This window comes from Luteimonas sp. J29, from assembly GCF_000472505.1.
Taxonomy (GTDB): Bacteria; Pseudomonadota; Gammaproteobacteria; order Xanthomonadales; family Xanthomonadaceae; genus Luteimonas.
Window position 1 is genome coordinate 223,812 of sequence record NZ_AWZR01000006.1, and the last position, 57,335, is coordinate 281,146.

The following is a 57,335-nucleotide window of genomic DNA, read 5'->3' on the forward strand; positions in this document are numbered from 1 at the left end:
CCGGACGGCACCTGGTGGGCCACCTTCCTGGCCAGCCGCAACTACGGCCGCGACCACTACAACACCGGCCGCGAGACCTTCCTGCTGCCGGTGACCTGGAAGGACGGCTGGCCGGTGATCCTGCCGCGCGGCGAGAAGATCCCGTACGTGCTGCCGGGTCCGTCGTGGATGAAGACGCCGGCCGACCAGGCGCCGATGACCGGCAACTTCACCTGGCGCGACGAGTTCGACGTGGTCGAGCTCGGCAGGGGCTGGATGACGCCGCGGGTGCCGAAGACCCAGTGGTACGACGGCAGCTCGCGCCCGGGCTGGCTGACCATCCATCCGCTGCGCGAGCGCCTGGACGCCAAGGTCAACATGTCCTTCTACGCCCGCCGCCAGCAGCACCTCGTGTTCGAGGCCTCCACCGCGCTGGAGCCGCCGGCGCCGGGCGTGGCCGCCGGCCTGGCCGCGTTCCAGGGCGACGACCACTGGTACTTCCTGGGCGCGCGCCGCGACGGCGACCGGCTCGAGGTGTTCCTCGAGAAGAAGGCGGGCGAGGGCGATCCGGAGGTGGTGGCCACGCAGTCGATCGCAGCCCCCGGCCAGCTCGTCCTGCACATCGAGGGCGACGAAGGCCGCTACGGCTTCGGCTTCGACGGCGGCGAGGGCGTGCAGTGGCTGGTGCGCGACGCCGACGGCACGATCCTGAGCACCGACGTGGCCGGCGGTTTCATCGGCGCCACGCTCGGCCCCTACGCGCGCGACGAACGCGCCACGCAGTGACATGACCCCCGGGAGGGACACGGACATGCAGGTACACCCGCCACAGGCATCCGCCCGCTGCACCGGACCGGCCCTGCGCCGGCTGGCGCGCGCGTGCGCCGCCACGCTCCTCGCCGCGCTCCCGGTCGTTGCGCTCCAGGCCGACGACGGCGACCGCCCCTGGCTCGACGCCTCGCTCGGATTCGAGGAACGCGCCGCCGCGCTGGTGTCGCGGATGACGCTGGAGGAGAAGGCGGCGCAGATGCAGAACGACTCCCCGGCGATCGAACGCCTCGGGGTGCCGGAGTACGAATGGTGGAACGAGGCCCTGCACGGCGTGGCCCGCGCCGGCGCCGCCACCGTGTTCCCGCAGGCGATCGGCATGGCCGCGACCTTCGACGTGCCGCTGATGGACCAGGTCGCCAGGACCATCAGCGACGAGGCCCGCGCCAAGCACCACGAGGCCCTGCGCAACGGCCAGCACGGCCGCTACCAGGGCCTGACCTTCTGGTCGCCGAACATCAACATCTTCCGCGACCCGCGCTGGGGCCGCGGCCAGGAGACCTACGGCGAGGACCCGTTCCTCACCGCGCGCATGGGCGTGTCGTTCGTGCGCGGCCTGCAGGGCATGGATCCGCGCACCGGCGAGCCGCTCGACCCGGTGCACCGCAAGCTCGACGCCACCGCCAAGCATTTCGCCGTCCACAGCGGGCCCGAGGCCGACCGCCACACCTTCGACGTCCATCCCAGCCCGCGCGACCTGTGGGAGACCTACCTGCCGGCGTTCGAGGCACTGGTGAGGGAAGGGCGCGTCCAGGCGGTGATGGGCGCCTACAACCGTGTCTACGGCGAATCGGCGAGTGCCAGCAAGCTGCTGCTGCGCGACATCCTGCGCGAGCAGTGGGGCTTCAAGGGCTACGTGATGTCCGACTGCTGGGCGATCGTGGACATCTGGGAGAACCACAGGATCGTCGCCACGCCCGAAGAGGCGGCAGCGCTGGCGGTGAAGAACGGCACCGAGCTCAACTGCGGCAGCACCTATGCCGAGCACCTGCCGGTGGCGGTGCGCAAGGGCCTGATCAGCGAAGCCGAGCTGGACGACGCGCTGACCCGGCTGATGACCACGCGCATGGAGCTGGGCATGTTCGACCCGCCCGGGTCCGTGCGCTGGGCGGACATCCCGTACGAGGTCAACCAGGCGCCGGAACACGACGCGCTGGCGCGGCGCGTGGCGCAGGAGTCCATCGTGCTGCTGAAGAACGACGGCGTGCTGCCGCTGTCGAAGGACATCCGCCGGCTGGCCGTGATCGGTCCGACCGCGGACGACACCATGGCCCTGCTCGGCAACTACTACGGCACGCCGGCCGATCCGGTCACGGTGCTGCGCGGCATCCGCGAAGCGGCGCCGGGCGTGGAGGTGGTGTACGCGCGCGGCGTGGACCTGGTGGAGGGACGCGAGGACCCGGCGGCCACGCCGCTGATCGAGCCGCAGTACCTGCGTCCCGGCACCGGCACCAACGAACGCGGCCTGCGTGGCGAGTACTTCCGCAACAAGGACCTGGCCGGCGAACCGGTGCTGGTGCGCGTGGATGCGCAGATCGGCTTCCGCTGGGACCGCGGCTCGCCCACCGACAACCTGATGGCGCGCGGCGAGGCCGGTCCGGACAACGCGGTGCCCAACGACGGCTTCAGCATCCGCTGGAGCGGCCAGCTGCTGCCGCCGGTGAGCGGACGCTATCGCCTCGAGGCCGGCGCCAACGACGGCTTCCGCCTGTACCTGGATGGCGAGCTGCTGCTCGACCGCTGGGAGGACGCCGAGCGCCTGCGCGCGGACTCGGTCGAGGTGGACCTCGAGGGCGGCCGGGCCTACGACATCCGCCTGGAGTACTACGAGCACGAGCGCGACGCGGCGGTGCGCCTGGCCTGGGACCTGCCCGGCGCGAAGCCGCCGTTCGAGGAGGCGATGGAGGCCGCGCGCAGCGCCGATGCGATCGTCTTCGTCGGCGGGCTGACCGGCGACGTCGAGGGCGAGGAGATGAAGGTCGACTTCCCGGGCTTCGCCGGCGGCGACCGCACCGACATCCGCCTGCCCGCGACGCAGCAGCGGCTGCTCGAGGCGCTGCACGCCACCGGCAAGCCGGTGGTGCTGGTGCTGACCACCGGCTCCGCGCTGGGCATCGACTGGGCGAAGGACCACCTGCCCGCGATCCTCGTCGCCTGGTATCCGGGGCAGCGCGGCGGCAATGCCGTGGCCGACGTCCTGTTCGGCGACCACAACCCGGCCGGCCGCCTGCCGGTGACCTTCTACAAGGCCGACGAACCGCTGCCCGCGTTCGACGACTACGCCATGGAGGGCCGGACCTACCGGTACTTCCGCGGCGAGCCGCTGTATCCGTTCGGCCATGGCCTGTCGTACACGACGTTCGAGTACGGTGACGTGCGGCTCGACCGTGCGTCGGTCGATGCCGGTGGCCGGGTCACCGCCACCGTCAGCGTGCGCAACGGCGGCACGCGCGCCGGCGACGAAGTGGTGCAGCTGTACCTGCGGGCGCTGGAACCGAAGCGTCCGCGCGCGATCCGTGAACTGCGCGGGTTCGAGCGGATCCACCTGGCGCCGGGCGAGTCGCGCGAGGTCACCTTCACCTTTGCGCCGGAGAAGGACCTGCGCCACTACGACGAGCAGGCCGGCGCCTACGCCGTCGATCCGGGCCGCTACCTGGTGGAAGTGGGCGCCTCCAGCGCCGACATCCGCGCCAGCGCCGAGGTGGAGGTGCGCGCGCCGTGAACAGCGTGTGGCCCATCGCGCACGACGGCGGAGCCGCGACCGGGCCGGCGGCGCGGCTGTCGCCGGCCACCCTTCCGGGCCTGCCGGCCTCCGTGCAGCGACCCGGGTACGACCGCGACGCCACCCGCATCGGCATCGTCCATTTCGGCCCCGGCGCGTTCCACCGCGCCCACCAGGCGGTGTACGTCGACGACCTGCTGGCGCACGACCCGGGCTGGGCGGTCTGCGCGGTGTCGCTGCGCAGCCCCGACGTGCGCGACGCGCTGCAGCCGCAGGACGGCCTGTACACGCTCGCGCTGCTGGGCGAGCGCCCCTCGCTGCGGGTGATCGGCTCGATCCGGGAGGTGCTGTGCGCGCCGCAGCAGCGCCGCGCGGTGATGTCGCGGCTGGTCGATCCCGACGTGCGCCTGGTGACGCTCACCATCACCGAGAAGGGCTACTGCCTGTCGGCCGACGGCATCGACGCGGCGCACCCCGACGTCAGCCGCGACCTGGTCCAGCCCGAGCAGCCGATCACCGCCATCGGCTGGCTGGTCGCCGGCCTGCGCGAGCGCCGCGAGCGCGGACTGGCACCCTACACCGTGCTCAGCTGCGACAACCTGGCCGACAACGGCGGCCGCCTGCGCCGCGCGGTGCTCGACTACGCGCGCCGCGTCGATCGCGGCCTGGCCGGCTGGATCGAGGACCACGTCGGCTTCCCGCGCTCGATGGTGGACAGCATCACGCCGGCCACCGACGATGCGCTGCGCGCGCAGGTCGCATCCGCGCTCGGCGTGGAGGATGCCTGGCCCGTGCAGCGCGAAGCGTATGCGCAGTGGGTGGTGGAGGACGACTTCCGCGCCGGACGTCCCCCGTTCGAACGCGTGGGCGTGGTGATCAGCAGCGAGGTCGAGGGCTGGGACCGGGCCAAGTTGCGCCTGCTCAACGCGCCGCACTCGGCGCTGGCCTACCTGGGTTCGCTGATGGGCATGGGCACCGTGGCCGAGGCGATGCGCGAACCGGTGCTGGCCGGTTTCATCGAGCGGCTGATGCGCGAGGACATCCTGCCGACGCTGACGCTTCCGGTCGGGTTCGATCCGGACGCCTACATCGGTGCGGTGCTCGCGCGCTTCCGCAACCCGGCCATCGCCCACCTGCTGTCGCAGATCGCCTGGGACGGCTCGCAGAAGCTGCCGGTGCGGGTGCTGGGCACGATGGCCGATGGGCTGGGCAAGGACGGACGCGTCGACCGCCTTGCCCTGGTCGTCGCCGGCTGGCTGCACTTCGTCGTCCGGCAGGCGCGTGCGGGGGACGCGCTGTCCGATCCGATGTCCGCGCAGCTGCTCCGGATCGGCGCGGCCGCCACCGGCGACGCCGCGCACGATGTCGCCGGCTTCCTCGCCCTGGAGTCCGTGTTCGGCGCGCTGGCTGCCGATGCGCGCTTCGTCGCGGCCGTGCGCGAGGCCTACGCTGCGCTCGGCGACGGAGGTCCGACGGCGGTGGCGCGTGCGCTCACCGCCGCCGTGCAGGCCTAGCCTTGGAAACCGAGGCCTGCCAGCTTCAGCCGCACCCGCGCCAGGAACCGGTGCGAGGTCATGTACAGCGAGCGGCCGTCGTCGCCGAACGCGCAGTTGGCGATCGCGCTGCCGGTCTCGATCCGGCCCAGGCGGGTGCCGTCGGGCGCGAACACCAGCACGCCGCCGGGGCCGGTGGCGAAGATCGTGCCGTCGGCCGCCACGGCAATGCCGTCGGGCAGGCCGGGCGCGTCGTCGCCGGCGAGGTCGGAGGCATCGGCGAACTGGCGGCGTTCGACCACGTCGCCGGCGGCGTCGAGCGTGTAGGCGATCCACACCGGGTGGTCCGGGTCGGAGTTCGCGACGTACAGCGTGTTGCCGTCGGGCGAGAGCGCGACGCCATTGGGGCGGGTGAGGCTGTCGTCGACCAGGTGCACGGCGCCATCGGCGTCGATCCGGTACACGCCGTTGTGCGGCAGCTCCTTCGCCGGCGACTCGTCGAAATCCTTGAGGCCGTACGGCGGGTCGGTGAAGAACACCGATCCATCGGCGCGCGCGACCACGTCGTTGGGGCTGTTGAAACGCTTGCCGCCGAAGCGGTCGGCGAGGGTGGTGCGCGACTTGTCGCCCGGGTCGAAGCGCGCGACGACGCGCGTGCCCGAGTCGGCCAGCAGCACGCTGCCGGCGCTTTCGGCGAACAGGCCATTGGCGCCGGCCTCGCGCAGTTCCTCCAGCGGCGGGCCGTCGTAGCCCGAGGGCTCGAGGAACACCGAAAGGCCGTCCGATTCGGACCAGCGGTACATCCGGTTCTCGGGCACGTCGTTGAACAGCAGGTATCCGCCGTCGGCGACCCAGGCCGGGCCTTCCGACCAGGTGAAGGTGTCGACGGTGAGCTTCTCGATGCGCGCGTCGGCCTCGACCACGTCGGCGAACGCGGCATCCCACGCGGCCAGCCGGCCGACGGCTTCGAACGCCGACTGCGCGGCAGCTTCGCGATCGGCCCCTGCGGTGGCGCCAGCCGGGTCCGCGTTCGCGCCCTGCTGGGGCGAGCACGCGGCGAGGGCGGCGACGAGCGCGGCAGGGAGCAACGTGGGCATCAGTCGCATCGGCATGTCCTTGGAAGTGGCGGCCGCGTGATCATAGCCGCTGCGTGCGGTGCAACGCGGCGCCGGCGCGGTTGCAGGCGCAACCGCCATCACGCATCCCGCCTTCGATCCACTATCGTGGCGGCTGCCGCCCGCGTGTCCGGCAACCGTCACGCACGCCGCCATTTCCTTGCCACGGAAACTTCCGCATGCACAGCCTGCTGACCCGCCATGCCACGACCGGGGGCCCCCGCTGGGCGCTCGACGGCCGCTACCTGCCGCAGGACTTCACCCTCTCGCGCTGGCTTGGCGGTCCCACTGCCGGTGCACGCGACGCGCTCGTCGCCTTGCCACTGGGCGAAGCCGCGGACGCGCCGCTGCTGGCACCCGTCGAAGACCACCAGGAAGTGTGGGCCAGCGGCGTCACCTACCTGAGCAGCCGCATGGCACGCGAAGCCGAATCGCAGACCGCGGACGTCTACCAGCGCGTGTACGGCGCCGACCGTCCCGAGCTGTTCTTCAAGGCCAACGGCTGGCGCGTCGCCGGCCACGGCGCGCCGATCCGCGTGCGCGCGGACAGCCAGTGGGACGTGCCCGAACCGGAACTGGTGCTGGTGATCGGCGCCGACGGCGGCATCGTCGGCTACACCACCGGCAACGACGTGTCCTCGCGCAGCATCGAAGGCGAGAACCCGCTGTACCTCCCGCAGGCCAAGGTCTACGACGGCAGCTGCGCGATCGGCCCCGGCATCCGCCTGTGCGACGCGGCGGGCATGCGCGACCTCGCGGTGGCGCTCGACATCCTGCGCGACGGCGCCAGCGTCTTCTCCGGTGCCACCCGCACCTCGCAGATCAAGCGCGGCCTGGAGGAACTGGCCGGCTGGCTGCTGCGCGAACTGCGCCAGCCCCGTGGCGCGTTCCTCTTCACCGGCACGGGCATCGTGCCGGGCGAGGATTTCACCCTGCGTTCCGGCGACGTCGTCCGCATCGATATCGACGGACTCACCCTGGAGAACCCCGTGTCATGAGTACCTCCCCCGACCTGCAACCGATCCTGCTCGACGGCGCCTGGCGCCCCTCGCGCTCTTCCGGAAGCTTCCACGCCTGGAACCCCATCACCGGCGAGGCCATCGACGACCACCACTACCCGATCTCGGGCTGGGAGGACATCGAGGCCATGCTCGAGGCGGGCAGGGAGGCGGCAGTGCAGATGGCCCGCCTGCCGGCCGACGCGATCGCCGGATTCCTGGAGCGTTACGCCGACGCCATCGAAGCGCGCGCCGAAGCGCTGATCGAATCCGCGCATCGCGAGACCGGCCTGCCGGTGGAGCCGCGCCTGCGCAACGCCGAGCTGCCGCGCACCACCGGCCAGCTGCGCCAGGCGGCGAAGGCCGCGCGCGACGGCAGCTGGCGCCGCGCCACCATCGACACCGCGGCCGGGCTGCGCTCGATCCACGCGCCGCTGGGCGGCCCGGTGGTGGTGTTCGGCCCGAACAACTTCCCGTATGCGTTCAACGGCATCGCCGGTGGCGACTTCGCCGCCGCGGTCGCGGCCGGCAACCCGGTCATCGCCAAGGCGCATCCGTCGCATCCACGCACTTCGGTACTGCTCGCCGAAGCCGCGCTCGAAGCCGCGCAGGCCGCAGGCCTGCCCTCGGGCGCGGTGCAGATGTTCTACCGCTGCCCGGGCGAGCTCGGCCTGCGCCTGGTCGCCGATCCGCGCGTCGGCGCGGTGGCCTTCACCGGCGGCCGCCCGACCGGCATGAAGCTCAAGGCCGCGGCCGACGCGGTGGGCAAGCCGATCTACCTGGAAATGTCGAGCGTCAACCCGGTGTTCGTGCTGCCAGGCGCGCTGCGCGAGCGCGGCGCCGCAATCGCCGCCGAGCTTCACGGCTCCTGTGCGATGGGCGCGGGCCAGTTCTGCACCAAGCCGGGCATCAGCGTGGTCGAGAAGAGCGACGAGGCCGAAGCGTTCGTCGAGGAGTTGCGGCGGCTGGCGCAGGCGGCCAGGCCGGGCGTGCTGCTCTCGCCGCAGGCGCCGAAGGACATCGCCGCGACGGTGGCGCAACTGCGTGAGGCGGGCGCGGAGCTGCTGGCCGGCGGCGCCGTCGCCGACGAGGTCCCGGGGTTCGCGTTCCAGCCGACGCTGCTGCGGGCTTCGGGCAAGGCGTTCCTGGCCAATCCCGAAGCGCTGCAGTCCGAGGCCTTCGGCCACGTGCACCTGGTGGTGGTCGCCGCGTCCTGCGCCGAAATGGTGCAGGTGGCCGAGGCGATGGAAGGCAACCTCACCGGCACGATCTACAGCCACACCGACGGCTCGGACGATGCGGCCTACGACACGCTCGCGCCGGTGCTGCGCACGCGCGTCGGCCGCCTGCTCAACGACAAGATGCCCACCGGCGTCGCGGTAAGCCCGGCGATGAACCACGGCGGCCCGTTCCCGGCCACCGGCCATCCGGGCTTCACCGCGGTGGGCATCCCGGCGTCGCTGGTCCGCTTCTCGGCCCTGCACAGCTACGACAACGTGCGCCCGCACCGCCTGCCTGCCGAGCTGCAGGACAGGAATCCGGGTGGCCGCCTGTGGCGCCTCGTGGACGGCGAGTGGACCACGCGTGACGTCTGATCGGACCCGTGCCTGCTCCTTCCCCCGCGCGCGGGGGAGGGCCTGGGTGGCGCCCCCGCGGCGCACCAGGCTGCGTGTGCCGCCAGGCGTCCCTTGCCCCCATCCCAGCCTTCCCCCGCAGGCGGGGGAAGGGGTGCGCCTGCGCCGTGCATGCAGGCATGTGGACGCGCGGCTGCGTGATCCCCGGCCCCTGACCGCAGATCGCGCCCGTGCCTGCTCCCTCCCCCGCCTGCGGGGGAGCGCCGGGGTGGGGGCACCCCCGCGGTGCATGAGGCTGCGTGCGTCGCCAGGCGTCCCTTGCCCCCATCCCGACTTTCCCCTGCGCGCGGGGGAAGGGGCCTGCGCACGCCTTGCGTGCCGGACGGCCACCCACGTGGATCGCCGCGCATGACCCCCACGCCGCCTGCCCTCGACGTCCTGCTCGGCGACGGGTCGGCGATCGCCGCGTCGCGCACGTCCGGGGAAGGGCCGCCCGGCCGGCTGCCGATCGACGAACGCATGCTGCGCGAGGCACCGAGCGGGCACCTGTTCGGCATGACCCAGAACGCCGGCATGGGCTGGCGCGCGTCGGAAGTCGGACGCGATCCGTACCTGATCGTCAGCACCCAGGGCGGCCTGCGCGCCGAGGACGGCCAGCCGGTCGCGCTCGGCCTGCACACCGGCCACTGGGAACTCGACCAGATGGTGCGCACCGCCGCGCGCACCTTCGCCGAACACGGCGCGCTGCCGTTCGCGGTCGCCTGCTCCGATCCCTGCGACGGCCGCACCCAGGGCACCGCCGGCATGTTCGACAGCCTGCCGTACCGCAACGACGCGGCGGTGGTGATGCGGCGCCTGGTGCGCTCGCTGCCGGTGCGCCGCGGCGTGCTCGGCGTGGCGACCTGCGACAAGGGCCTGCCGGCGATGATGCTGGCGCTGGCCGGCTGCGGCGACCTGCCCGGCGTGATCGTGCCCGGCGGGGTCACGCTGCCCGCGCGCGGCGCCGAGGACACCGCGATCGTGCAGACCATCGGGGCGCGCTTCTCGCACGGCCTGATCGACCTCGAACACGCCGCGGCCATGGGCTGCCGCGCCTGCGGATCGCCAGGCGGCGGCTGCCAGTTCCTCGGCACCGCGGCCACCTCGCAGGTGGTGGCCGAAGCGCTCGGCATCGCGCTGCCGCACAGCGCGCTTGCGCCCTCGGGCGAGCCGGCGTGGACCGACATCGCGCGCCGTTCCGCGCTGGCGCTGATGGCGCTGGCGGGGCAGGGCACGCCGCTGTCGGCGATCGTCACCCGCGAGGCGGTGGAGAACGCACTGGTGGTGCATGCCGCGTTCGGCGGTTCGACCAACCTGCTGCTGCACGTGCCGGCCATCGCGCACGCCGCCGGCGTCCAGCGGCCCACGGTTGACGACTGGATCCGCGCCAACCGCGCCACGCCGCGCCTGGTGGACGCGCTGCCCAACGGCCCTCGCCACCATCCGACGGTGCAGGTGTTCCTGGCCGGCGGCGTGCCCGAGGTGATGCTGCACCTGCGGCACATGGGGCTGCTGCACCTCGACGTACTCACCGTCACCGGACGCACCCTGGGCGAGAACCTCGACTGGTGGGAGCGCAGCGACGCGCGCCGCATCGCCCGCGAACGCCTGCACGAGGTCGATGGCGTCGACCCCGACAACGTGATCATGGCGCCTGACGTGGCCCGCGCCGCCGGCCTGACCAGCGCGCTGGTGTTCCCGCGCGGCAACATCGCGCCCGACGGCTCGGTGATCAAGGCCACTTCGATCGATCCGTCGGTGGTCGATCCCGACAACGTCTACCGCCACACCGGGCCGGCGCGGGTGTTCGCCACCGAGCGCGACGCGATCCGCGCGATCAAGTCGAAAGGCGACGACGCCGTGCGCGCGGGCGACATCATCGTCCTCGCCGGTTGCGGCCCCGCCGGCACCGGCATGGAGGAGACCTACCAGCTCACCTCCGCGCTCAAGCACCTGCCGTGGGGCAAGCACGTGGCGGTGATCACCGATGCGCGCTTCTCCGGCGTGTCCACCGGCGCCTGCATCGGCCACGTCGGCCCGGAGGCGCTGGCGGGGGGCCCGATCGGGCGCCTGCGCGACGGCGACGTGATCCGGATCGAGATCGACCGCAACCGCCTCGAAGGCCGCCTCGACTTCATCGGCATCGACCGCGAGGCACCGCTCGATCCCGGCGTTGCGGCGGCACTGCTGGCCACGCGCGAGGTGCATCCCGCCATCGCCCCGCATCCGAGGCTGCCTGCCGACACCCGCCTGTGGGCCGCGCTGCAGGACGCGAGCGGCGGTACCTGGGGCGGCTGCGTCTACGACGTCGACCGCATTCTCGAAACCCTGCGCGCCGGCCGCGATGCGCTGCGTGCGCGCAGCCACGACGCACCTGGCACGGACACGCACCAGAACTGACGGCAGCCGCCGGGGAGGGCGCACCGCATGACCATGTTCCTGATCATCGCAGTGGCGATCGCGCTGCAGATCTTCCTGACCTCGCGCAAGCTCAGCCCGTTCCTGTCGCTGCTGGTGGTCGCCATCCCGATGGGCCTTGCGCTGGGCATGTCGCCCGAACAGCTGCTCAAGACCATCGACAACGGCGTGGGCAGCACGCTCGCCGGGCTGGCGCTGGTGATCGTGCTCGGCGCGATCCTCGGCAAGGTGCTGGAGGAAAGCGGCGCGGCGGAGAAGATCGCCAACACCCTGATCGCGCGCTTCGGCGAGAAGAACATCCAGTGGGCGCTGCTGCTGACCGGCTTCCTGGTCGGCATCCCGCTGTACTTCAACGCCGGCTTCATCATCCTGCTGCCGCTGATCTTCTCGCTGGCGCGCCGCACCGGCCTGCCGATCCTGTACCTGGCCATCCCCACGGTGGCCTCGCTCAGCACCACCCACTGCTTCCTGCCGCCGCACCCGGGCCCGGTGATCCTGGTCAACGCCTTCGGCGCGGACATGGGCAAGACACTGCTCTACGGCATGGTGATGGCGATCCCGGCGGTGGTGATCGCCGGCCCGTTCCTGGGCCGGCGGATGCAGGTGATCAACCCGCCGATGCTCGACCTGTTCGCCTCCAGCACCGGGCACAAGGAGCTTCCGGGAGCGTGGAGCTCGTTCCTGATCGCGCTCTCCCCGGTGCTGCTGATCAGCGTCTCGGTGCTGGCCGACGCGCTGCTGCCGGAAGGCGCCGCGCGGACCGCGCTGCTGTTCCTCGGCAACCCGACCATCGCCCTGCTGATCTCGACCCTGGCCGCGTTCTGGTGGCTGGGCTGGCGCCGCGGGGCAAGCCTGGAGACGCAGACCAGGTGGCTCAATGCCGCCATCGCCGGGATCGCCGTGATCCTGCTCATCATCACCGCCGGCGGCGTGTTCAAGCAGGTGCTGGTGGACAGCGGCGTGGGCGCCGAGATCGCCGCGTTGAGCGAAGCCTGGCACATGCCGCCGCTGATCTTCGCCTGGCTGGCCACCGCGCTGCTGCGGGTGATGATCGGCTCGGCGACCGTCGCCGTGATCACCGCTGCCGGCATCGTCGGTCCCCTGATCGCCACCACCGGCGCCTCGCCCGAGCTGATGGTGCTCGCCGTCGGCGCCGGCAGCGTGTTCGGCTCCCACGTCAACGACTCCGCGTTCTGGATGTTCAAGGAGTTCTTCAACCTGTCCATGAAGCAGACGTTCGCTTCCTGGACGGTGATGGAGACGACCATCTCGATCGTGGGCCTGGCGGGGGTGTTGCTGCTGGAACTGGTGGTGGGGTGATATCCGGAAGTCGCGTCCGCCCGCGAGGACGGGAAGGCGCGGGAACCTCTTCCGGCACTGGAGCAAGCCGTTGGCTCCCGGAGCCAGGCAACCTGCGAAGGCGCTTGACGACACGTGCCGGGCCGCCCGTTTGACTGCATCTCTGGCAGAGCTGTGCGCAGCGATGGACGTCAACGGAAGCAAACGGGGCGCCCGCGCCCCATATCCTTTTGCAGCGCGCTGGTCGGTGGCGGACCGCAGTGGTCAGTGGGGCCGCGGTCATCCCGGAGTCGAGCCTGGCCTTGCTGTCGTGCAGTCCCGGGCAAGTGAACAGCCTGCCGCGCCCTTGTGGCCCCGATGGCCGCACTTGCACGGTTGCCGCCGCGGGCGGTTCCGGCCCGATGCGTGGGAGTGCACCTATTTCGTGCCGCTTTCTGCCGCGTCACCCAACTCCCGGTACTCGAACCAGTCGAAGTCCGCATGCAGGCGCCGGCCGCTGATGTCCTGGCAGGCGATGCCGACGAAGTTTCCGGTGAAGCCGCAGGGCACGGCGTGTTCGTCGGCCAGGATCGAGGCGTCGTGTTCCCAGCCCACGGCGCTCCACAGCTCGCCATCGCGCGAGTAGGCGAAGCGGATGCGGTCGTGGTCGATGGCCAGGCGCAGGTACACGCGCTCGCAGTCGTCGAGCGGGTATTCCTTCTCCACCGGCCAGGTGACCTGGCCGCGTTCGCAGCGCATCAGGCCCAGGCAGCGGCGCGAGTGTCCGGTGCGCGAGAGGAACAGGTAGTAGAAGCTGTCGGTGCTGTAGAACGCGACCAGGCCTGCCATCTGCTGGAAGTCCTCGGGGGAGAACTCGACGCAGGTCGTGGCCTCGATCCGGAACGCCTGCTGCCGGCGGGCGACCAGGCTCTGTTCGAAGCGCGAGACGATGCTCTCGCGGCCGTACAGGCGCAGGTAGCCAGGGCGGGCGGTGAGGCTGGCCATGGCCTCGTCGATCGGGGCGCGCGGCGACTGCCAATGCGGGCCAAGCCGCGGCGCGTCGAAGTCGTCGCGCTCGGGCACGGCGGGCCAGGGATGCGGCGGCAGGTCGGGCGCGGTGAAGTGGTCCGCGGGGGTACGGGTGCCGTGGGCGAGGCTCGGCCAGCCGTCCACCCACGCGATGTCCTGCAGCGCGGTTTCGCGGCCGAGGATGGAGCGGCCATTGGGCAGCGGGCGCCGGCACAGGTGGGCGAGGCTCCACCTGCCGTCGGCGTGCTGCACCAGTGAGCCGTGGCCGGCGGACTGCAGGCGCAGCGACGGGTCGTGGGCGCTGGTGAGCAGCGGGCCGTCGGGCATCGGTTGGTACGGGCCTTCGATGCGGCGCGAACGCGCCACTGTGGCGGCGTGGGTGGCGAAGGTGCCGCCTTCGGCCACCAGCAGGTAGTACCAGCCGTCGACGTGGTACAGGTGCGGGCCCTCCACCAGGCCCAGCGGGGTGCCGCGGAAGATGTTGTGGACGGGGCCGACCAGGGCGCGCGCGGACGGGTCGTACTCCTGCAGCAGGATGCCGCCGAAGCTGTTGTGGCCCGGGCGGTGGTCCCAGACCATGTTCACCAGCCACTTGCGGCCGTCGACGTCGTGGAACAGCGACGGGTCGAAGCCGGAGTTGTTGAGGTGGACCGGCTCCGACCACGGGCCCTCGATGTCCGACGCGGTGACGAGGTAGTTGCGCACGTCCTTGAACTCGCCGGTCCAGCCGCGCACGTCGGTGTAGATCAGGTGGAACAGGCCGTCGGCGTGGCTCAGCGCCGGCGCCCAGACGCCGCCGGAGTTCGGGCGGCCGCGCAGGTCGAGCTGGGACGCGCGGGTGATCGCCGGGCGCACGGTGCGCCAGTGGACGAGGTCGCGCGAGTGGGCGATGGCCACGCCCGGCCACCATTCGAAAGTGGAGGTGGCGATGTAGTAGTCGTCGCCGACGCGCACGATCGACGGGTCGGGATGGAAGCCGCGCAGGACGGGGTTCGGGACAATGGGCATGGTGGCGTCGCCTGTCCGGGTGGAAGAGGCCTCAGGGTGCGGACGGAACCGCGAGCACCGCGCGCAGCGCGGGCTTGGCCTGGCCCTGTCGGTCGAACAGCAGCGGATGGTTGGTGCGGTTCGGGATCGGGTAGCCGTTCTTCCACGACATGCCGTCCTCCACGCCCCACACTGTCACCCGGTGCAGCTTGTCGCGGCGGCCGTGGAAGATGCGGAACAGCTCGGCGTAGCGGTCGGCGAGCTGCTGCTGCACCTCGTCGGGGAGGCCGTCGCGGTAGGGATCGAGGAAGCGCTTGAACTCGGGCAGCTCGAACTGCGGGTGCATCAGGCCCTGGCCGATGATCTGGCCTTCCCTGGTCAGCGGCAGCACGTCCACCTCGAGTTCGGTGATCATCACCTTGACCCCGAGCGCGGCGTAGGCGTCGATGGCGGCCTCGATGTGCGCGGTGGACGGGTAGTTCAGGCCCCAGTGGCCCTGGATGCCGACGCCGTCGATGCGGATGCCGTGCTCCTGCAGCATCCTGACCATGCGCACGATGCCGTCGCGCTTTTCCGGGCGCCAGGCGTTGAAGTCGTTGTAGTAGAGCTCGGCGTCGGGCGCGGCCTCGGCGGCGAAGCGGAAGGCGTCGCGCAGCAGGGCGTCGCCGTCGCCGCCGTAGGCGCGGGTCCACAGCGTGTCGCGGTACTGGCCGTCCTCGCCGATCTGTTCGTTGACCACGTCCCAGGCGTGCACGCGGCCGGCGTAACGGCCGGCGACGGTGTGGATGTAATCGCGCAGGCGTTCGCGCATCGTCGCGGTGTCGGCCGGCTGGCCGTCGGCGTCCTCGAAGAACCAGGCCGGGGTCTGGTTGTGCCAGACCAGGGTGTGGCCGACCATGAACAGGCCGTGGCGCTGGCCGAACTCGACGAAGGCGTCGGCGTCGGCGAAGTCCCAGGTGCCGGGCTCGGGATGCAGTTCCTCGGCCTTCATCGCGTTCTCCGCGGTGATGGCGTTGAAGTGCAGGGGCACCAGCGCCTGCGCGCGCGCATCCTTGCCCGAAACCATGTCCGCATTCATCGCGGTGCCGACGAGGAAGGCGTCGGCGTACACATCCTTGAGCGCCTGTGGCGGCGGGGCGGCGAGGGCGGTGGACGCGGCCGCCAGCACCGCGGCGGCGAGGACGTGGAAGGCGTTGCGCTTGTTCATGGGATCTCCGTCGAAGGGGGATGCGCAGGCGTCGGTGCGGCGGCGGGATATCACTACCTTGGGTCGCGGCCGGCCGCAACGGGTACGGCGCGTGGCGGCACCCGGCAGCCACGGCGCTCGCACGCGAACGGCATTCGCGCCCAGAGGCGCTCCCACGGGGGTGGGGGGGGCCGGCGGGTGCGCGCGAACCTACCTGGGCTCGCCATCGTCGCCGACCCGAAGCTCGACCGTCGCCGGCTCCAGGCCTTCGGACCGGGCCACCACCCGCACGGTACCGGACTGCCCCGGGACGGCGCGCACGATCGCCAGCGCCATCCCGCTGAAGGCCCTGCGCTCGGGCGAGGGGAAGGCGGTCAGGTCGCGCGGGTCGCCGTTGTCGGTGGCGACCAGCGTCGCCGGGCCCTCGATCTCGAAGCGCACCAGGCTGTCTGCATTGCGGATGGCCCGCCCCTGCGCGTCCAGCACGCGCAGGGTGATGAAAGACAGGTCGCGGCCGTCGTTGCCGATCGCCGTGCGGTCGGCCTCCAGCGCCAGGCGCGCGGGCGCGCCGGTGGTCTGCACGCGCGCCTCGGTCCACTCGCGGCCGCCGCGCCAGACGCGCACGTGCAGTTCGCCGGGTTCGTACACCACCTCGTCCCAGCGCAGGCGGTACTGGTACGGACCCTTCTTCTTCCGCCCCTGCGAGACGCCGTTGAGGAACAGCTCGGCCTCGTCGCCACTGGTGAACACGTGCACGGGCGTCACCTCGCCATCGCGCCCCGGCCAGTTCCAGTGCGGCAGGATGTGCGCCATCGGCAGGTCCGGCCGCCAGCGCGCCTGGTAGAGGTAGAAGCGGTCCTTGGGGAAGCCGGCCAGGTCGATCAAGCCGCTGTAGGAGCTGCGCGCGCTGTAGTAGGGCGTGGGCTCGCCCAGGTAGTCGAAGCCGTTCCACACGAACTCGCCAGCCACGTACGGGTGACGGTCGAGGGTGGCGAAGACCTTGTCGGCGCTGGAGCCGAAATCGACCGCGTACAGCTCGTAGGCGCTGACCAGCTGCCGCGCCGAATCGCCGCCGCCGTTGTGGTCGCGCACCGGCGCGCTCTGCAGCGGCGTGACCGGGAACAGATAGGTGCCGCGCGTGCTCAGCGACGAGGCGGTCTCGCTGCCGAAGATCACCTTGTCGGGGAACGCGGCGCGGAAGGCGGGGTAGGAGGGCGGCGTGCGGATGCGCTCGGTGCCCTCGAACTCCGGCTCCTGGCGGATGCCCTCGCCCTGGTAGTTGAGGTTGATCACGTCGAACTCGGCCGGGAAGGGCATGTCGGCCTTGGCCCAGTTCATCGAGGCGGTGGCCGGGCGGGTCGGGTCCTCCTCGCGCACGATCCGCACCAGCCGCCGCCCGATCGCCGCGCCGGCCTCGCCGTCGTACTGCTCGCCGACCTCGTTGCCCACGCTCCACAGGATCACGGAAGGGTGGTTGCGGTCGCGGCGCAGCATCGCGCGCAGGTCGGGCTCGTGCCAGTCGGGGAAGACCAGGTGGAAGTCGAGCGGGGTCTTCTTCTTCTCCCACGAATCGAACACCTCGTCGATGACGAGGAAACCCATGCGGTCGGTGAGTTCGAGCAGCTGCGTGTCGGGCGGGTTGTGCGCCATGCGGATGGCATTGACGCCCATGCTGCGCAGGATCTCCAGCTGTCGCTCGGCGGCGCGGACGTTGAACGCGGCGCCCAGCGCGCCCAGGTCGTGGTGCTGGTTCACCCCGTTGAGCACGATGTGCTCGCCGTTGACGATCACGCCGCGGTCCGGATCCCACTGCACGTCGCGGATGCCGAAGCGGGTCTCGACGCGGTCGACCACGCGGCCGCCCCGGCGCACGGTGGTCACGGCGAGATACAGGTTGGGCCGCTGCGTGGGCGGCGGGCCCCACAGGCGCGGACTGGCGATCTGCGCGCGCGAGGTGGCCTTCGTGCTGCCGCCGGCGACGATGTCGAAACCGACCGCCGGAATGCGCGCGACCGCCTCGCCCTGCGGGTGGCCCTGGGCGTCGAGTTCGAAGAACTCCGTCTCCACCTGCGCGCGCACCGGCGCATCGGTGGTGTTGTCGACCGCGACCGCCAGGTGCACGGTCGCCGCTTCCGCCGAGACCTGCGGCGTGGTGACGGTGGTGCCCCACTGCGTGACGTGCACCGGATCGGTGATGGTCAGGTGCACGTCGCGGTACAGGCCGCCGCCCGGATACCAGCGCGCGGATTCGGGCGGGTTGTCGAGCCGGATCGCGAGCTGGTTGCGGCCGCCGAACTGCACGTACGGGGTCAGGTCCACGCGCCAGCTGTTGTAGCCATAGGGCCAGCCGCCGACGAGTTTGCCGTTGAGCCAGACGCTGGCGTAGGACATCGCACCGCCCACGTCCAGGAACACGCGCCGTCCCTGGTGCGAGGCGGGGACGTCCAGCGTGCGCCGGTACCAGCCGATGCCCCAGCTGGGCAGCCGGCCCATGCCGCCGTAGGGGCCGTCGGCGATGAAGGGCCCGGCGATGGCCCAGTCGTGCGGCAGGGTGACCTGCTGCCAGCCGCGGTCGTCGAAGTCGGCGCGCAGGAAGGGCACCTCGCCGGTATCGGGCTCGTGCTGCGGACGCGCGTGGCGGGCAGCGGGATCGGCGATGAAGCGGTTGGCGGTGGGCAGGATCCAGGGCTTGAGCACCGGACGCGTGGTGTCGACTTCCACCGCCGCGTCGGGCCGCGCATCGGCGACCTTGCCGTCCGCGCTTTGCGTAACGTCGGGGCGCACGTCGTAGTCCAGCCTGCCGTCCACGCCCGGCGGATCGCCGGCGTGGAAGCGCCAGCCGGTGTCGAGCAGGACGGAAGTGCGTGGCGCGCCGTCCTCTGCGGCAACCGCCGGCGACACCGCGGTGGCGGCGATGGCGATGGCGGCCGCGAACAGGACGCGCAGGCGCGATGCGCGCGCGGTGCGCGCGGGCAGGGCGGGGACGCGACGGCTCACAAGCGGTAGGCCTCCTTCGGCAGGCGGTAGGCGAGGTCGGCGGCGACTTCCACCGCCTCGTCTTCCTCGAGGCGATGTTCGGCCACCAGCTTGGCCAGCACCGCGCAGTCGATGCGGCGGGCGACGTCGTGGCGGGCCGGGATCGACAGGAACGCGCGTGTGTCGTCGTTGAAGCCGACGGTGTTGTAGAAGCCGGCGGTACCCAGCGTCTGCTCGCGGAAGCGCCACATGCCCTCGGGCGAGTCGTGGAACCACCACGCCGGGCCCAGGTACAGGCAGGGCCAGTGCCCGGCCAGCGGCGCGAGCTCGCGCGAGTAGGTGCTCTCGTCGAGGGTGAACAGGACCAGCCGGAAGCGCGGCTCGTTGCCGAAGCGGTCGAGCAGCGGCTTGAGCCCGTGCACGTAGTCGGTGCGCAACGGGATGTCCGCACCCCTGTCGCGGCCGTAGCGTTCGAACAGGGCGCGGTTGTGGTTGCGGAAGCAGCCGGGGTGGATCTGCATTACCAGGCCGTCGTCCAGGCTCATCGCCGCCATCTCGGTGAGCATCTGGGCGCGGAACAGCTCGGCGTCGGCGGCGTCGGCCTTGCCGGTGACCACACGGGTGAACAAGGCGCGGGCCTGGTCGGGCGGGAGGTCGGCGGTGGCGCAGGTCGGATGCCCGTGGTCGGTGGACGTCGCGCCCATCGAGGCGAAGAAGGCGCGCCGCTGGCGGTGCGCGCGCAGGTAGCCGTCCCAGTCGTAGACGTTCTCGCCGGTGATCTCGCCGAAGCGCTCGAGGGACTGGGCGAACTGCTCGTGCTCGGGATCGATCACCGGGTCCGGCCGGTAGGCGGTGACCACGCGTCCGCGCCAGCCGCTGTCGCGGATCGCCTGGTGGTGGGCGAGGGGATCGAGCGGCGATTCGGTGGTCGCGATGACCTCGATGTTGAATCGATCGAACAGCGCCCGCGGGCGGAACGGCGCGGTCTGCAGGGCATCGGTGATCGCGTCGTAGTAGCGGTCGGCGCTGTCGGCGCACAGGCGCTCGCGCAGGCCGAAGACCTCGTGGAAGACGTGGTCGAGCCAGAGTGCGGAAGGGGTGCCGCGGAACAGGTGGTAGTGGCGGGCGAACAGGCGCCAGGCCTCGCGCGGATCGACCTGCGCGCGCGAGCCGTCGGCGCGCGGGATGCCGAGTGCGTCGAGGTCGATGCCCTGGCTGTAGAGCATCCGGAATACGTAGTGGTCGGGCACCAGCAGCAGCTCGGTGGCGTTGGCGAACGGCGCGTCCACGGCCCACCAGGCCGGGTCGGTGTGGCCGTGCGGGCTGACGATCGGCAGGCCGGCCACCTCCGCGTACAGGCGGCGCGCGATGGCGCGCTGGGTCGGGTCCGACGGGAACAGGCGGTCCGGGTGCAGGTTCAGCGGTCTTGCGGCGGTCATGAATTCGGCAATGGAGGAGGTGTCGGAGCCCATCGCTCGCAGGCGGCGAGGGGCGGCGTGTCCGCCTTCCGCCTGCGCGGAAGGCATGGTTCAAACAGCCTTCCCGCGCGCGGGAAGGCATCTGCAAGCGCCCGCCCCCGCAAGCGGGGGAAGGAATTGCCCTGCTCCCCTCCCCCGCTTGCGGGGGAGGGTTGGGGTGGGGGGAAGGCAGTCGCATCGGCCAGCCCCCACCCCGGCCTTCCCCCGCAAGCGGGGGAAGGAATTGTCCTGCTTCCCCCTCCCCCGCTTGCGGGGGAGGGTTGGGGTGGGGGGAAGGCAGTCGCATCGGCCAGCCCCCATCCCGGCCTTCCCCCGCAAGCGGCGGAAGGAGTTGTCCTGATCCCCCTCGCCCGCACGCGGGCAAGGAGTCGTCCACATCTTCGCCCGCGCAAGCGGGGGATGGTGTCGATCAATGCTTCACCGGGGCATTGCAGGAACCCTCAGCGCCGCCGGCTTTCCACCGGCCCCAGCGTCCCGCGCTCGCGTGGCGTGGTGACCACCTCGATGCGCTGGAACACCAGGCCCGGATCCACCAGCCAGAGTTTGAGCGTGTTCGCGCCCGCGGTCGCGGCGTGCCGCGAGCTGGCCACGTGCACGCTGTCGATCACCGCGCGCTCCCAGGCCTGGAAATCGCGGTCGCCCGGGCTCGGGTCGAGACGCACGTTCACCAGCTGCGGCTCGCCGTCATTGAGCGAGACCGCGTAGCGAAGCCCGCCCCGGTTGCGGAAATCGAGCGTGGGCGAGACCACCACGCGCACTTCGACCTCGCCGGCGGCGTCGATCACCAGCGGATACTCCAGTCGCGCGCCGTCGCCGCCCGGTTCCAGTGCAGGGCCGGTCGCCGGCCACGCGGTCACGCCCGAGAGCGTACGCCCGAGGTTCGGGATCTCCTGCCATTCGCCGCCGGGCGGCGGCACCGCGCGCGCATGGCGGGCAGCCTCGACCGCGACCACGCCGTCGCCCTCCACGAATCCGCGCGCGCCAGGATGCGCGGGCGGCTTGCGCACCGGCACCTGCACGTAGACCTCGGTGCGGTCGCTGCCGCGGATCGCCACCACCGCCTCGTGTTCGCCTTCGGACAGCTTCGACCAGTCCACGGCCAGATCCAGTTCGATCGCGTCCGGCACCTCGCCGGACTCCGGCGCAACCTTCAGCCATGGCACCGTGGAGCGCGCGGTGAAGCCGACCGGCTGCCGCCCGCGGTTGTAGACCACGATCGCGCGCGTGGTCGCGGCGACCGGGTCCAACGGCGGCACCCGCGGCGACTGCGCCGGCCTCGGCCAGCCGCGCGCGTCGCCTTCCACCGCCACGCCGGTGACGCCGCGCTCGGGCACGTCCACCTGCGCCAGCGGGGGCAGCACGTTGCGCTCGGGCTGCTGCCAGTGGGTGTAGCCGATGCGCGGCTGCGACATCATGTGGATCCACTTGCCGCCTGCGATCCCGTGCTCGTACAGGCGCTGCAGCTCGGCGTCGCGTTCGAACAGGCGCCTGGTCTCGTCCGCCCAGTCGTTGGCCGAGGCGCGTCCCTGCGAGGCGTACAGCCTGTTGCGTGCGGCGGAGATGTGCAGGCGGTTGAGGTTGGCGCTGGCCAGCACCGGGTACTCGACCAGCTGCGCCCAGGCGTCGGCGTGGCTGTCCGGGATGCGGCGGGCGAGGGCCAGGGTGCGCTGCTCGAGCGCGTCCCATTCGGCGAGCACGCGCTCGGCCTCGCGGTCGTGCAGCAGGCTCCAGGTGTCGGCGTCGACCAGCTCCGGCTTGCGGCGCGCGTTGTAGCGGGTGTAGGCGGTGAGGATCTCGCCGATCTCCGGCGCATGCGCCGGTCCGAACTGCTCGGCCGCCCATGCGGCCGGGTAGCGCGCGATCCAGTCGAGGTCGGCGCGGTCCGGGTCCCAGGCCTGGTCGAGGAAGGCGCTGATCGGCAGCTCCATCGGCTTGATGTCGCCGACGTTGACGATCCACACCCGGTCCACGCCGTGGGCCCAGGCCAGGCGCATCTGCTCCCAGGCGCGCTCGATCTGGGTGGTGTTGAGCCACTTGTAGTTGCGCGGGCCGCCGACGTAGTCGAAGTGGTAGTACACGCCGTAGCTGCCGGGGCGCCTGTCGGCGGGATCCGGCAGCCGGCGGATGTTGCCCCAGTTGTCGTCGGCGAACAGCAGGGTCACGTCGTCCGGGACGCGCATGCCCTTGTCGTAGTAGTCCTGCACTTCCTTGTACAGCGCCCACACCTGTGGAGTTTCCTCCGCGGGACGGCCGGTCACCTCGGCGATGATCCTGCGCTGGTCGGCGACGATGCGCTCGAGCAGGGCGATCGCGGTGCCCTCGGTCATCGCCTCGTCGCCGTCGCCGCGCATGCCCAGCGTGACCACGGCCTCGCGGCCCTGCAGGCGCTCGATGCCGCCGCGCCAGAACTCGCGCAGCACCTTGTCGTTGCGGGCGTAGTCCCACGGGCCCTTGCCGAACCGCGACCACTCGTCGTGGGCGCGCATCATCGGCTCGTGGTGGCTGGTGGCGATGACCACGCCGTACTCGTCGGCGAGTTCGGCGTTGCGCGGATCGTCCGCGTAGAACGCGCGCGGCTGCCACATCGCCGGCCACAGGTAGTTGGCCTTGTGGCGCAGGATCAGCTGGAACACGCGCTCGTAGAACCTGTGGTTGGTGCCGCCGAAGGTGGCGCGGGTCCAGCCGCCGAGCGCGGGCTCCTCGTCGTTGATGAAGATGCCGCGGTACCTCACCTTCGGCGCGTCGGTGAAGCGTCCCGGCGCGACGTACAGCTGCAGGCGGCGCGGCGGCGGCACATCCGCCCACCAGGTCCAGGGGGAGACGCCGATGCGGCGCGAGAGCTCGTACAGGCCGAACGCGGTGCCGCGCCGGTCGGCGCCGACCACCACCAGTGCGCGGTCGATGCCCGGCTCGGGGCGCTCGACCACCTGCAGCAGGTAGGCTTCCCAGGTACCGGCGACGCCAGTGGTGTCGATGCCGTGCGCGGCCACGATGCGGTCGATGCGCGCGCTGCGGCCGAGGGTGCCGGCGATGATCGCGGTGCGCGAGGCCGGGTCCGGCGTACCGCCGGACACCGCGGCGAGGTCCTCGCGCAACGCTTCGGCCGCGCGGTGCACGGCGGGGAAGTCGCCGTCGTCCACGAGCACGCGCACGGGCACGCCGGTTTCGACCAGCGGCATCGCGTCGCCGGTGCGCGCGTCGCACACGGCGGCCGGCGCACGGCAGTCGTGTTGCGCAAGCGCGGCGCAAGGCAGGGTGGCCAGCAGCGCGAGCATGGAGGCAAGCAGGAAACGCTTTGGTCCCATCGAACGCCCCCGGGTCGTCGTGGCGCCGGGCCGCGCGTGTCGCGGCTGGTGGCAGTGGTGGGCGCGGCCGCTCATGCCTGCGGCTCCAGCTGCGCGGGCGCCAGTCGCGGTGCCAGCACGTGGATCACCAGCAGCGCGGCGAGATAGGCGCCGCCGGCCATCATGAACATCGCCCCGTAGCTGCCGGTGTGCTGGCGCAGCCAGCCGGCGCCGAGGTTCATGCAGAAGCCGCCCATCGCGCCGGCGAAGCCGCCGATGCCCACCACCGAGGCCACCGCGGCGCGCGGGAACATGTCCGAGGTCAGCGTGAACAGGTTCGCCGAGAAGCCCTGGTGCGCGGCCGCGGCCAGCCCGATGAGCCAGACTGCCAACCACTGGCCCTCGACGTGCGGCGCGAACACCACCGGCAGGATGCACAGCGCGCACACCAGCATCGCCGTCTTGCGCGCGGCGTTCGCGGTCCAGCCGCGCTTCATCAGGGACGAACTGAACCAGCCGCCGCTGACCGACCCCACGTCGGCGAGCAGGAACACCGTGACCATGGGCAGGCCGATCGTGCGCAGGTCGACCCCGAAACGGTCGGCCATGAACATCGGGAACCAGAACAGGTAGAACCACCACACCGAGTCGCTGAGGAACTTGCCGCCGGTGAACGCCCAGGTCTGGCGCAGGCGCAGCAGCCGCAGCCACGACAGCTTGACCGGCGGGTGGGGCGGGTCGCTCTGGATCAGCGCGAGCTCGCCCGGCGAGACCTTCGGATGCGCGGCCGGGCGCCGGTACACGGGCAGCCAGAAGGCCAGCCAGACCAGGCCCGCGAGGCCGGTGACGACGAATGCGGTGCGCCAGCCCCAGGTGAGCGCCAGCCACGGCACCAGCAGGGGCGCCACGATCGCGCCGATATTGGATCCGGCATTGAAGACACCGGTGGCAAAGGCGCGCTCCCGTTTCGGGAACCACTCGGCCACGGTCTTCACCGCGGCCGGGAAATTGCCCGATTCGCCGAGACCCAGGACGAAGCGCGCGATGCTGAAACCCGCGACGGACTTGGCCAGCGCGTGCGCTGCCGCCGCGATCGACCACACCGTGAGATACACGCTGTAGCCCACGCGCGTGCCGACGCGGTCGATGAACCAGCCTGCGAACAGGAAGCCGATCGCGTAGGCAAGGGTGAAGGCGGCGCTGATCACGCCGTACTGCTGTTCGCTCCATCCGAACTCCGCCGACAGGGTCGGGGCGAGCACGCCGAGCACCGCGCGATCGACGTAGTTGATGGTGGTGGCGAAGAACAGCAGCGCGCAGATCACCCACCGGTAATGGCTGGCTCTCGCCGGTGCGCGCGCGGCGTCGACGTGCGCACTCATGCGCCGCGTGTCCGGGCCGCGACGGATGCGGTGGCGCATGAAGCACGTGCGAACGGCATATCGCTCCCTCCCCGGTGCGATCATCGCGTGGTAGCGCTATCAGTAACACATTCCGTCCACGAACGCGCGCAATGCACCCGCCTGGGACGGGTGGGACGGTTCTCGACAACGCTGTCGGGGTTTTTCCCGCGTATTCCACACTGTTCTGTATGGAAAGTGCTTGCTGCGTCGCAGCGTGTGCGCGCGAATCTGATAGCGCTACCATCCGGCCGCCACTCCCGTCGGGGCGAGTCGTGCATGCGTCCCCGTGGGGGCACGAGGCATAAAAGTCCACCGGTGTCACCGACAAGTGTGCGCCACGTAACGGGAGGGGAGTTCCGTGCAAGTCCGAATTGCAAGATCAGCGTTGTCCCATGCCCTCGGCCTGGCCCTGATCGGCCTGGCGGGTGCGGCCATGGCCCAGGACCAGTCCCCTGCGCAGGACGTGCCGGCGCCGTCCGCGGACCAGGACGCGACCGACCTCGACAGGGTCCTTGTCACCGGTTACCGCCAGAGCCTGCAGTACTCGACCGAAGCCAAGCGCGAGGCGACCGGCTTCACCGACAGCATCTTCTCCGAGGACATCGGCAAGTTCCCGGACACCAACATCGCCGAGTCGCTGGCGCGCATCCCCGGCATCCAGATCGACCGCGACGTCAACGGCGAAGGCCTGAACGTCGGCATCCGCGGCCTGCCGCAGAGTTTCACCAAGACCCTGATCAACGGTGGCGAGGCGGCCACGGCCTCGATCGGCCTCAATCGCGGCAACCAGAACCGCGAAGTCGACCTGAACCTGTTCCCGACCGAATTCTTCAACAAGCTCACGGTGTACAAGTCGCCGCAGGCGAGCCTGCCCGAAGGCGGCATCTCCGGCGTGGTCGACATGCGCCTGACCCGGCCGTTCGACATCCCCGGCCGGCATTTCAACTACTCCGGACAGTTCGACTACAACACCATCGGCGAGAAGTTCAATCCGCGCGGCTCGGCGATGTACAGCTGGACCAACGACGAAGGCACCTTCGGCGCGATGGTCGGCGCGGCCGTGGTCCGCAGCCGGATGTCGGTGCGCGGCTGGGAGTCGATCGGGTGGATGAACCCGAGCCTCAACTACCAGCAGTGCGGCCTGGAGGCGCCGGAGGGCGTCGATCCGCTCAATACCCGTCCGGCCGAGTGCAACCCGGGCGGCGGCGGCAGCCTGCAGATGCCCAATACCGTCCCGGACAACGCCTCGACCCGTGGCGCCGGCATGACACCGGGAGACGTGATCGACGCCGAATGGCTGATGGCCCAGAACCCGGGGCTGAGCCTCGACCAGATCACCGAGGCCCTGTTCCCGCGCCTGGCGCGCCCGGTCGACATGGCCGGCGACCGCGAGCGCGACTCGGTGGTCGGCTCGCTGGAGTGGCGCCCGAACGACCGGATGCACTTCTATGTCGATGCGCTGTACTCGCGCGCGAAGTACGAGAACGACCGCATCGACATGAACCTGGTCGGCCGCACCTTCGGCCCGGTCGGCTTCATCCCGACCAACATGCAGCTCGACGCCAACAACGTCGTGACCCGCGCCACCCTGGTCAACGCGCAGTTCTTCCTGGAGGCGCGTCCGTACCGCGACGAGGTGCAGTACTGGAACATCAACCCGGGCGCGACCTTCTGGTTCGGCGAGGACGAGAGCATCCAGCTCGACCTGCAGGCCAACTGGAGCCGCAGCTGGTTCTTCCGCGAGTCGCCGACGATCCTGCCGGCGTCGCCGTTCACCACGGTCGAGTACTTCAACGACGGCGAACACCCGGTCTACACCAGCACGCTCGACCTCAACGACCCGAATGCCGGCTGGACCTGGAGCGGTGGCCGCGTGAACCTCAACAACGAGAAGCGGGTGACCGAAGCCGGGCGTCTGCGCGCCGACCTGCGCTTCGGCGACGAGATCAACAACTTCAAGGTCGGCGTGTCGCACGACCGCTTCTACCGCACGATCGTCGCGTTCGACAACAGCGCGGCCTGGCAGGAGAACGTGTTCTCGGTGGTGCCGGACGCGCAGATTCCCAACTTCCTGCGCCCCGGTCCGTACGGCTTCATCACCGTGGACTTCGACGCGTTCATGCGCGCCACGGACTACCAGCGCTTCTTCGACGAGGCGCCCGAGGTCAACTCGTCGCAGTCTGTCGGCGCGGCCGCCGGCGGCGTGGACGAGCGCAACTTCGCGGCCTACGTCGAGGTCAACGGCGAGACCGAGGTGTGGAACCGCAACCTGCGCTTCAACGCGGGCGTGCGCTACATCGACACCGACCAGACGATCTCCAGCCCGGTGACCCTGGGCGCGCTGCGCGAATGGCAGGCGCTCGACGGCTCCTACGACGAGTGGCTGCCGTCGGCCAGCCTGCGCTGGGACGTGGCCAAGGACTGGGTGCTGCGACTGTCCAGCTCGCGCACGCTGACCCGCCCGAACCCGCGTTCGATGCTGCCGGCGACCACCTTCTCCGATCCGTCCGCCGAGATCGCCGACCAGGGCAACCCCGACCTGTCGCCGTACCTGTCGACCAACGTCGACCTGGGCCTGGAGTGGTACACCGGTGATGAGGGCATGGTGGCGCTGACCCTGTTCAACAAGCGGGTGTCGGGCTACACCTACCAGGGCGTGACCGTCCGTCCCTTCCGCACCCTGGGCATCCCGCTCGACGCGCTGAGCGAGAACCAGCTGGCGGCGCTGATGGCCAACGGCGGCCTCGACGCGCCGATCAACGTGCGCCAGCAGGTCAACGCCAACGCCACCCTCGACATCCAGGGCTGGGAGCTGATCTGGGTGCAGCCGCTGGATTTCGTGTTCGAAGGCCTGGGCTTCATGGCCAACTACACCGACATCGACCTCAAGCCCACCGGCCAGGAGGCCGACCAACTGGCCGGCAACCTGTTCGGCATCGCCCCGGTGATGTGGAACGCCACCGCCTACTGGGAGAACGACGTCGCCTCCATCCGCCTGTCGTACAACTGGGTCGAAGGTTCGGCGCAGCGCGCGCTCGGCAACAACGAGGGCGGCCTGAACTACGCCCAGTACTTCGGCGAGGACCGCGGCCAGTTCGACCTCTCGGCCAGCTATACGCTCGACTGGCTGCCGTCGAAGCCGCAGCTGACGTTCAACGTGCTCAACCTCACCAATGAGAACACCCGCAACTACCTGGCGTTCCCGAACGTCCCCGGCGAGATCTACCAGCCGGGCCGGACGTTCCTGATCGGCATCCGCGGCACGTTCTGACCGGGTCCTTTCGGGACTGCTTTCTCCCCACGACCCCTCCGGCACCGTGCGTGCCGGACGGGTCGTGATTTTTTGCGCGGGGAGCCAGGGCCGGGCCGCGCCGGCGGCACGGCCGCGGCGCCGTGGGCATCGCGCCGCGATTCCGAAGCCGGCGCGCGACATGCCAGAGTTGGAATGGGTCCATCGATTTGCGCGCGGACGGGAGAGCTTCCGGCCCCGCCACGGTTAGGATAGGCGCGATCGGCGGTCCGTTCCGCCGGCACGCAGAAGCGGGGGGCATTCTTGAATACCAGTACTGAGCGGCTTTCGGTCACCGAGAAGGTGGGTTACAGCCTCGGCGACCTCGCGGCGAACCTCATCTTCCAGACGTTGATGACGTTCCTCGCGTACTTCTACACCGACATCTACCGCATCCCTGCCGGCACCGCGGCCACCATCATCTTCGTGGTCGGCCTGCTCGGTGCCTTCGTGTTCACCCCGCTGGTGGCGGTGCTGGCCGACCGCACCAACTCCCGTTGGGGCAAGTTCCGGCCCTGGATCCTGTGGACGGCGGTGCCGTTCGGCGTCCTCTCGCTGCTGGCCTTCACCACGCCGGACCTGGGGCCGCAGGGCAAGGTGTTCTACGCCGCCGCCACCTATACCCTGCTGGTGCTGGTGTACGCGGCCAACAACCTGCCGTACGCGGCCCTGAGCGGCGTGCTCACCGGCAACATGGGCGAGCGCAACAGCCTGTCGGCCTACCGCTTCGTCGCGGTGATGGTGGCCCAGCTGGTGGTGCAGGCGCTGCTGCTGCCGCTGGTCAACATCCTCGGCGACGGCGACCGCGTGCAGGGCTTCCGGAACACGATGCTGCTGTTCGCGGTGGTCGGCACCGTGTTCTTCCTGATCACCTTCCTCACCACCCGCGAGCGCGTGGTCCCGGCGCAGGAGCAGAAGTCCAGCGTCGGCCGCGACCTGGCCGACCTGGCCGGCAACCGGCCGTGGCTGATCATGCTGCTGGTGACCATCCTGGTGTTCACGACCCTTGCCCTGAAGGGCGGCACCTACGTGTACTACTTCGAGAACTACCTGCAGGAGCCGGCGATGGCCAGGTTCCTGGAGTCGATCGGCTTCTACAGCGTCCTGGGCGGGATCAACTCGGCGCTGGTCGGCATGGGCCTGGCCGGCTTCGACCTGCCGGAGGATGCCACCACGTCGGCCTTCGGCCTGTTCAACGCCGGCGGCATCATCCTGATGGTGGTGGGCATCGGCTTCTCGAAGAGGCTGGCCGACCGCTTCGGCAAGCGCGACGTGTTCGGCGTGTTCCTGGTCATCTCGACCCTGTTCATGCTCGCCTTCTACATCATCCCGCCGGACCGCATCGGCCTGGTGTTCGGCGCGCAGATCCTGCACGGCTTCTTCTACGGCATCACCATCCCGCTGCTGTGGGCGATGGTGGCCGACGTGGCCGACTACTCCGAGTGGAAGAACCACCGCCGCGCGACCGCGATCATCTTCTCCGCGATCCTGTGCGGCCTGAAAGTCGGTCTGAGCATCGGCGGCGCGCTGGTCGCCGGCATCCTCGCCCACTACGGCTACGACGCCGACCTGCCGGCGCAGTCGCCGGAGACGGTCGCCGGCATCCGCCTGGCGGTGAGCCTGTACTGCTCGGCGCCGTTCCTGCTGGCCGCGGCCCTGCTGTTTTTCTACAGGATCAACAAGCAGATGGAATCGCAGATCGAACGCGACCTGGCAGCGCGCCGCGTCGGCCAGCCGGCCTGAGCCATCCGCAAGACACTCCAGAGGACACCATGGCAGACCGCGAATACACCGAGGCCGAACTGAAGGCGCTGGCCGACAAGGCCATCTCCAGGCCCCTGGTGACGCATATCTACACCGCCGACCCGTCGGCGCACGTGTTCGAGGGGAAGATCTACATCTACCCCTCGCACGACATCGAGACCGGCGCCGCCTTCGACGACGATGGCGGCCACTTCCAGATGCGCGACTACCACGTGCTGTGCCAGGACTCGCCCACGTCCCCCGCGCGCGACTGCGGCGTGGCGCTGAGCGTGGACGACGTGCCGTGGGCGGACCGCCAGATGTGGGCACCGGACGCGGCGACCCGGAACGGCAAGTACTACCTGTACTTCCCGGCCAAGCGGCCCGACGGGATCTTCCAGATCGGGGTGGCGGTGGGCGACCGGCCGGAAGGGCCGTTCAAGCCGGAGCCGGAGCCGATCCGCGGCAGCTACTCGATCGACCCGGCGGTGTTCGGGGACGAGGACGGCGAGTTCTACCTCTACTTCGGCGGCATCTGGGGCGGGCAGCTGCAGAAGTACCGCGACAACCGCTACGACCCGGCGCACGAGGAGCCGGCCGACGACGAACCGGCCCTGGGCCCGATCATCGCGCGGCTGACCGAGGATATGAAGCAGTTCGCGGAAACCCCGCGCGAGGTGCTGATCCTCGACCCGGAGGACGGCAAGCCGCTGCGCGCCGGCGACCACGACCGCCGCTTCTTCGAGGCGCCGTGGGTGCACAGGTACGGCGGGCGCTACTACCTCTCGTACTCCACCGGCAACACCCACTACCTGTGCTACGCCACCAGCGACAGCCCGTACGGGCCGTTCGTGTACCAGGGCCGGATCCTCGAGCCGGTGGTGGGCTGGACGACCCACCATTCGATCGTCGAGTTCGATGGCCGCTGGTGGCTGTACTACCACGACTCGATCCTGTCGGGTGGCGTGACCCACCTGCGCTCGGCCAAGGTGGTCGAACTCGCCTACGACGCGCAGGGACGGATCCGCACACTGCATCCGTATGGCGGCTGACGCCGCGGGCGCCGACCCGGGCCCGCTCTCGCCGCTGGCCCCGGGACGGCTGCTGACGATCGGCGACGGCGCGCTCGAGGTCGACATCGCCGCCGAGGCCGGCGGACGCATCGCGCAGGTGCGGTTCGAGGGTGTCGAGCAGCTGGTCGGCCATGGCGGGGACGGCGCGGATGCGGCGATCGCCTGGGGCTGTTATCCGATGGTGCCCTGGTGCGGACGCATCCGCGGGGGGCGTTTCGGATTCGACGGGCGCAGCTTCCGGCTGCCGGTGAACCTGGGCGACCACGCCATCCACGGCGTCGGCTTCCTGCTGCCGTGGCGCGTGGTGACGCACGGGCTGCGCCACGCCACGCTGGAACTGGCCTTGCCGGCCGACCATCGCTGGCCGTTCGGGGGCACGGCGCGCCAGCGGATCGACGTGCGAGGGACGGTGCTGGAACTGGAACTGTCGGTGACGGCGGGCGACCAGGCGATGCCGGCCTCGATCGGCTGGCACCCGTGGTTCCGCAAGCCCGGGCGGATGGAGTTCGCGCCCGAGGCGATGTATCCGCGCGACGCGCAGGGCATCACGGTGCTGCCGTCCGGACCGGTCCGCTCCGGCCCTTGGGACGACTGCTTCGTGAACCGGACGCCCGTGGTCCTGCACCGGGCGGGGCAACGCGTCCGCCTGGTGTCCGAATGCACGGACTGGGTGGTCTATGACGAGACCGCGCACGCGACCTGCGTGGAACCGCAGACCGCCCCGCCCGACGCCTTCAACCTTGTGCCGGGCCACCGGCTGCAGCCGGGCGCGACGCTGTCGGCCCGATTCTCGCTGCAGTGGGATCGCGTCGGGTAGGCGCCTGCCACAGGCGCCAGGTCAGCGTTCCTCGCCCGGCGTCGCCAGGCGCCACCGTCCCCACTGGTCCTCGACGTCGTCGCCGGTGGTGGTGCGTGCACCGCGGTCGCCGGCGTAGCGGTAGAGCGGATGGCCGCGCCAGGTGACGTGGTTGCGGCCGCCGGCCCCCGGCAGGGTGCCGATGTCCGCGGCGTCCACGCTGGCGTCGGCGACGGGGTTCGGGGTGTCGCTGGTGACCGGGGGCCAGACCTGCTCGCAGGCGGCGTCGCAGCGGCTGCCGTCGGCATTGCCCTCCAGGTAGTACAGCGCCGCGCCGCTGGCGTCGGCCAGATGGCCCGGCGTGCCCTCGCGCACCAGCAGCGGCTGCGCGCCGGGCGCGGGGTTGGATTCGGCGGGCGTCGCGGGGGACGGACCTGCGGCCCCCGGCTCCGGCGCCCGGTCGGGCGGCGTGGCGTCGTAGCCGCAGCCGGCCAGCAGGGCCAGTGCGAGCGCGCAGGTCAGGGGCGTGCGGGACATGTCCGGTCTCCGTGTCGGCTCACCGGCATGCTGCCGGGCCGGCCGTGACCGGGGGATCAAGGCGTCCGCGGCGGCCGGACGCAAAAAAACCCCGCGCTCGGCGGGGTCTCCTGGTGTTCTTCTTGGTGCCCTTCTTGCCGCACCTGGCGCGTGGCGCTCAGGTGCCTTGTCTTGGTGCCCAGGAGAGGACTCGAACCTCCACGGTTTTACCCGCTAGTACCTGAAACTAGTGCGTCTACCAATTCCGCCACCTGGGCAGGTGGGCGCGTATTGTTGCGGTGCGGTGCCTTCCTGTCAACGCTTGGCCTCGACCGCCGGGCGACGCGGCCCTGTGTAACATGCCGCCGATGACAAAGACCCCAGGCAAGCGCGGCAGCGGCCGCGGACGTGGACGCGACGGTGCGTCGTCGCGCGGAAACACCCCGCAGGGCGGGCGCGGGCGACGCGGGGCGGGCGACCGGCCAGGCTGGCTGCCCGAGCCGCAGGGGCCCGCGGCGCCCCGGGCCGGCGGGAAGGAGGCAGCCGCGCCCGGCGCGGGCCGCGGCGGGTTCAAGGATCCGTACGCCCAGCGCGAGGCCGAGCGCTACGCGCGCCCGATCGCCAGCCGCGAGGCAATCCTGCAGCTGCTGTCGGGCGCCGAAGGCCCCCTGACCGCGCAGGCGCTGGCCGAGAGCCTCGACCTGCTCGAGCCGGACCGCTTCGAGGCGCTGGAGAAACGCCTCGCGGCCATGGTCCGCGACGGCCAGCTGCTGCAGAACCGGCGCGGCGGCTACGTGCCGGCGCAGCGGCTGGACCTGGTCGCCGGCACCGTCATCGCCAATCCCGACGGCTTCGGCTTCCTGCGCCCGGACACCGGAGTCGGCGACGACCTGTTCCTGCCCCCGGCCGAGATGCGCAAGGTCATGCACGGCGACCGGGCGATGGCGAGCGTGGTCTCGCTCGACCACCGCGGCCGCCGCGTGGGCGTGATCGCGGAGGTCCTGGAGCGCCGGCTCAACCGCCTGATCGGCCGTTTCACGGTCGAATCCGGGATCAGCTTCGTGGTGCCGGACGACCGGCGCATCCAGCGCAACGTCCAGATCCCGTCCGATGCGCGCCTGGAGGCGCAGCACGGGCAGCTGGTCGTCTGCGAGATCACGCGCCCGGCCGACGAGCGCCGTCCGCCGATCGGGCGCGTGCTGGCGGTGCTGGGCGACGCGCTCACCCCGTCGCTGGTGGTCGAGGCCGCGATCCACGGCCACGAGCTGCCGCACGAATTCCCGCCGGAGGTGCTGGCAGAGGCCTCGGCGGTGCCTCTCCAGGTCGATGCCGCCACGGCGGCCGGGCGCCTGGACTTGCGCGACCTGCCGCTGGTGACCATTGACGGCGAGGACGCCAAGGACTTCGACGACGCGGTGTACTGCGAGCCCACGCGCAATGGCTTCCGGCTGGTGGTGGCGATCGCCGACGTCTCCAGCTACGTCCGTCCCGGCACGCCTCTGGACGACGAGGCCCAGTTGCGCGCGACCAGCGTGTACTTCCCCGGCTTCGTGGTGCCGATGCTGCCCGAGACGCTGTCGAACGGCATCTGCTCGCTCAACCCCGACGTCGACCGGCTGTGTTTCGCTTGCGACATGCAGGTCAACCGCGACGGCGAGGTGGTGAAGTCCAGGTTCGCCGAGGCGGTGATGCGCTCGCACGCGCGCCTGACCTACACCCAGGTGTGGAAGGCGGTGGGCGAGGAGGATCCCGAGGCCCAGGCGCAGATCGGCAGCCTGATGCCGCACATCCGCCACCTGCACCAGCTCTACAGGGTGCTGGCGAAGGCGCGGTCGAAGCGCGGCGCGATCGAGTTCGAGTCCTCGGAGGTGCGGTTCGTGCTCGACAACCACGGCGAGGTGGTGCAGGCCGGGATGCTCCAGCGCAACGACGCGCACAAGCTGATCGAGGAATGCATGATCGCCGCCAACGTCGAGGCGGCGAAGTTCCTGCTCGAAGCCGGCGTGCCGGCGCCTTACCGCATCCACGACAAGCCGCCGGAGTCGAAGTACGCCGACCTGCTGGAATTCCTCAAGGAGTTCTCGCTGCGGATGCCGGCCTGGGCGCGGGTGCGGCCGAAGGATTTCGCCAACCTGCTGGAGAAGGTACGCGACCGCCCGGATGCGACCCTGCTCGAATCGGTGATCCTGCGCTCGCAGAGCCAGGCCGTGTACTCGCCGGACAACATCGGCCATTTCGGACTGGCGCTGGAGGCCTACGCGCACTTCACCTCGCCGATCCGTCGCTACCCGGACCTGCTGGTGCATCGCGCGATCAAGCACGTGCTGGCCAAGGGCCGGCGCAAGACCTTCCTCTACACGCCCAGCGAGATGGCGGCGCTGGCGCTGCAGTGCTCGGAACGCGAACGCCGCGCCGACGAGGCCGAGCGCGAGGTGGACGAGCGCTACCGCGCAGCGTGGATGGAGCAGCACGTCGGCGGCGAGTTCGACGGCACGATCAGCGGCGTGGCCAGCTTCGGGCTGTTCGTGGAGCTCGACCAGTCCAAGGTCAACGGCCTGGTCCACGTCACCCAGCTGCCGAGGGACTTCTACCACTTCGACCCGGTGCGCAAGACGCTCAGTGGCGAGCGCACCGGGCGCGAGTTCCGGCTCGGCGACCGGATCCGCATCGTCGTGCTCAAGGCCAGCCTCGAGGAGCGCAAGATCGACTTCGGCCTGCCGGGCGAGGGCGGGGTGAAGCCGCTGCCGCCGCGTGGGCAGCCGGCGCGGCGGCAGAAGCGCAAATACTGATCCGGCGCGACGGCCGCGGCCGGTAGAATGGCCGCTGGCACGCCCCCACCGGAATTCCCCCAGCATGTCCAGGCAGAACCAGTGGATCGTCGGCATCAACGCGGTCTGGGCCGCGGTCGAGCACGATGCCGGGAACGTGCGCGAGGTGCTGCTGGAGGCCGGCGCCAGGAACCCGCGCCTGGCCGAGATCGAGCAGCAGGCGCGGCGCCGCGACATTGACGTGCGACGGGTGGCGCAGCAGGCGCTCGACGGCGTGGCCGGCGGCGTGCGCCACCAGGGCGTGGCCGCGCGCTACGCCGCGGCCCGGACCTGGGAGGAGGGCGACCTGCCCGGCCTGGTGGAACAGGCAGGCGGCCGGGCGCTGCTGCTGGTGCTCGACGGGGTCCAGGATCCGCACAACCTCGGCGCCTGCCTGCGCAGCGCAGCCGCCGCCGGCGCGACCGCGGTCGTGATCCCCAAGGACAAGTCGGCCCAGGTCACCGCCACCGTGCGCAAAACCTCGGCCGGTGCCGCCGACCGCATCCCGGTGGTGCGGGCGACCAACCTGGCGCGCACGCTGTCGGGGCTGCAGAAGCTGGGCGTGTGGATCTACGGGCTGGCCGGCGACGCCGGGGCCCCGCTGTACGCGCTCGACCTGCGCGGCAACGTCGCCCTGGTACTGGGCGGCGAGGCCGATGGCCTGCGCCGGCTGACCCGCGAGCACTGCGACGAGCTGGTGTCGATCCCGATGCCCGGCCAGGAAACTTCCCCGGGCGTGGAGAGTCTCAACGTTTCGGTGGCGGCGGGCGTGGCCCTGTTCGAGGCGGTGCGCCAGCGCGCCGGTTGATGGACCGGCAGGACGGAGGACGCGATGGCGATGCTGGACACGCTGCAGTGGCAGGACTGGTTGGGGCTGGCCGGCGCCTGCCTGATGCTCCTCTCGCTGTTCCTGCACTCGTTCGCGCGCGGCCAGGCCGGCGGTCGCTGGCGCGCACTGCTGGGCCTGGCCGGCGCCGCCGCCCTGCTGCCGGCGGCGTGGCTGGCGTTCCGCGCGCCGCTGTTCTTCCTGCTGGTGGGCTGGGTGCTGGTGTGCACCTATCGCCTGGTCCGCGGATCGGCGGCCGACTGAGCACGCAGTGTCCCGGGGGCGTCGCCCGGGGCGCCGCCCCCCGCATGCGATGATATGCGCGCACGGGGACGACCCCGCGCCGCGCGCATCCACGGGGACGACCCCATCGACCGATGGAGGTCATCGCATGTCCTGGTTCATCCTCGTCCTGGCCGGCCTGTTCGAGATCGGCTGGGCGATCGGGCTCAAGTACACCGAGGGGTTCACCCGTCTGTGGCCCACGCTGGGCACCGCCGGGGCGATGGCGGTCAGCCTGTTCCTGCTCGGGATCGCGATGAAGTCGCTGCCGGTGGGCACCGCGTACGCGGTCTGGGTGGGCGTGGGCGCGGTGGGCACGGCGATCCTGGGCATCGTGCTGTTTGGCGAGCCGGCGAACCTGGGCCGGGTGCTGAGCCTGGCGCTGATCGTGGCCGGCATCATCGGTCTCAAGCTGGCCTCGTCCCCGGGCTGAGCCCGGGGACGGAGCGCGGGACGGCCATCAATCGCCGTCGCCGCGGTGGTCGCGCTTGCCCTGCTGGATGCGGTCGCGGGTGCTGGCGCTGCCCTGGATCGCCGGGATGCGCGATTCGGCGGCATGCAGGTCCTGGGCGCGGCGCGCGGCTTCGTCCGACTGGTAGCCCGGTTGGCCGACGGCCGGCGCCGCGCCGTTGGCCAGTGCCTGCCAAGGTCTGGGTGCGGCGTCCTGCGCCTGCTTGGCCTCGAGCAGGGCATGGGTTTGCGCCAGCGCCTGCTCCGGGGTGATGTGGCCCTTGCGCACGGGTTTGCCGCGTGTGGCCGTGCCGTTCATTGCCGGCGTCTTCGACGCGGTCTTCGCGCCCCGCTTCTTCGCGGCCGATGTCGCCGCCGTCTTCGCAGCGGATTTCCTCGTGGTCGCCTTCCTGGTGGAGGAGGTGCTTGCGGCAGCCCATCCGGTCGCGGACTTGCGTGTGGTGGAGCGTTTTGCCGACGCGGCCGCATTCTTCGTGGCGGCCCTTGCCGTGGTGTTCTTTCCCGCCGCGGCCTTCTTCGCAGTGCTCTTCCTCGTAGCCGTCTTCTTTGTCGTGGCCTTCTTCGTCGCGGTCTTCTTCGTCGCGGCCGTCTTCGTCGCGGCCTTCGCAGCGCTCTTGCGGCCGCGGCCGGTGGAGGCCTTCCCCGCCGTCTTGCCGGTGGCGCCTGCGCCGGCCTTCTCCGCGGACGCGTCGGCGCGTTCGACCTGCTTCAGCCGCTGCTCGAAGCGGCGCAGGATGTCGGCCAGCAGTTCCGCCTTGTCCCGGCTGCGCCGGTTGGCCAGGCCACTATCGCCGCGCTTGCTGCCGGTGCGGGCGCGCGAGGCCAAGGCGTGCTTCTGCACCAGGTCGCGGGCGCGGTCCCGGGCGGTGCGGGCACGCCGGATGCGCGCGCCCAGCGCGCGTGCGTCGAGCTGGCGCAGGCCGTTGATGCGGCTGTCGTCGTAGAGCGCCATTTCCCCCTGGTTGAGCAGCTGGGTGGCCTGGGCACGGGTGATGGGCATGCGGCTTCTCCTCGGGTGGGATGCCGCCAGTGGAGCACGGGCGATGTTTAGCCCGAGTCCAGAGGGGGGCAGCCGGACGTTGCGATGCCGACCGGCGCCGCGGGCTCTCCCACCCAGCCCTCTTGCACGGGCGGGAAGTGGCGCCGCCGACGTCCGCGCTGCGCCAGCCAAGGTGGCGCGTGCGGGTCGGCAGGGCGAACGACGGAGGACGCTGCGCGCGAGGTGCGGAAGCCCGGGGGTCAGCGAAGCGGCGGCGTCGGCCAGGCGTTGACGATGGTGCAGAACAGCTTGGCCGTCATCTCGGCGTCGTACAGCGCCGAATGCGCGTCTTCCCCGCTCCATTGGAAGCCGGCCGCCTGGACCGCGCGCGCCAGCACGGTCTGGCCGTAGGCGACGCCGGCCAGCGTCACCGTGTCGAACACGCTGAAGGGGTGGAACGGATTGCGCTTGTGCCCGGTGCGCGCGACGGCGGCGTTCAGGAAGTTCAGGTCGAAATGGGCGTTGTGGCCGACCAGGATCGCGCGCTGGCAGCCGTGCTTGCGCACCGCGGTGCGCACGGTGGCGAACACGTGGTCCAGCGCGTCCTTCTCCTGCTTGGCGAAGCGGAAGGGATGGTCGAGGTCGATGCCGGTGACCTCCAGCGACTGCGGATCGATCGCAGTGCCCGGCGCGGGCTCGACATGGGTGCTGGCCGGCTCGCCAGGCACCAGCGTGCCGCTGTCGTCCACGTCGATCGGGACCACGGCGATCTCGAGCAGGGCGTGGCGGTTCCAGTCGAATCCCCCCGTCTCCACGTCGACGACCACGGGAAGGTATCCGCGGAAGCGGCGGGTGAGCAGGGTGGCGCCGGTTGCCGGCGGAGCAGCGGATTGCATGCGCAAAGCCTAGCAGAGCCGCTGCGCCGGCGGTTCGCATCGATCCGCGCGATGCCGGATCGCGTGCCGGAGCGGGGCCGCGGTGCGGGACGCGCAGTCGCCTCGCGTCACGCCTGCCTGGCGCGGATCCCGGCCAGCGTGCCCTCGTCGAGCATCCGCACGAGCATGGCGCTGCCTTCCGGCAGCAGCGCCTCGGCTTCCGCACCGGCTTCGGACGCCAGCGCACGCAGTACCGCACGACCGCTGTCGCGGGCCGGGGCAAGGCGCTCGAGCAGGCGGAATGCGAGCGGCGAGAGGCTGGCGAATCGCACCTGGCCATCGCGATCGCGCCGCACCAGCAGCAGGGTCGGCTCGTCGGGAGGCATCCGTGGCTGGTAGCCGGGCGCGATGCGGTGCACGGGCCAGCGGTAGGCCAGCGCCCACGCCTGGGGCGAGACCACCGGGACACCGTCGAGCAGCGCCCCGGCCCTGTCCGCGTGGTCCTGCAGCGGATCGATGGCGCAGGGCGGCTGCGCATCCGAGATCTGCAGCGCCAGCTCGACCCATTCGTAGTGCGCCAGCTCCGGCAGCCAGGCCGGCAGGTCCGGGTCCTGCCCGGCCTGCTGCTCCAGCCAGCGCTGGAACTCGCGCCCGATTTCGGTGAACAGTGGCGTGTGGCAGCGGTGCCCCGCGAAGAAGCGCCGCACCAGGGATGCCCAGGTATCGTCGCCGAGCGTCCTTCGGATCACGGGGAAGTTGCCGGACAGGAGGCGGCGGATGTTGTTGTGCAGCAGCTCGCGGTAGATCGCGAGGCGGCGGTCCTCGATGCCGCCGGGCGGCGGCACCGCGGCCGGGTCGCGCAGGTGCCGGGCCAGCGCCATCTGCTGCGCGCGCAGCGCGGCCGGCGCCTCAGCCACGCGCGGTCTCCGCGGTCGCGCCGGCCTCGCGCTGGACCGAGCGGATCCGTTCGATCTCGCCCAGCAGTTCCGCGAACGGCGGGAAATTGAAGTCGCGCTCGAGCAGGGTCGGACGCAGGCCGTGCACCCGGTAGGCGTCGGCCAGCAGGTCCCAGACATCGGGCCGGACCTCGGCGCCGTGGGTGTCCACCTTCAGGTCGGGCGCCTCGTCGTGGTGGCCGGCGACGTGGTAGCAGGCGATCCGCTCCGACGGCATGCGGCGCAGGAACGCGCGCGCGTCGTAGCGGTGGTTCACCGCGTTGACGTGGATGTTGTTGACGTCGAGCAGCAGGTCGCAGTCCGCGCGTTCGAGCACGGCAGTGATGAAGCCGGCTTCGTCCAGCGCGTGCGCACCCTGCACGGGAAGCGCGGCGTAGTAGCTGACGTTCTCGACCGCGATCCGGCGCCCGAGGATGTCCTGCACCCGGCGGATGCGCCCGGCCACGTACTCCACCGCCTCTTCGGTGAACGGCAGCGGCAGCAGGTCGTAGAGATGGCCGTCGTCGCTGCACCAGCTCAGGTGCTCGCTGTACAGCGCGACCCGGTGGCGGTCGAGGAAGCGGCCGATCCTGGCGACGAAGGTCTCGTCCAGCGGAGACGGGCCGCCGAGCGAGAGCGAGAGGCCATGGCAGGTGACCGGGTGGCGCTCGGCCAGGACCTCGAACGCGGCGCCGAGGCCGCCGCCGACGCCGATCCAGTTCTCCGGGGCGCATTCGAGGAAATCGAATGCGCCGTCGGCGGCCGCCTGCAGCGCGGGCAGCAGCCCGCGCCGCAGGCCAAGCCCGGCGGCGTGCTCCGGCAGCGCACGGACGGCGGGGGTCATGGGGCCGGAGGTACCGAAGGTCAGGCGGCGCCGCCGCACTTGCCCTCGCCGCACTTGCCTTCCATGTCGGCCTTGCCGGCGGCGGCCTTGTGCGCATCGTGCTCGGCCTGGTCGATGAAGCCGTCGCCATTGGCGTCGATCGAGGCGAACTTGTCGCCCTCGCCCGGATGCACGGCGTCGAACTCGGCGCGGGAGATCCGGCCGTCGCCGTCGGCATCGGCCTTGGCGAGCCCGCACCGACCTTCGCCGGCCTTCTCGCCCTTGTCGGCGCCGCAATTGCCTTCCGATGCATGCGCGTGGCCGGTGGCGGCCTCCTGGGCGCCGAGCAGGTAGCCCTGGGCGAGGGGGGTGACGGCGAAGGCGGAACCGGACAGCAGCAGGCCGCCGGCCAGGGCGGTCCCGATCGCGACGGCAACGGGCTTCTTGCTGGGGTGGTGGGTCATGTGTGGACTCCTGATGGGTGGGCGGGGCGCCAGGCGTGGGGGAGGGGGGAGCGCATGGCGGCGCGCGCCGGGCGGCAGTATCCACGACCGGGGATTAACGACAGGTCAGCGCGTCCGATGCTGCAACGCAGTATCAGGGGCGACGCTGGTGGCGTCCCGCTTTTCGCGCGGCGGCAGGCTGTCCTCGCCGTGGACCAGGAACCAGACGTTCTCGGCGATGTTGGTGGCGTGGTCGCCGATGCGCTCGAGGTTCTTGGCCATGAACAGCAGGTGGGTGCACGGCGTGATCGCGCGCGCATCTTCCATCATGTAGGTCAGGAGTTCGCGGAACAGCCCGGTGTAGAACGTGTCGACCTCGGCGTCGGAATCACGCACGCGCTGTGCGGCGTCGGCGTCGTTGGCGGCGTAGGCATCCAGCACCTCGCGCAGCTGGCGCAACACCAGCTGGCCGAGGGCGTTGAGCCCGCGCGTGTGCGGCAGCGGCGGCGCGGTGTTGAGCGCGGTCGAGCGCTTGGCCATGTTGGCGGCGTAGTCGCCGATGCGTTCGATGTCCGCCGCGATCCGCAACGCGGCCAGGATCCCGCGCAGGTCGCGGGCCAGCGGCCCGCGCAGGGCGAGCTTCATCACGTCGTGGCTGACCTCGGCCTCGAGCGCGTCGATCGCTTCGTCGTTGGCGACGATGCGCGCGGCCGCGGCGTCGTCGCGGCGGTCGACCGCTTCGAGCGCGGCCTCGAGCTGGGCGGAGGCCATCCGGCCCATGCGTAGCAGCTCGCCGCTGAGCCGCTGGCTCTCTTCGTCGTAGCTGCGGACGATGTGGTCGTGGGGTTGGGTACTCATGGTCGCGGGGTCCGGTGCTGGGCGGCCGGGGCGGGGCGGGACGCGGCCCGCCTCACCCGAAGCGGCCGGTGATGTAGTCCTCGGTCTGCTGCTTCGAGGGATTGGAGAAGATCGTCTCCGTGGGGCCGTGCTCGACCAGATCGCCCAGGTACATGAAGGCGGTGAAGTCGGACACGCGCGCGGCCTGCTGCATGTTGTGGGTGACGATGACGATGGTGTAGTCGCGCTTGAGCTCCTCGATCAGCTGTTCGATGCGGCTGGTCGAGATGGGGTCGAGCGCCGAGGTCGGTTCGTCCAGCAGCAGCACTTCCGGGCGCAGCGCGACCGCGCGCGCGATGCACAGGCGCTGCTGCTGCCCGCCGGACAGGCCGAGCGCCGACCGGCCGAGCTTGTCCTTGACCTCGTCCCACAGCGCGCCCTGGCGCAGCGCCTGCTCGACCCGCTCGTCGAGCTGCGCCTTCGACAGCTTTTCGTGGTGGCGGATGGCGTAGGCGATGTTCTCGTAGATGGTCATCGGGAACGGCACCGGCTTCTGGAACACCATCCCGACCTTGCTGCGCAGCCGGTTCATCGGGTATTTCGGCGAGAGGATGTCCTCGCCGTCGAGCAGGATCGATCCGTTGGCCTCCTGCTTCGGGTACAGCGCGTAGATCCGGTTGAACACCCGCAACAGGGTCGACTTGCCGCAGCCGGAGGGGCCGATCAGGGCGGTGACCCGCTTCTCGGGGATGTCCAGGTGGATGTTCCTGAGCGCGTGGAAGCTGCCGTAGTGGAAGTCCAGGCCCTGGACCGAGATCTTGGTCGGCATGGGCGCCAGGGCGCCGCGCGGATGCGTGGCGACGTTGATGCGCTGGTGCGCGACCACCGTGTGGATGTCGTTCATGGACGGGTCCAGGGAGAGGTCAGTCATGGGAGATCCTGTTGCGCAGCAGGAGCGCGCGTGCGGACAGGCTGACCAGCAGCACGAAGGCGGTCAGCACGAAGGCGCCGGCCCAGGCGAGCTGCTGCCAGGATTCGTAGGGGCTGCCGGCGTACTGGTACATCACCACCGGCACGCTGGCCATCGGCTGCAGGATGTTGCTGTTCCAGTACTGGTTGCCGAAGGCGGTGAACAGCAGTGGCGCGGTTTCGCCGGAGATGCGCGCCAGCGACAGCAGGATGCCGGTGACGATGCCCGCCGAGGCGCTGCGGTAGAGCACCTGGACGATCACCTTCCACTGCGGCACGCCCAGCGACAGCGCGGCCTCGCGCATCTGCACCGGTACCAGCTGCAGCATCTCGTCGGTGGTGCGCACCACCACCGGCAGCACGATGAAGGCCAGTGCGATCGCGCCGGCCAGGGCCGAGAAGCGGCCGCCGGTCTGCATCACGACCAGGGTGTAGACGAACAGGCCGAGAACGATCGACGGCGCCGAGAGCAGGATGTCGTTGACGAACCGGACCACCATCCCGGCCTTGCGCGCGCGGCCGTACTCCGACAGCCAGGTGCCGGCGGCCACGCCCAGCGGCGTACCGATGGCGATCGCCAGCGCGCACATCACCGCGCTGCCGAAGAAGGCGTTGAGCAGGCCGCCTTCCTGCATCGGCGGCGGGGTCATCCGGGTGAACAGGGCCCAGTTGATGCCGCCGATGGCCTTGCTGGCCAGGGTCCACAGGATCCAGCCGAGGAAGAACAGGCCGAAGGCGGCGGTCAGCACCGCCAGGACGATGGCCACGGCGTTGCGGAGCCGGCGGCGGGCGTGGAGGCGGGCGGCCACCGCCTGGGCGCGGGCGCTGGTCGAAACCATCAGTTGCCCTCCCGGCGCGAGATCCGCATCAGCATCAGGCGGGCGACCGCCAGCACCACGAAGGTCACCAGGAACAGCACGAAACCGAGCAGCAACAGGGCCGAGCGGTAGGTGTCGGTGGCCTCGGCGAAGTCGTTGGCGATCAGGGCCGCGATCGTGGTGCCCGGCTCCAGCAGCGACGGCGTCAGTCGCACCGAGTTGCCGACCACGAACGCCACGGCCATGGTTTCGCCCAGGGCGCGGCCCAGGCCCAGGAAGATGCCGCCGATCACCGCCGAGCGGGTGTAGGGCACCACGATGTCCCAGCTCACTTCCCACCTGGTGGAGCCCAGCGCGTAGGCCGATTCCTTCAGCCGCGCGGGCACGGTCAGGAACACCTCGCGCATCACCGAGGAGATGAACGGGATCACCATGATCGCGAGCACCAGGCCCGCGGTGAGCATGCCGATGCCCAGCGGCGGACCGCGGAACAGCACGCCCAGGCCGGGGATCGTGCCCAGATGGTCGTTGAGCCACGGGGTCACGTGCGTGGTCATCACCGGGACCAGCACGAACAGGCCCCACATGCCGTAGATGATCGAGGGAATGCCGGCCAGCAGTTCGATCGCGGTGCCCACCGGCCCGCGCATCCAGCGCGGGGCGACCTCGGTCAGGAAGAAGGCGATGCCGAAGCTCACCGGCACCGCGATCAGCATCGCGATGACCGCGGTGACCAGGGTGCCGTAGATCGGCACCAGGGCGCCGTAGCGATCCTCCACCGGATTCCATTCGGCCGAGAGGAAGAAACGCCAGCCCTGGGAGGCCAGCGCCTCGCGGCCGCCCCAGAGCATCGACAGCGCGGCGCTGGCCAGTGCCAGCAACACGAACACCACGGTGCCGGCGAGCAGCCAGCGGAACAGCCGGTCGTTGCGCGCGTCGCGCAGGTCGCGGCTGCGTGCCTGCGAGGGCGGGGGAGCGGGAATGGGAATGGCGCTCATCGGGGATCCGTCACCAGTGGATGCAGCCGCGCGCGGGCCGGTACCGGCCCGCGCGGGGCGGGGGGCGCGTCATTCGAACTCGGCCGCCCAGTAGGCTTCGATCTGCTCCACCAGCGGGTCGGGCAGCGGCACGTAGTGCAGTTCGCTGGCCTGCGCCTTGCCGTGTTCGAAGGCCCAGCGGAAGAAGTCGAGCGCCGCCTTGCTGCGCGCCGGATCCTTCGGCCGCTTGTGCATGAGCATGAAGTTGGTGGCGGTGATCGGCCAGGCTTCGTCGCCGGGGGCGTTGGTGATCACCAGGTCGAAGTCACTGGCGCTGGCCCAGTCGGCCGTCGCCGCCGCCGCGGCGAAGCTGTGTTCGCCCGGCTGGACGAAGTGGCCGGCGGCGTTGCGCAGCGAGGCGTAGGGCATGTCGTTCTGCAGTGCGTAGGCCAGCTCGACGTAGCCGATCGCGCCCTTGATCTGGCGCACGTAGGACGCCACGCCTTCATTGCCCTTGCCGCCCACGCCGGTGGGCCACTGCAGCGAGGTGCCTTCGCCGATCCGCTGCTTCCACTCCGCACTGACCTTGGAGAGGTAGTTGGAGAAGTTGAACGTGGTGCCCGAGCCGTCGGAGCGGTGGACCACGCTGATCTTCACCTCCGGCAGCGGCGTGCCCGGGTTGAGGGCGCCGATGCGGGGATCGTTCCAGGTGGCGATGTCGCCCATGAAGATCCGGGCGAGCACCTCGCCGGTGAGCCGCAACTGCCCCGGCTCCAGGCCGTCGAGGTTGACCACCGGCACCACGCCGCCGATCGCCGAGGGGAACTGGCCCAGCCCCGCCTCGGCCAGCTCCGCGCTGGACAGCGGCTTGTCGCTGGAGCCGAAGTCGACCGTGCCGGCCTTGATCTGGGCGATGCCGCCGCCCGATCCGATCGACTGGTAGTTGACGCGCGCGCCGGTGGCCGCGTTGTAGTCGGCCGACCACTTCGAGACCAGCGGATAGATGAACGAGGCGCCGGCCCCGGAAATCCCGGTGCCGGGCTGGTCGCCGGCGTCCGCGGTCGCGGGGGTGTCGGCCCTTGGCGAGCATGCGGTCGCGAACAGCGCGACCGTCAGGGCCAGGGCGCCCAGGGGGGCGAAGCGGACTTGCATGGAGGTCTCCGTCGTGGGGCCGTGGTGGCGGGATGGCGCCATGAAATGATGTTTTTGTTACCGCCGTATGACACCCGGAGCCCGCGCGCCCGGAACGGCGCCAGGAAAACGGGCCCCCGAAGGGGCCCGCGCCAGGGATCTCCGGGGAGGGAGAGAGGAACCGTCGGTTCACCAGGGCAGTGCGTCGCGCCAGTACGCCTCGACCTGGTGCACCAGGGTGTCGGGCAGCGGCACGTAGCCGAGCGCGCGGGCCTGGGCGTCGCCGTTGGCGTAGACCCAGCGGAAGAACTCGCGCGCGTTGCGCGCGCCTTCCACGTTCCGCGGCTGCTTCTTCATCAGGATGAAGTTGGTCGCGGTGATCGGCCAGGCGTTCTCGCCGGGCGCGTTGGTCATCACCAGGTGGAAGTCGCGGGTGGAGGCCCAGTCCGCGCTCGCGGCCGCGGCCGAGAAGGTCTCGTCGCTCGGGTTGACGAAATTGCCGGCCGCGTTCTTCAGGCGCGAGTACGCCAGCCGGTTCTGCAGCGCGTAGGACAGCTCGACATAGCCGATGCTGCCGCGGATCTGCTTGACGTAGGCGGCCACGCCTTCGTTGCCCTTGCCGCCGATGCCCACCGGCCACGCGACCGAGGTGCCCTCGCCGACGGCCTCCTTCCAGGCCGGGCTGACCTTGGACAGGTAGTTGGTGAAGTTGAAGCTGGTGCCCGAGCCGTCGGAACGGTGGACCACGGTGATCTTCGCGTCCGGCAGCGGGATGCCGCCGTTGAGGGCGACGATGGCCGGATCGTTCCAGTGGGTGATCCGGCCGAGGAAGATGTCGGCCAGGGTCGCGCCGTCGAGCTTCATCGCCCCGGCACGCACGCCTTCGAGGTTGACGATCGGGACCACGCCGCCGATCACCGACGGGAACTGGGCGAGGCCGGACTTCTCCAGTTCCTCCGGCGGCAGCGGCTTGTCGCTGGAGCCGAAGTCGACGGTGCCGGCCTTGATCTGGGCGATCCCGCCGCCGGAGCCGATCGACTGGTAGTTGACCTGCTTGCCGGTGGCCTGGCGGTAGTCGGCCGACCAGCGCGCGATGGCCGGGTAGACGAACGAGGCGCCGGCGCCGGTGGCGTCGTTCGCGCGGGCGGTGGTGATGCCGGCGGCGGACAGCACGAGGGCGGCAACCGTGGTCTTGGCTAGGATGTGCATGGGGCTCCTGGGTGCGTTGCGCGGGACCATCCCGCTCCGGGCGCCATTGCACGAGCGCCAGGTGACCGTCGCGTGGCAGCCAGGTGACGCACGCATGACGGTGGCGCGCTCCACGACTGTCATCGAATCGTCATGCGGCCGCCCCATCCTCTGTCGCGACCGCGGGCGCCGCCCCGTGCGTGACGCGGCAGGGCCGCGGCTGCATGGCGGCTCCGCGCCCGCCCCGACCCTCCCATGACAGGAACCCCGCATGCGCCACACGATCCTCGCCACCGCGCTCGCCACCGTGCTCGGCACCACCAGCCTGGCCGCCGCGGCGCAAACCCCGCAGGAACGCGAAGTCGCTGAACTCAAGGCCCAGATCGCCGCGCTGGCGGCCAAGGTCGAGGAGCTGGAGACGCGCACCGACGCCCAGTCGGACATCAACATCGCCACCCGGGAAAACCTCGACCAGCTGTCGGCGGCCACGCCGACGGTGTCGACCAAGGGTGGCATCAAGGTCACCTCCGCCGACAGGAAGTTCGAGGCCTCGCTCGGCGGCCGCATCCACCTCGACGCCTACGCCTTCGACCGCGACCAGGCCGACGTCACCGGCACCAGCGAGTTCCGGCGCGCGCGCCTGACCCTGCAGGGCAAGGCGCTCGGCTGGGACTACAAGCTGGAGAACGACTTCGCCGCGGGCGGCGGGCTCGAGGGGTTCCGCGACGTCTACATCGCGCGGTCCGCGCTGGGCGGCAAGGTCACCATCGGCCACTTCAAGCCGTACCGGTCGATGGAGGAGCTCACCAGCTCGAACGAGATCCTGATGATGGAGCGTCCGTTCGCCAGCGCCACCGGCCTGTTCAGCGGCCGCCAGTTCCAGCAGGGCGTCGGCTACCTGCGCGGCGGCGGGCGCTACACCGCGGGCTTCAGCGTGTTCAACCTCCGCGGCGCCAGCGGCCCGCGCAACGAAGGCATGGGCTACGCCGGCCGCGTGACCTTCGCCCCGGTGAACGACGGGGACAACACCCTGCACTTCGGCGCCTGGGGCAGCCACGAGAACGCCAACAAGGGCTCGGCCGACCTGCGCGCCTCTGCCGGCTACGCCGGCCGCCGCGGCCCCTCGCAGACCATCGCCACCGTCACCGGGGCCAGCGGCGACGACGTCACGGCCTGGGGCGTCGAGGCCGCCGGTGCGTTCGGGCCGCTGTTCTTCCAGGGCGAGTACGCCAACGCCAGCTTCGGCCAGCCGCTGGGCCCGGACCAGGACGTTACCGCGTGGTACCTGCAGGGCAGCTGGCACCTCAACGGCGGGCACAAGCCGTACAAGGCGGGTACCGGCGTGTTCGGCTCGGCGCCGGTGGCCGACCGCGGCCTGTGGGAACTGACCGCGCGCTACGACTCGATCGAGAACCGCGACGTCGCCGGCCTGGAGGTGAGCAGCTGGATCCTGGGCATGAACTACTACGTCAACCCGAACCTGCGCTTCATGTTCAACTACACCCGTGGCGACAACGGCCTGACCGGCGATGAGACCGGCCAGTACGCGGTGCGCGCGCAGTTCGCCTGGTAAGCGTCGCGGCGGCCGCGCCGGTCGTTATTCGTCCTCGTCGAACGAGGTGAACCGCACCGCCCGCGCGGCCTGCTCCGGGTCGCGCCAGCGGGCGTAGATCGGGCGCCGCTGCCGTTCGCGGAACCCGGCGCGAAGCAGCGCCGAGCGTTCCTCGTCCGGCAGGCAGCATTCCACCAGCAGCGACCGCCCGCCCCGGGCGGTCGCCTCGCGCGCCAGGGTCGCGACGCAGTGGGCCACCGGGGCGCCCGGGGCGAAGCCGAAATCGGCGATGTGCAGCACGTCGCCGTCGCGGCGGCATACGAACCAGGCCATGGGCTGCGCGTCGGGTGCGCGGCGCAGGTACAGGAAGCGGAAGGCGGCCAGCGGGTTGTGGGCGAAGCGCCATTCGAGCGCGGCCCTGTCGCGCACGCCTTCGAGCATGCCCGGCCGCGGCCAGCGCGGGTGCACCAGGTCCAGGGGCCCTTCGCTCCATTGCGCGTGCAGGGCGCCGCGGTGCAGGTTGCGCAGCCGGTCGCGCAGCGCGAACGCGGTGTCGATGGCGCGCCCGAGCAGGGTCGCGAGCGGCCGGGGCAGGCGGCGTTCGAGGTAGGGCGCGTGGCGCAGGGCGCGGACGTAGAGCACCATGTCGCCGAGGTGCACGTAGCCGAGCCGCTTCACCACCGGCACCGCATTGGCGTTGGGGAACCCGTACACCAGGTCGCCCTCGGCCAGCGCACGGTCGCTCGCCGCGCGCTGCAGCTGCATGGCCGGGCCCAGGGTGCGGTGGCCGGGCAGCACCGCCATGTCCGCGAGCAGCCCGCCGCGCAGCGTGCGCGCGCCCGCGCGCATGCGGCGCCAGCCCACGCCCGCGGTGCCCAGGATCTCGTGGCCGGTCCCGGGTCGCAGCACCTGCAGGTGCGCGCCCTCGGGCGCGGCCCGGTAGAACCACTCCAGCTTCGCCGCCCGGCCGGCGCCATCGCGCAGGCTGGCGCGCCAGACCCCCACCGCCGCGTCGCCGTCGCGGGCGAGGTCGGCTTCCTCCACGCGGTAGCCGCCGTGCGCCTGCGCGCTCATGTGGCCGCGTCCACCGAAGGCACCGTGCCCAGCAGCAGCGGGCGCAGGTGCAGCGGCCGCGTGGTGCGGCGCTTGCGCGCGATGTCCTCGTACACCGCCGCGGCCTGGACCGGGGTGATGTCGAGCGCCTTCGCCAGTTCGCCGGCTTCGACCCCGTGCTCGAGTGCCCACAGCGCCAGGTCCATCGAGCGATAGGGCAGGGCGAAGTAGAACTCGTCCTGGCCCTGCTCGAGACTGTAGGTGTCGGTGGTCGGCTGCGCCTCGCACAGGCGGTCGGGCAGGCCGAGGTGGCGGGCCATGCCGTAGACCTGGGTCTTGTACAGGTGCGCGATCGGCTTGACGTCGGCCGAGCCGTCGCCGTTCTTGACGAAGAAGCCCTGGTCGTATTCCAGCCGGTTGGGCGTGCCGACGACCGCGTAGTGGAGGCGGTCGGCATGGAAGTACTCGATCGTCTTGCGCAGCCGCTGCTTGTAGCTGGTGGCGGCGACGATGGTGAGGTACTCGTGCAGGCGCAGCTCGCGCTCGTGCATGGCGCCGTCGGGCGAGCGCGCGACCAGGCGGAAGCGGTTGATCGCGCCCTCGCTGCCGCCGGAGATCGCCAGCTTCATCTTCCAGCGGTCGTCGTACTCCGGAAGCACGGTGCGCACCGCCGCGTCGCGCGCGGCATAGGCACCGATGGCCTCGAGCGCCGGGGCGATGTCGAACGTCTGCGGTTCGACGCCCAGGTGCGATGCCAGCAGGTTCGCGCGCGCGGCGCTGTCGGGGTCCGAATCATGCTCGGGCAGGATCAGCAGGTGCACCCTGCCGGGCCCGAACGCGCGCACCGCGAGCGCCGCGCAGACCGAGCTGTCGATGCCGCCGGAGATCGCCACCACCACGCCGCGCCGGCGCAGCCGCGTGGCCACGGCTTCGCGCAGGCCGGCGCAGATCCGCTCGGCCTCCCGGCCGTAGTCGATGTCGAGCACGCTCCATTCCAGTCCGCCCATCAGGTGCCTCCGTTGTCCGCGCGGCGCCGGGCGAGCACCGCCCGCACGACGCCGTGGCCGTCGCTGCATTCGCGCACGTCGTCCCAGGCCGGATCGTTGCGCAGCCGCCGCGCCATCGTCGTGCCCTGGCCGGTGCCGACCTCGAACGCCAACCAGCCGCCCACGCGCAGCAGGGGCGGGGCCTCGTGCATCAGCCGGGTCAGGATCGACACGCCGAGCGTGCCGCCGTCGAAGGCCAGGCGCGGTTCGTGGCCGGAGATCTCCGGGTCCATCGCCGCCACCTTGCCGCTGCTGATGTAGGGCGGGTTGCACACCACCAGGTCGACGCCGCCGTGGAACTGCGGCGAGTCGAACGGCGCCAGCAGGTCGCCGGCGCGGAAGCGCACGCGTTGCTCCAGCCCCAGCATCGCGGCATTGCGGCGGGCCAGGCCGACCGCTTCCTCGCTCAGGTCCGCGCCGTGCACCTCGAGCCCCTCCACGTGGTGCGCAAGCGCGAGGGCAAGGTTGCCCGATCCGGTGCAGACGTCGACGGCCACGCGTGCGCCCGTGGCAAGCGCGAGGTCGATCGCGGCGCGTCCCAGCAGTTCGGTTTCGGCGCGCGGAATCAGCGCCTCCGGGCCCGCGGCCAGCTCCAGGCCCATGAAGTGCTGGCGGCCGGTAATGTGGGCGAGCGGCACCCCGGCCAGGCGCTGCGCCACAAGCGCGTCGAGGCGCTCCAGTGCGGCCGCGTCCAGCCCGGGCAGCGCGTCCGAGGCCCCGGCGGCGACCGCCGAGCGCGGCTGGCCGGCCGCGGTCCACGCCAGCGCCAGCAGCGTGTTCTCGGGCGACTCCTCCGGCTTGTCGGGATTGGGGTGCCAGGCCCGGCGCAGCCGCTCGAGCCTGGTGGCGTACGCGTCCTCCGGGGTCATGCGGACTTCGAGCGCATGACGAACGAGACCATCCGGTCCACCGAGTCGAAGTTCTCCGGGATGATCGCGGCGTCCTGCACCTTCATCGCGAAGTTCTCCTCCATCAGCAGCACCAGCTCGAGCACGCCGGTCGAGTCGATGATGCCCATCTCCAGCAGCGACGCATCGTCGGGCAGGCGCGACGGATCGTCGGTGAACATCATGTTCTCCAGGATGTGGCCGCGGATCTTCTCGCGGATGGCCTGCTCGGTCATGGGTTACTCCGTTCCAGTGGCGCGTAGTTCGGGCGCCGTCGCGTCGCGGCGGCGGATGAAAGTGTCGTGCAGCAGCATCGTCGAGAGAATGCCGACGAAGGCCTGGTTGTCGCCGAAGCCGGTGGCGCCTCCGCGCCGGCACTTCTCCAGCAACATCCCGACCCGGGCCGGATCGAACAGGCCGGCGTCGCGGATGCGTCCGGGCGACAGCAGCTCGGCCACGTAGTCGGCCGGTCGCCCGTGCTCGAAGAAGCTGCTCGCGTCCGGCGCGCGGTAGGGCTGCTTGGTGCGGCGCGCGATCTCGGGCGGCAGCAGCGGCTCCAGCGCCCTGCGCAGGATGTGCTTCTCGGTCAGGCCGCGCAGCTTCCAGTGCGGCGGCAGGCGGTTGGCGAATTCGATGACCCGGTGGTCGAGGAACGGGAACCGACCCTCGATCGAGTTGGCCATCGCCACGCGGTCGCCCTGCGAGGACAGCAGGTAGCCGGCCATCAGCGATTTCGCCTCGAGGTACTGGTCGCGTGCGAGCGGCGCCCAACGCGACGCCTGCGGCGGCAGCCGACCTTCCTGGAACGCGAGCGGATCGAACGCCGCGGCACGCGCCTGCAGCTCCGGGGCGAGGAAGGCGAGCGCCCGGCCCGACGTCGTCCACCGCGGCACGTGCGAGAACACGGGCCGGTCGATGTGCTCCAGGCCCTGGGCGAAGAACGCGCGGGCGAAGCCCGGCGTGCCGACCGGGGAATTGGCCAGGTAGCCGTACAGCCGGCCGAGCAGCAGGTGGCGCCAGGCCGAGTCCGGCTGGCGCGCCCAGAACCGGCGTACCTTGGCTTCCTTGAACAGGTCGTAGCCCGCGAACACCTCGTCGGCGCCTTCGCCGGTCAGCACGACCTTGTAGCCGCTGCGGCGCACTTCGCCCGAGAGCAGCATCAGCGGCACGGGCGCCGTGCGCAGCACCGGCGCCTCGGTGTGGCGGACCAGCGCGGGGAACGCGTCGGCGATGTCGCGGCGGGTGCAGTGCAAGGTGGTGTGCGCGGTGCCCAGGTGGCGGACCATGGCCTGCTGCTGCTCGCGCTCGTCGAACTCGGCGTCGTCGAAGGTGACCGAGAAGGTGCGCACCGACGCGATGCCGGCCTGGCGCGCGAGCGCCACGATGCCGGAGGAATCCAGTCCGCCGCTGAGGTAGGCGCCCACCGGCACGTCGGCGCGCAGCTGCAGGCGCACCGCATCGAGCAGCAGCCCGCGCAGGTCCTCGACCGCCTCGTCGAACGAGGCGAACGGCGCGGCGGCACCCGCGTCGGGGAAATCCCAGTCCCAGTAGCGGGTGAGGATTTCGCGGCCGTCGGCCTCGAGCGCCAGCAGGTGCCCGGGCGGCAGGCTGCGCACGCCCTCGAACAGCGTGTCGGGGTCGGACGGTCCCCAGAAGGTGAAGGCCTGGACCAGTCCGTCCGGGTCCAGGCGCGCGCATTCGGGCAGCGCGGCGAGCAGTGCCTTCACCTCGGAGGCGAACCAGAGCCTGCCGCGCGCACGCACGTGGTACAGCGGGCGGATGCCGGCGCGGTCGCGGGCGAGGACGAGGCGCCGGCGCCGCGCGTCCCAGAGCGCGATCGCGAACTGGCCGTTGAGGCGTTCCACGAACCGGTCGCCGTCGCGGTGGTAGAGGTGGACGATCACCTCGGTGTCGGAACTGGTGCGGAACGTGTAGCCGTCGCGTTCGAGCTCCCGGCGCAGCTCGAGGAAGTTGAAGATCTCGCCGTTGAAGACCGTCCAGACCGACCCGCTGCCGTCGTGCAGCGGCTGCTGGCCGGTGGCCAGGTCGATGATCGACAGCCGGGCGTGGGCCAGGCCGACGCCGGGGGAGAGGTGGACGCCGTGCGCATCCGGGCCACGGTGGTGGAGCGTGGCGATCATCCGCTCCAGGTCGAGGCGATCCTCCGGGGTCGGCGCGACGCCGCCTGCGAAACCGGCCAGCCCGCACATGCGTCAGTCGCTCCCCGCCGTGGACGGTGCGCCGGTGCGCGCGGTCGCCGCCGGCGCGCATCGTGGCAGGTGCGGAATGGCTGGCGGCGTCATGGCTGGCGTCGGCATCTTCGGATCGTGGCTCGGCGGAGACCGGCGACGTCCGTGCCGTGTCCGGGGCGCGAATGCCCCGCCTTCCCCCCGTCCACATGAACGCATTCGGGCGTCGATGCCGGACAGGCCGGCCTGCGCGGGAGATCGATGCGGGGCGCTGGCGCGGCCGCGGTGGCGGGGTCAGTCGCGACCGGGATCCGGCGGGGTCTTGTCCGGATACCGGCACAGGTCGCGGATGATGCACTTCGGGCAGTCCGGCCGGCGTGCCTTGCAGACGTAGCGCCCGTGCAGGATCAGCCAGTGGTGCGCCCCCAGCAGGAACTCCCCGGGCACCACCCGCATCAGCCCGTCCTCGACCTCGCGCACGTCCTTGCCCGGAGCCAGTCCGGTGCGGTTGGCGACCCGGAAGATGTGGGTGTCGACCGCGATCGTGCCTTCTCCGAACACGGTGTTGAGCACCACGTTGGCGGTCTTGCGCCCGACGCCCGGAAGCGCTTCGAGTTCCTCGCGCGTGCGCGGGACCTCGCCGCCATGCTTCTCCAGCAGGATCCGGCACAGCGCGATCACGTTCTTCGCCTTGGCGTTGAACAGGCCGATCGTCGAGATGTAGCGCTTGAGGCCTTCCTCGCCCAGGTCGAGGATCGCCTGCGGCGTGTTGGCCACCGGAAACAGGCGCCGCGTGGCCTTGTTCACCCCCACGTCGGTGGCCTGTGCCGAGAGCACGACGGCGACCAGCAGTTCGAAGGGGGTGCTGTATTCGAGCTCGGTGGTGGGTGCCGGATCGATCTCGGCCAGGCGCGAGAACAGCGCGTGGACCTCGGCCGGCGACAGCCGGCTGCGTCGCCGGCCGGTGCCCCGCGCCTTGCGCGCGCGCACCGTGGACGATCGCGCCGCGCTCATGGGCGCCCGGCGCGGGCCCTGGCGCGGGCGAGGGCAGCCGCGGCAGCCGCGGGCAGCGCTGGACGGGGGCTGGCGGCGGGACCGGCCGGCGTCGCCGCCCGACGCTTGGCCTCGCGTTCGGCGGCACGGCGGGCCAGGCGCGCGGCGCGGGCCCGGTAACGCTCGCGTGCGTCCCACGCGGCCTGCAGCCGCTGCCGGGTGCGGGCGACGAGGGCCTGGTCGTCCGGGGGCAGGATGCCGGTGGCGCCTGCGTCCAGCGCCATCAGCCCGGCGTCGAGCGCGGCGTCCAGGTCGTCCGCGCGCAGCAGGGCCGCGATCCGCGACGGATCCGGCCTGTCGATGTCGTTGCTGGAATGGCCGCCCGGGTCCCGCATGCGGTCTCAGCGCCCGTGGAACACCGGCTTGCGCTTCTCGAGGAAGGCCCGGGTGCCCTCGCGCATGTCCTCGCTCGCGAACACCAGGCCGAACTGGGTGGCCTCGTAGTCGAGCCCTTCCTCGATGGCGCATTCGCCGCCGGCCAGGATGCAGTCCAGGATGCCGCGCAAGGCCAGCGGCGCGGCTGCGGCCAGGCGGCGGGCCAGTGCCATGGTCTCGGCCTCGAGCTCGGCGGCCGGGACGACGCGGTTGACCAGTCCCAGCTGCAGCGCGCGCGCCGCGTCGACGGGCTCGCCGGTCAGGCAAAGTTCCAGGGCCGCGGCGCGGCCGGCCAGGCGCAGCAGGCGCTGGGTGCCGCCGAAGCCGGGCACCAGGCCCAGGCCGATCTCGGGCTGGCCCATGCGGGCGGTGTCGGCGGCGATGCGCAGGTGGCAGCTCATGGCCAGTTCCAGTCCGCCTCCCAGGGCGTAGCCGTTGACCATCGCGATGACCGGCTTGGGCAGGCGCTCCAGCCGTCGCATCATCCGCTGCCCGCGCAGGGCGAAATCGCGGCCCTCGGCCGGGGTCAGGCCGGACATCTCACTGATGTCCGCACCGGCCACGAAGGCCTTGGGGCCGGCGCCGGTGAGCACCACGACCCGCACGGCGGGATCGGCCGCGGCCGCGTCGGCGGCGGCGTGGAGGGCGTCGATGGTGGCCGAGTCCAGGGCGTTCAGGCGCTCCGGGCGGTGCACGGTGATCACCCGGATGGCGTCATGGTCGTCGATGCGCAGGCAGGCGTCGCTCATGTGAAGAAGGCTGGAAGGTGGTCGAAGGGCACGGGGACGGGAACTTGTCGCGCGCCTCCGGGTCACAGGGAGGCGTCAGTGGCGGTTAAGCCCCCCGGCCGCTATCCTAGCGCGTCCTGCAGGGGGCGGCTCGACCGCCCCGTGTCGTGTCTGGGCCGAGTGCCGGCCGAACGTACCCCTCTGGAGAGTGACCGAATGAAATTGCGTTTGCTTGCCGCCTCGCTCGCGGCAATGACCCTGGTTTCCGCCGCGGCTTCCGCGCAGGACACGTCGTCCGAGAGGGGGAAGCTGAGCTACGCCATCGGCTTCAACACCGGTGTCGAACTGGCCGAACTGGCGGCGCGCGGTGAGCAGGTCGACGTGAACACCGTGATCAAGGCCATCCAGGACGCCTACGCCAAGAAGCAGCCCGCCGTGCCGGTCGAGGAACTCAAGACCGCGGTCGAGAACATGCAGCGCCGCCAGCAGGCCAAGCTCGAGGCCGAGTTCGCCAAGCTGGCGAGCGAGAACAAGGCGCAGAGCGATGCGTTCCTGGCCCAGAACCGGTCCAAGGAAGGCGTGCGCACCCTGCCGGGCAGCACTGTGCAGTACCGCGTGATCGAGGCCGGCAGCGGCGCCAAGCCGACCCAGAACAGCGACGTGGTGCTCAACTACCGCGGCACGCTGCCCGACGGCACGGTGTTCGTCGATACCTCGCAGGCGCCGGAAGGCCAGCAGGCCGGGCCGGTGACGCTGAAGGTGAGCCAGATCCCGCTGGCGGGCCTGCGCGAGGCGCTGCTGCAGATGCCGACCGGTGCGCGCTGGGAAGTGGTGCTGCCGGGCGACAAGGCCTACGGCACCGACATGCGCGCCGGCCGCATGGCGAACCAGGCGGTCGTGTTCGACGTCAAGCTGGTCAGCATCAAGTAGTTCGCCGCGGGCCACCGGCCCACGGCGCGTCGGCCAGGCCGGCATCGCCGGCGGGCCGCGGCACCACGCAAGCGCCGGCTGCCCGCCGGCGTTTTGCGTTTTCCAGCCCGACCTGTTGCGATTGTCCGGATGAACAGCCTCCTGCAGCCGATCCCCACCCCCTGCATCGGGGTGTGCATGCTCGATGCCGACGGGCTGTGCCTGGGCTGCCACCGCAACCGCGACGAGATCGCACGCTGGCGGTCGATGGCCGACGCCGAGCGCCTGCGGCTGATGGAGGAGGAGCTGCCGCGTCGCGGCCGGCAGCGTACGGCATGAGCATGGCGGGTCCGACATCGCTGGAGCGGATCGTCCGCGCGGTGCATCCGCTCGACGCCGAACCCGGCGGCCCGGAGTGGAACCTCGACGAGCTCGACGGGCTGCTTGGATCCGCGCCGCCCAGGCCGGCCGCGGTGCTGCTCGGCCTGGTCGACCGCGGCGACGACCTGAACCTGCTGCTCACCCGGCGCAACGACGGGCTGCGCCTGCATGCCGGCCAGGTGAGCCTGCCCGGCGGGCGACTCGATCCCGACGACGCCGGCGCGCTCGATGCCGCGCTGCGCGAGGCCGCGGAGGAGATCGGCCTGGCGCGCGTCCAGGCGCGGCCGCTCGGTTATCTCGACCCGGTGCGCACGGTCACCGGTTTCCGTGTGGTGCCGCTGATCGCGCAGGTCGATCCGGGCTTCGTGGCGCGTCCCGATCCCGCCGAAGTGGCGGCGGTGTTCGAGGTGCCGATGTCGTTCCTGCTCGCGCCCGACCACCTGCGTGCGCTGACCATCGAGTTCGCCGGGCGCCCGCGCCGGGTGCTGGAGTTCATTCCGTATCCCGGCGCCCCGGACCAGCGCATCTGGGGCGTCACCGCCTCGATCCTGTACAACCTGCGCCAGCGGCTGGAGGGCATGCGATGAGCACGCGCGA

At 71.3% G+C, this 57,335-nt stretch carries 44 protein-coding genes, 1 tRNA gene and 2 pseudogenes (2 of these 47 cut by a window edge); 19 read left to right on the forward strand and 28 right to left on the reverse strand.

Going from position 1 to position 57,335, the window contains the following annotated elements:
• From LUTJ29_RS0111825 to LUTJ29_RS0111835, 3 genes and pseudogenes are all read left to right on the forward strand, one after another.
• Nucleotides 1-765, forward strand: partial view of a glycoside hydrolase family 43 protein gene (locus tag LUTJ29_RS0111825; protein WP_232221205.1) — the 3' end only. Its footprint begins 978 nt before the window's first position; only the last 765 of its 1,743 coding nucleotides appear in the window; its start codon lies beyond the left edge, outside the window; the stop codon is at nt 763-765.
• A gap of 181 nt (nt 766-946) precedes the next feature.
• Nucleotides 947-3,529, forward strand: a pseudogene (locus LUTJ29_RS0111830) (glycoside hydrolase family 3 C-terminal domain-containing protein); the annotation flags it as partial.
• On the forward strand, nt 3,526-5,043 hold the full coding sequence (locus LUTJ29_RS0111835; RefSeq protein ID WP_232221206.1) for a mannitol dehydrogenase family protein: 1,518 nt from the start codon (nt 3,526-3,528) through the stop codon (nt 5,041-5,043). The pseudogene LUTJ29_RS0111830 and the gene LUTJ29_RS0111835, both read left to right, overlap by 4 nt.
• Here LUTJ29_RS0111835 and LUTJ29_RS0111840 read toward each other — a convergent pair.
• On the reverse strand, nt 5,040-6,128 hold the full coding sequence (locus LUTJ29_RS0111840; protein WP_027072697.1) for an SMP-30/gluconolactonase/LRE family protein: 1,089 nt from the start codon (nt 6,126-6,128) through the stop codon (nt 5,040-5,042). The two genes, LUTJ29_RS0111835 and LUTJ29_RS0111840, sit on opposite strands and share 4 nt — an antisense overlap.
• Nucleotides 6,129-6,316: 188 nt before the next feature.
• On the opposite strand from LUTJ29_RS0111840, the gene LUTJ29_RS0111845 reads away from it, so the two are divergent.
• The 4 genes from LUTJ29_RS0111845 (at nt 6,317) to LUTJ29_RS0111860 (ending at nt 12,486) form a co-directional block, all read left to right on the forward strand.
• Nucleotides 6,317-7,135 (forward strand): fumarylacetoacetate hydrolase family protein, encoded by an 819-nt coding sequence (locus tag LUTJ29_RS0111845; protein ID WP_027072698.1) that lies wholly within the window; start codon nt 6,317-6,319, stop codon nt 7,133-7,135.
• Nucleotides 7,132-8,730, forward strand: coding sequence for an aldehyde dehydrogenase (NADP(+)) (locus LUTJ29_RS0111850; protein ID WP_027072699.1), 1,599 nt, complete (start codon nt 7,132-7,134; stop codon nt 8,728-8,730). Before LUTJ29_RS0111845 ends, LUTJ29_RS0111850 begins: the two co-directional genes overlap by 4 nt.
• 387 nt (nt 8,731-9,117) lie before the next feature.
• Nucleotides 9,118-11,148, forward strand: coding sequence for a YjhG/YagF family D-xylonate dehydratase (locus LUTJ29_RS17285; protein ID WP_051322963.1), 2,031 nt, complete (start codon nt 9,118-9,120; stop codon nt 11,146-11,148).
• Nucleotides 11,149-11,175: 27 nt separating this feature from the next.
• On the forward strand, nt 11,176-12,486 hold the full coding sequence (locus LUTJ29_RS0111860) for a gluconate:H+ symporter (protein WP_027072700.1): 1,311 nt from the start codon (nt 11,176-11,178) through the stop codon (nt 12,484-12,486).
• Nucleotides 12,487-12,882: 396 nt separating this feature from the next.
• Here LUTJ29_RS0111860 and LUTJ29_RS0111865 read toward each other — a convergent pair whose 3' ends face one another.
• The 6 genes from LUTJ29_RS0111865 to LUTJ29_RS0111890 form a co-directional block, all read right to left on the reverse strand.
• Nucleotides 12,883-14,481, reverse strand: a complete 1,599-nt coding sequence (locus LUTJ29_RS0111865; RefSeq protein ID WP_027072701.1) for a glycoside hydrolase family 43 protein — start codon at nt 14,479-14,481, stop codon at nt 12,883-12,885.
• A 31-nt stretch (nt 14,482-14,512) separates the two neighbouring features.
• A complete protein-coding gene (locus LUTJ29_RS0111870; protein WP_027072702.1) occupies nt 14,513-15,667 on the reverse strand; it encodes an endo-1,4-beta-xylanase in 1,155 nt (384 codons plus the stop codon).
• A 189-nt stretch (nt 15,668-15,856) separates the two neighbouring features.
• On the reverse strand, nt 15,857-18,562 hold the full coding sequence (galB, locus tag LUTJ29_RS0111875; RefSeq protein ID WP_051322981.1) for a beta-galactosidase GalB: 2,706 nt from the start codon (nt 18,560-18,562) through the stop codon (nt 15,857-15,859).
• A gap of 77 nt (nt 18,563-18,639) precedes the next feature.
• On the reverse strand, nt 18,640-20,061 hold the full coding sequence (gene uxaC / locus LUTJ29_RS0111880; protein ID WP_043741237.1) for a glucuronate isomerase: 1,422 nt from the start codon (nt 20,059-20,061) through the stop codon (nt 18,640-18,642).
• Nucleotides 20,062-20,540: 479 nt separating this feature from the next.
• Complete coding sequence (locus LUTJ29_RS0111885; RefSeq protein WP_043741241.1) at nt 20,541-23,405, reverse strand: glycosyl hydrolase 115 family protein; 2,865 nt, start codon at nt 23,403-23,405, stop codon at nt 20,541-20,543.
• A 71-nt stretch (nt 23,406-23,476) separates the two neighbouring features.
• Nucleotides 23,477-24,766, reverse strand: coding sequence for an MFS transporter (locus LUTJ29_RS0111890; RefSeq protein ID WP_027072706.1), 1,290 nt, complete (start codon nt 24,764-24,766; stop codon nt 23,477-23,479).
• Nucleotides 24,767-25,145: 379 nt separating this feature from the next.
• Here LUTJ29_RS0111890 and LUTJ29_RS0111895 point away from each other — a divergent pair, with 379 nt between their 5' ends.
• The 4 genes from LUTJ29_RS0111895 (at nt 25,146) to LUTJ29_RS0111910 (ending at nt 31,709) form a co-directional block, all read left to right on the forward strand.
• Nucleotides 25,146-28,058: a TonB-dependent receptor gene (locus LUTJ29_RS0111895; RefSeq protein WP_027072707.1), complete on the forward strand. Its 2,913-nt coding sequence runs from the start codon at nt 25,146-25,148 to the stop codon at nt 28,056-28,058.
• A 282-nt stretch (nt 28,059-28,340) separates the two neighbouring features.
• Entirely contained in the window at nt 28,341-29,819 is a 1,479-nt protein-coding gene (locus tag LUTJ29_RS0111900; RefSeq protein ID WP_027072708.1) for an MFS transporter, read from the forward strand.
• Between the two features lie 29 nt (nt 29,820-29,848).
• Nucleotides 29,849-30,871 carry a glycoside hydrolase family 43 protein gene (locus LUTJ29_RS0111905; RefSeq protein WP_027072709.1) on the forward strand — a complete coding sequence of 341 codons (1,023 nt, stop codon included), beginning with the start codon at nt 29,849-29,851 and terminating at the stop codon, nt 30,869-30,871.
• Nucleotides 30,861-31,709, forward strand: a complete 849-nt coding sequence (locus LUTJ29_RS0111910; RefSeq protein WP_027072710.1) for an aldose epimerase — start codon at nt 30,861-30,863, stop codon at nt 31,707-31,709. Before LUTJ29_RS0111905 ends, LUTJ29_RS0111910 begins: the two co-directional genes overlap by 11 nt.
• A 21-nt stretch (nt 31,710-31,730) precedes the next feature.
• Here the strand turns inward: LUTJ29_RS0111910 and LUTJ29_RS18155 are convergent, their stop codons facing one another.
• On the reverse strand, nt 31,731-32,225 hold the full coding sequence (locus LUTJ29_RS18155; protein WP_051322964.1) for a hypothetical protein: 495 nt from the start codon (nt 32,223-32,225) through the stop codon (nt 31,731-31,733).
• 172 nt (nt 32,226-32,397) lie between these two features.
• Nucleotides 32,398-32,482, reverse strand: a tRNA-Leu gene (locus LUTJ29_RS0111920).
• A gap of 90 nt (nt 32,483-32,572) precedes the next feature.
• Here LUTJ29_RS0111920 and rnr point away from each other — a divergent pair.
• The 4 genes from rnr to sugE all read left to right on the forward strand — a co-directional run bounded on the left by rnr (nt 32,573) and on the right by sugE (nt 36,552).
• Nucleotides 32,573-34,993 carry a ribonuclease R gene (gene rnr / locus LUTJ29_RS0111925; RefSeq protein ID WP_027072711.1) on the forward strand — a complete coding sequence of 807 codons (2,421 nt, stop codon included), beginning with the start codon at nt 32,573-32,575 and terminating at the stop codon, nt 34,991-34,993.
• 64 nt (nt 34,994-35,057) lie between these two features.
• Nucleotides 35,058-35,819 (forward strand): 23S rRNA (guanosine(2251)-2'-O)-methyltransferase RlmB, encoded by a 762-nt coding sequence (gene rlmB, locus LUTJ29_RS0111930; protein WP_027072712.1) that lies wholly within the window; start codon nt 35,058-35,060, stop codon nt 35,817-35,819.
• A gap of 24 nt (nt 35,820-35,843) precedes the next feature.
• Entirely contained in the window at nt 35,844-36,101 is a 258-nt protein-coding gene (locus LUTJ29_RS0111935; RefSeq protein WP_027072713.1) for a hypothetical protein, read from the forward strand.
• A gap of 127 nt (nt 36,102-36,228) precedes the next feature.
• A complete protein-coding gene (gene sugE, locus LUTJ29_RS0111940) occupies nt 36,229-36,552 on the forward strand; it encodes a quaternary ammonium compound efflux SMR transporter SugE (RefSeq protein WP_027072714.1) in 324 nt (107 codons plus the stop codon).
• 27 nt (nt 36,553-36,579) lie between these two features.
• Here the strand turns inward: sugE and LUTJ29_RS18695 are convergent, their stop codons facing one another.
• The 11 genes from LUTJ29_RS18695 to pstS (LUTJ29_RS0112000) form a co-directional block, all read right to left on the reverse strand.
• Nucleotides 36,580-37,590: a hypothetical protein gene (locus LUTJ29_RS18695; RefSeq protein WP_156911572.1), complete on the reverse strand. Its 1,011-nt coding sequence runs from the start codon at nt 37,588-37,590 to the stop codon at nt 36,580-36,582.
• A gap of 239 nt (nt 37,591-37,829) precedes the next feature.
• Nucleotides 37,830-38,465, reverse strand: coding sequence for a ribonuclease T (rnt, locus tag LUTJ29_RS0111955; protein ID WP_027072716.1), 636 nt, complete (start codon nt 38,463-38,465; stop codon nt 37,830-37,832).
• Nucleotides 38,466-38,572: 107 nt separating this feature from the next.
• Nucleotides 38,573-39,361 carry a DUF2063 domain-containing protein gene (locus LUTJ29_RS0111960; RefSeq protein WP_027072717.1) on the reverse strand — a complete coding sequence of 263 codons (789 nt, stop codon included), beginning with the start codon at nt 39,359-39,361 and terminating at the stop codon, nt 38,573-38,575.
• On the reverse strand, nt 39,354-40,223 hold the full coding sequence (locus LUTJ29_RS0111965; protein ID WP_043741338.1) for a DUF692 domain-containing protein: 870 nt from the start codon (nt 40,221-40,223) through the stop codon (nt 39,354-39,356). The genes LUTJ29_RS0111960 and LUTJ29_RS0111965 overlap by 8 nt, the downstream gene beginning before the upstream one ends.
• A gap of 20 nt (nt 40,224-40,243) precedes the next feature.
• Complete coding sequence (locus LUTJ29_RS0111970) at nt 40,244-40,666, reverse strand: EF-hand domain-containing protein (protein WP_027072719.1); 423 nt, start codon at nt 40,664-40,666, stop codon at nt 40,244-40,246.
• Nucleotides 40,667-40,771: 105 nt separating this feature from the next.
• Nucleotides 40,772-41,503, reverse strand: a complete 732-nt coding sequence (phoU, locus tag LUTJ29_RS0111975; RefSeq protein WP_027072720.1) for a phosphate signaling complex protein PhoU — start codon at nt 41,501-41,503, stop codon at nt 40,772-40,774.
• Nucleotides 41,504-41,555: 52 nt separating this feature from the next.
• Entirely contained in the window at nt 41,556-42,311 is a 756-nt protein-coding gene (gene pstB, locus LUTJ29_RS0111980) for a phosphate ABC transporter ATP-binding protein PstB (RefSeq protein WP_232221210.1), read from the reverse strand.
• A 94-nt stretch (nt 42,312-42,405) separates the two neighbouring features.
• Nucleotides 42,406-43,290 (reverse strand): phosphate ABC transporter permease PstA, encoded by an 885-nt coding sequence (gene pstA / locus LUTJ29_RS0111985; RefSeq protein ID WP_043741249.1) that lies wholly within the window; start codon nt 43,288-43,290, stop codon nt 42,406-42,408.
• Nucleotides 43,290-44,267, reverse strand: coding sequence for a phosphate ABC transporter permease subunit PstC (gene pstC, locus LUTJ29_RS0111990; protein ID WP_027072723.1), 978 nt, complete (start codon nt 44,265-44,267; stop codon nt 43,290-43,292). Before pstC ends, pstA begins: the two co-directional genes overlap by 1 nt.
• Before the next feature lie 69 nt (nt 44,268-44,336).
• Nucleotides 44,337-45,398, reverse strand: coding sequence for a phosphate ABC transporter substrate-binding protein PstS (gene pstS / locus LUTJ29_RS0111995; protein ID WP_027072724.1), 1,062 nt, complete (start codon nt 45,396-45,398; stop codon nt 44,337-44,339).
• A gap of 168 nt (nt 45,399-45,566) precedes the next feature.
• Nucleotides 45,567-46,586: a phosphate ABC transporter substrate-binding protein PstS gene (gene pstS, locus LUTJ29_RS0112000; protein ID WP_027072725.1), complete on the reverse strand. Its 1,020-nt coding sequence runs from the start codon at nt 46,584-46,586 to the stop codon at nt 45,567-45,569.
• Between the two features lie 250 nt (nt 46,587-46,836).
• On the opposite strand from pstS (LUTJ29_RS0112000), the gene LUTJ29_RS0112005 reads away from it, so the two are divergent.
• A complete protein-coding gene (locus tag LUTJ29_RS0112005; protein WP_051322966.1) occupies nt 46,837-48,138 on the forward strand; it encodes a porin in 1,302 nt (433 codons plus the stop codon).
• Nucleotides 48,139-48,162: 24 nt separating this feature from the next.
• Here LUTJ29_RS0112005 and LUTJ29_RS18165 read toward each other — a convergent pair whose 3' ends face one another.
• The 8 genes from LUTJ29_RS18165 to LUTJ29_RS0112045 all read right to left on the reverse strand — a co-directional run bounded on the left by LUTJ29_RS18165 (nt 48,163) and on the right by LUTJ29_RS0112045 (nt 55,469).
• Nucleotides 48,163-49,191, reverse strand: a complete 1,029-nt coding sequence (locus LUTJ29_RS18165) for a hypothetical protein (protein ID WP_051322967.1) — start codon at nt 49,189-49,191, stop codon at nt 48,163-48,165.
• Nucleotides 49,188-50,177 (reverse strand): NAD(+) synthase, encoded by a 990-nt coding sequence (gene nadE, locus LUTJ29_RS17305; protein ID WP_043741252.1) that lies wholly within the window; start codon nt 50,175-50,177, stop codon nt 49,188-49,190. The genes LUTJ29_RS18165 and nadE overlap by 4 nt, the downstream gene beginning before the upstream one ends.
• On the reverse strand, nt 50,177-51,085 hold the full coding sequence (gene prmC / locus LUTJ29_RS0112020) for a peptide chain release factor N(5)-glutamine methyltransferase (protein WP_027072727.1): 909 nt from the start codon (nt 51,083-51,085) through the stop codon (nt 50,177-50,179). The genes nadE and prmC overlap by 1 nt, the downstream gene beginning before the upstream one ends.
• Nucleotides 51,082-51,339 carry an acyl carrier protein gene (locus LUTJ29_RS0112025; RefSeq protein WP_027072728.1) on the reverse strand — a complete coding sequence of 86 codons (258 nt, stop codon included), beginning with the start codon at nt 51,337-51,339 and terminating at the stop codon, nt 51,082-51,084. Before LUTJ29_RS0112025 ends, prmC begins: the two co-directional genes overlap by 4 nt.
• Nucleotides 51,340-51,342: 3 nt before the next feature.
• Complete coding sequence (gene asnB / locus LUTJ29_RS17310) at nt 51,343-53,313, reverse strand: asparagine synthase (glutamine-hydrolyzing) (RefSeq protein ID WP_051322968.1); 1,971 nt, start codon at nt 53,311-53,313, stop codon at nt 51,343-51,345.
• Between the two features lie 273 nt (nt 53,314-53,586).
• Nucleotides 53,587-54,306, reverse strand: a complete 720-nt coding sequence (gene nth, locus LUTJ29_RS0112035) for an endonuclease III (protein WP_051322969.1) — start codon at nt 54,304-54,306, stop codon at nt 53,587-53,589.
• Entirely contained in the window at nt 54,303-54,680 is a 378-nt protein-coding gene (locus LUTJ29_RS0112040) for a hypothetical protein (protein ID WP_051322970.1), read from the reverse strand. The genes nth and LUTJ29_RS0112040 overlap by 4 nt, the downstream gene beginning before the upstream one ends.
• Before the next feature lie 6 nt (nt 54,681-54,686).
• Nucleotides 54,687-55,469: an enoyl-CoA hydratase-related protein gene (locus tag LUTJ29_RS0112045; RefSeq protein WP_027072731.1), complete on the reverse strand. Its 783-nt coding sequence runs from the start codon at nt 55,467-55,469 to the stop codon at nt 54,687-54,689.
• 195 nt (nt 55,470-55,664) lie between these two features.
• Between LUTJ29_RS0112045 and LUTJ29_RS0112050 the strand changes: the two genes are divergently transcribed.
• The 3 genes and pseudogenes from LUTJ29_RS0112050 to LUTJ29_RS0112060 all read left to right on the forward strand — a co-directional run.
• On the forward strand, nt 55,665-56,378 hold the full coding sequence (locus LUTJ29_RS0112050) for an FKBP-type peptidyl-prolyl cis-trans isomerase N-terminal domain-containing protein (RefSeq protein WP_027072732.1): 714 nt from the start codon (nt 55,665-55,667) through the stop codon (nt 56,376-56,378).
• A 129-nt stretch (nt 56,379-56,507) separates the two neighbouring features.
• A pseudogene (locus tag LUTJ29_RS17315) lies at nt 56,508-57,325 on the forward strand (DUF1289 domain-containing protein).
• Nucleotides 57,322-57,335, forward strand: partial view of a sulfurtransferase gene (locus LUTJ29_RS0112060; protein ID WP_027072733.1) — the beginning only. It continues 844 nt past the right edge of the window; the window shows 14 of its 858 coding nt (coding positions 1-14); the start codon lies at nt 57,322-57,324; the stop codon falls past the right edge of the window. The pseudogene LUTJ29_RS17315 and the gene LUTJ29_RS0112060 overlap by 4 nt, the downstream one beginning before the upstream one ends.

Coding starts and splice junctions, on each gene's coding strand:
- pstC (WP_027072723.1), bottom strand. CDS start 44,267: ATGAGCGCCATTCCCATTCCCGCTCCCCCGCCCTCGCAGGCACGCAGC.
- LUTJ29_RS0111840 (WP_027072697.1), bottom strand. CDS start 6,128: ATGCGACTGATGCCCACGTTGCTCCCTGCCGCGCTCGTCGCCGCCCTC.
- pstS (WP_027072724.1), bottom strand. CDS start 45,398: ATGCAAGTCCGCTTCGCCCCCCTGGGCGCCCTGGCCCTGACGGTCGCG.
- LUTJ29_RS18155 (WP_051322964.1), bottom strand. CDS start 32,225: ATGTCCCGCACGCCCCTGACCTGCGCGCTCGCACTGGCCCTGCTGGCC.
- LUTJ29_RS0112025 (WP_027072728.1), bottom strand. CDS start 51,339: ATGACCGAGCAGGCCATCCGCGAGAAGATCCGCGGCCACATCCTGGAG.
- LUTJ29_RS0111935 (WP_027072713.1), top strand. CDS start 35,844: ATGGCGATGCTGGACACGCTGCAGTGGCAGGACTGGTTGGGGCTGGCC.
- LUTJ29_RS18165 (WP_051322967.1), bottom strand. CDS start 49,191: ATGAGCGCGCAGGCGCACGGCGGCTACCGCGTGGAGGAAGCCGACCTC.
- LUTJ29_RS0111970 (WP_027072719.1), bottom strand. CDS start 40,666: ATGACCCACCACCCCAGCAAGAAGCCCGTTGCCGTCGCGATCGGGACC.
- LUTJ29_RS0111885 (WP_043741241.1), bottom strand. CDS start 23,405: ATGGGACCAAAGCGTTTCCTGCTTGCCTCCATGCTCGCGCTGCTGGCC.
- LUTJ29_RS0111905 (WP_027072709.1), top strand. CDS start 29,849: ATGGCAGACCGCGAATACACCGAGGCCGAACTGAAGGCGCTGGCCGAC.
- asnB (WP_051322968.1), bottom strand. CDS start 53,313: ATGTGCGGGCTGGCCGGTTTCGCAGGCGGCGTCGCGCCGACCCCGGAG.
- LUTJ29_RS0112045 (WP_027072731.1), bottom strand. CDS start 55,469: ATGAGCGACGCCTGCCTGCGCATCGACGACCATGACGCCATCCGGGTG.
- nadE (WP_043741252.1), bottom strand. CDS start 50,177: ATGGGCGGACTGGAATGGAGCGTGCTCGACATCGACTACGGCCGGGAG.
- LUTJ29_RS17285 (WP_051322963.1), top strand. CDS start 9,118: ATGACCCCCACGCCGCCTGCCCTCGACGTCCTGCTCGGCGACGGGTCG.
- LUTJ29_RS18695 (WP_156911572.1), bottom strand. CDS start 37,590: ATGCCCATCACCCGTGCCCAGGCCACCCAGCTGCTCAACCAGGGGGAA.
- rnr (WP_027072711.1), top strand. CDS start 32,573: ATGACAAAGACCCCAGGCAAGCGCGGCAGCGGCCGCGGACGTGGACGC.
- LUTJ29_RS0111890 (WP_027072706.1), bottom strand. CDS start 24,766: ATGAGTGCGCACGTCGACGCCGCGCGCGCACCGGCGAGAGCCAGCCAT.
- LUTJ29_RS0112050 (WP_027072732.1), top strand. CDS start 55,665: ATGAAATTGCGTTTGCTTGCCGCCTCGCTCGCGGCAATGACCCTGGTT.
- LUTJ29_RS0111870 (WP_027072702.1), bottom strand. CDS start 15,667: ATGAACAAGCGCAACGCCTTCCACGTCCTCGCCGCCGCGGTGCTGGCG.
- LUTJ29_RS0111965 (WP_043741338.1), bottom strand. CDS start 40,223: ATGACCCCCGCCGTCCGTGCGCTGCCGGAGCACGCCGCCGGGCTTGGC.
- rlmB (WP_027072712.1), top strand. CDS start 35,058: ATGTCCAGGCAGAACCAGTGGATCGTCGGCATCAACGCGGTCTGGGCC.
- prmC (WP_027072727.1), bottom strand. CDS start 51,085: ATGACCCCGGAGGACGCGTACGCCACCAGGCTCGAGCGGCTGCGCCGG.
- LUTJ29_RS0112040 (WP_051322970.1), bottom strand. CDS start 54,680: ATGCGGGACCCGGGCGGCCATTCCAGCAACGACATCGACAGGCCGGAT.
- pstA (WP_043741249.1), bottom strand. CDS start 43,290: ATGGTTTCGACCAGCGCCCGCGCCCAGGCGGTGGCCGCCCGCCTCCAC.
- LUTJ29_RS0111910 (WP_027072710.1), top strand. CDS start 30,861: ATGGCGGCTGACGCCGCGGGCGCCGACCCGGGCCCGCTCTCGCCGCTG.
- LUTJ29_RS0111850 (WP_027072699.1), top strand. CDS start 7,132: ATGAGTACCTCCCCCGACCTGCAACCGATCCTGCTCGACGGCGCCTGG.
- uxaC (WP_043741237.1), bottom strand. CDS start 20,061: ATGACCGCCGCAAGACCGCTGAACCTGCACCCGGACCGCCTGTTCCCG.
- phoU (WP_027072720.1), bottom strand. CDS start 41,503: ATGAGTACCCAACCCCACGACCACATCGTCCGCAGCTACGACGAAGAG.
- LUTJ29_RS0111865 (WP_027072701.1), bottom strand. CDS start 14,481: ATGCCCATTGTCCCGAACCCCGTCCTGCGCGGCTTCCATCCCGACCCG.
- pstS (WP_027072725.1), bottom strand. CDS start 46,586: ATGCACATCCTAGCCAAGACCACGGTTGCCGCCCTCGTGCTGTCCGCC.
- LUTJ29_RS0112005 (WP_051322966.1), top strand. CDS start 46,837: ATGCGCCACACGATCCTCGCCACCGCGCTCGCCACCGTGCTCGGCACC.
- LUTJ29_RS0111845 (WP_027072698.1), top strand. CDS start 6,317: ATGCACAGCCTGCTGACCCGCCATGCCACGACCGGGGGCCCCCGCTGG.
- pstB (WP_232221210.1), bottom strand. CDS start 42,311: ATGCCGACCAAGATCTCGGTCCAGGGCCTGGACTTCCACTACGGCAGC.
- rnt (WP_027072716.1), bottom strand. CDS start 38,465: ATGCAATCCGCTGCTCCGCCGGCAACCGGCGCCACCCTGCTCACCCGC.
- nth (WP_051322969.1), bottom strand. CDS start 54,306: ATGAGCGCGGCGCGATCGTCCACGGTGCGCGCGCGCAAGGCGCGGGGC.
- sugE (WP_027072714.1), top strand. CDS start 36,229: ATGTCCTGGTTCATCCTCGTCCTGGCCGGCCTGTTCGAGATCGGCTGG.
- LUTJ29_RS0111860 (WP_027072700.1), top strand. CDS start 11,176: ATGACCATGTTCCTGATCATCGCAGTGGCGATCGCGCTGCAGATCTTC.